Genomic DNA, 55,735 nt, shown 5'->3' on the forward strand with positions numbered 1-55,735 from the left:
ATCGAGACGCTTTGACCCATCGGCTCCTAGCGCTCTGCCGTCGCTAGAAGGTTTTCCTGCGGCTGGAGCTCAGTCACTAGAGCAGCAAGCGAAAAGCGGCTACTGTTCGCTGCGCTTCGCAATGCACCTCGTCTGATCGCTCTCGAAATGGATAACGAATGAACATTAACAAGCTGTTGATCTGCGAGACCTGTACCGCAGAAATTCACTGCCGCATTGGCATGTCCAACCGAGCCATCCAGCCACTCTCGTTTCTCTGTCCTGAATGCGGCACCGCAATAGGTCTCGTCATCGGGGGGCATCAAGGACTAGAACTGACGAACGCGTCTGAGGCGGAAGTGGATCACGAGCGAGCCATTGCCGGTGAGTATCTCTTCCAAGACTTGCATCTCGACTTCCCTATCTGGAGCGAGGGCTACGTATTAGGCAACACGCCGTTCCTGACTGCCATGACGATGGTAGATCGTGACAAGCTCATGATCCACGGCACCCACGCTGGCGCGGTGTTCAGGGATCGCCTGGATGTGCTTAACCACTACGGGAGTCGGTTCGAGGAAGTAAAACAGCTGCTGAAATTGTATCCGCGGACAAACAAGGATCTGTTCCGCCGTAGGGCATCAGAATTCCTCGACCGGGCGCAGAATCCTTCTCTTAAGCAGGAAGACCTCAACTTGCTGCTCTACTCAGTGCTATCCAGAGTCACGGCAGCCTTTTTGGAAGAGGAGACAGTAGAGGAGCTCGTGCAGCGCTACCCTGAGATCCTCATGGGGCTTGCTCAAAATGATTGGGATGCATACATCGCCTTCCACAACGAAATTCGAGACTCAGGATTTCTGCACAGCCTGCAGAAGGATTGCCTGAGCCTGTATGGCAAAATCTTTGAGCTTGAGCTTTATATCCGCCCAGCCATTTTTCTGGACTTCTGTACGGGTAAGGAACACCTGAAGACCTCGGCAAAAATCTCGCGCCTGGGCTTCGAGAACTGCAAGGACACCTACAAGGATTTGGCTGAAGTGTTCGCTCGGCAGCTTTCCTTGGTAGCCGGTATCAACAACCTGATGCACCGAGGTGGCCATAATGCGTTTCTGGCAAAGGACGGTGGTGCCTTGTCGAGTCTTGCCAAATTCACGGACAAGAACCTTTCGGAAAAACTTAAATACCTGGACGACTGCTGGTACAAGATCGACTCGAGCGTACTCAACGCCGGCGTACGCAATGCAATCGCCCATTACTCGTTTGAGTACGACGAAACCACCCAGATCATCACATGCTATCCCAAAAAGGAAGGTCTCAAGCGTGAGGACGGTGTCGAGCTCTCATTCCTTGCCTTCATGCGGATGATTCTTGTGCTATTCCGAGAGATGCATTATTTGCATCACCTCATCAAGTCCATCTACTACTTCGAGCACCTCATCATCTCAAAAAAACAGACTCAGACTTGAAAAAGAGGTGGGCGATAGGTGGGAATCACCAGGCTGCCGATCCAATCGCCCGCCCAGCACTCTCTTGGATAAACCTCTCTAGTGAAGATCACGGAGAGGATGCGATCACATACGTTGTAATGCTGCAAGCAGGTGCTAGAGGTTTGTTTAGGAATAGAAATTGGGTGAGTACGCTGAGCCACCGCCATGTACTTGGTTCGCTGGCTAGCTATGACTGGCTTGTTGGGCCAAACCGGCATTCAGGATGATTATCGATCGTAGGTGTTGCCACCAGTGCTGATCTTGTAGATGGTCTCGGAGTAGGGGAGGCGCGCAATGATGGTGGTAGCTTCCACTACACGTACCATCGTCATGCCACGGCAAAGCAGGTTCACACAGCCCTGAATACAGACGCACATCGCATCAGCGCTATCAATGAAATTCGTTTTGTTGAGTCGGAGCATGACGACTGTCCTTCCCTCAGGTACCGCTCCAATTGGGGGTACAGCGAAAATCGTAATCTGGGTCTACACGACCAAGCAGAGTACCAAGTGCAAACGAACGGCTGACATGACTCGTTGACTTCACTCAAGCGGGCCGAAACCCGGACGTTTCCATGGAGGACGGATTCTCGATGAGGTAACCTGCGCGCTAAAATATTCGGCTAGTAATGACATGCGAAAAGTTGGCAGCTTACGGAGTGTCAGCTGTACAAACGCACTTTATTGACAGTAGCGCTTAAAGGAGGACATGAATAGGACGCGTCAAGGTTCTGATTTCACAAGGAACGGTGTTTTGTGAAAAGCGGCCTGAGGTTAGCGGAAATGGACAGGATTTTGATCAAGGTGAAACGGCCTGCGCAGACTTGATCGCAAGCGGAGCGCACAGGCCTGCGACCGGAAGGCGTGAGGCTGGAAGCCCGAAGGGCCGATCCACCAGGGTACTTGGTGGCTTGGCTCACGACAGCCGTCCCCGAGCGGGGCACACAAAAGAATCGCTCCCAACTCGCCTGCAGCGTGAATATCGATTGGCAAGAATTGACAATGCTCAGAGACACCTGCGGTTTGGCGCTGTATTCAGAAAAAGAACTGCCGCCTTGCATTTTGGTCGGGTTTAGAACCGATGCTCTCGAAAATTGACGATCCGAGAGGTTCCGAAAAACTCTTCACGCCCCCAAAACTGCTCGTTTGTAGATTTCACCTGTATTGACAAAATTTCACCGTATCAGCCCTAGGCTTCCAGCGCCAATAGGAAAGACTCATTGGTAAGTCGACAACAATCCACATTAGCATATGCTCCTAAATAGCGGATTTTCGTCGACAAGACACACTAGACTTACCTTACCGGCACCCACCCCAAGAGACATCGGCGATCAATGAAGACTCTCGTGAACTGGGCTTTGCGCTACAATCTAAGATGAGTGTTGGCCGCTGGACAGGGTGATTACCATGACTAGACCCCACATCATGGTCGAAATTAAGAGGGCAGAGCGGCGTCTTGCTCAAGTCATCAATGAGATCGAACAACTGAAAGCTATGCCCGAATATGAGCGTGATCTCAGATTCTACGAGGAGCTGACCACACTTATGAAAGAATTTGGGTACGAGCCAAAAGAGGTGATTGAGATGCTTCACGCCCGTGGATCAATTGGTGATGTACGCGTCTCGGCGGACTTAACGATGCAAAAATAAAACGTCTAAATTGACCTAAACAATTTTAAATTTAGCACGGGCAAGAATGTAGGATTGAGCGATGACCAAATTGTCAAAGATATTCAAAGCCAACCAAAGAGTTGACATGGGATGTGAGGCGGTTACGCGACCCATCCATGATGACGAGGTCGTTCGATCCATCAGCTTCTTGCATAAGCTAGACACCCTTGCGGCTAACTACGATTACACCGTGAAAGAGATTGTCATGCTTCTTGACGCTGACGAGTTCACGACTGAGACAGCCGCGGGCGCGAATGCAAAAGCAGACGCTCCAGTTCACGTTGCGCGTACCAGCCGTAAGCTTCAACCAAAACGCTATCAGAGCCCTTATACCGGTGAAATTTTGGAGACGGCTAGTGCAAAACACAAAACCCTGAAAACTTGGCAGAGCATCTACGGTGTCGCCGAGGTAGAGACCTGGCGTATCTGAGTTTTTGACAGAGTGAATTAACGACAAGGGTAGGGGAGATGCCAATGCCAATCTTCAGATGCCTCTTTACCGATGCCTACATGGAGGCTGCAGTCCCGACCGACGCATCATGCGGTAGCTAAGATCACCAATTTGCGCAGCAATTTTTTGAATCTCTATATCGCAACACTCTCGCGCTGCACTTGATGCAGCACGTCGAAAACGATAGAGATGACGCAAGATGGTATCCGCGTGGTATCCATCACCACCTTCGGGCTTCGGAAACAGCGGTATCGTAGGAAGTTCAGAAATAGGATCGACCCCGATCGACCTCAAGTGCCCATCGAATATTGGGGTGAACGCCATAGGCATGCAAAATGAATTGCCAGTGCCCAACGCTGTATCTGGCGAAAATAGCCATTGGCCATTATTGCTTCGAGTAAACTGGGCAAGAGAGCTTGAACTTTGGTATGTACCGATGACAGTTGCAGGTGGGAAATCAGTCCACCGAGCGAAGCTCATCAGCACCCCAATCTCCAGAGCCTTATCGGACTGTCGGCCATCCTCAAGTGCAAATTTGAATAGCCAGTCCATTTGATGGTCTGTGAAAGTCGGTAGTCCATGATTTTTAGGCAGTTTTGGAGGCGCATGCATTCTTCTACTGACGGGATTCGGCCGAGCACTCATTGTCATTGAATGATAAAAACCAAAGAACTCCCTTGCGCAGTTGATTCTGCGATTGTGAGACGTGGCTACGATTTTTTCCACGCCTCCGGTATCACACACCTTACGCTTGAACGGGCGCCACTCTTGATTAATTGGCCAATCGTAAAACGGAGTATGAGGTGCCTCAGCATACTTTTGATGTGGCGCAGAGCTCGTCCATGACTCGGGCGGTTGAGCGCAAAACATCGCGTATGAATCCACATGGCGCTCATCCCAGTCCAACAGTGAAATCCTTTGAGAGAAGCTCCAGAGCAGCATTGCTTCCAGCGATCGTGTCATAACCGAGTAAACTTGTTCGTCCATATGAACAAATCCACGCCAAGTAAGGTATTCATTGCAGTACCAGGCGCTCATAAACGGTTGCGCACGCGGATCAATGGCTTCCATGTGAACATTCACATACCGGTTTGCAGGAAAGGCCTGTGCGCTGTTAGGAAACCAATGCTTGTAGGGAGGAAAAATAGGAAACACGATGGGTGGGTGTTCCATAGCCGCCACCGTTAGATAAAATCAATAAGAGGATAAACACGTTGACGCTGTAAGGTTAGTCAGATTTTAAGAGCCGTCAAATCTGCAGAATACCGCCCGCAGTAGGTCGGTCATTGCTGAACACCTTGCTAGGATTCCTTGCAGATCCTGGCGCTAACCGATTGATTCGATGACGGTCGGTGATTCGTGAACGGGAAGGTCGGCGAATGGTGAAAGGTTGCACTGCGAGTCGAGCGGGTGTACCTAACTAATACGTCATTTAACATAATATGCATTATGCGCACATTCGCATTTGCCATCTGGTACTAGGTCAGGCAGATTCAAAGACAGCCTAAGGCCATCGTCCACCCTTTGACCCAGGTTAAGAAAACTCCCGATGACCTGAGCGAAAATACAAGCTCCGTACCCTCACGGGGATTCTGACATGACCATCATCGTAACCGGCGCCGCAGGATTCATCGGTAGCAACCTCATCCAGGCGCTCAACCAACGCAACGAATCCGAGATCATCGCTGTCGACGATCTCACCGATGGCGACAAATTCCGCAACCTGGCCGACAGCGACATCGCCGACTACTTGGACAAGGACGACTTCCTCGAGCGTTTCAGTCGTGGCCAGTTCGGCAAGGTCCGTGCAGTCCTGCACCAAGGCGCATGCTCAAGTACCATCGAAACCGACGGTAGATTCATGATGGACAACAACTACCGGTTCAGTCGGCAATTGCTGGAGTCTGCGCAGCTACAACGGATCCCGCTGCTATATGCCTCGTCGGCTGCAGTCTACGGTGCGGGCCAGGACTTTCGTGAACAGCGCACGTGCGAGCGCCCGCTGAACGTTTATGGCTACTCCAAATTCCTTTTCGATCAACAGGTTCGCCGGCAACTACCGGTCGCACGCAGCCAGATCGTCGGTTTGCGTTATTTCAATGTCTACGGGCCCCACGAACAGCACAAAGGTGCCATGGCGTCAGTGGCTTTGCACTGCTTCAACCAGTATCAGGCCCTCGGCAAAGTCAGCCTGTTTGGCAGCTATGGCGATTACCCCAGCGGTGGTCACCTGCGTGATTTCGTCTCGGTGGACGATGTGGTCAAGGTCAATCTTTTCTTCCTCGATCACCCGCATCTGAGCGGCCTGTTCAATGTCGGCAGTGGCCGTGCCCAGACGTTCAACGATGTCGCACTGACAGTGATCAATCGGCTGCGCGAGCAGCAAGGTCAGCCATCCCTATCACTGGAAATGGCCTTGCTTGAAGGTTGTCTGGAATATGGCAATTTCCCTGATCATTTACGGGGAAAGTACCAGTGTTACACTTGTGCGGACCTGGGGCACTTGCGATCTGCTGGCTACACAGCGAAAACACTGACTGTCGAGCAAGGCGTTTCGCATTATTGCGACTGGTTGCAGAGTGGCGTGCGCCCGCCCCTTGCTCTTGCCAAACCATCAGCAGCCGCTTGATGCCTGCTCCTGTTTGCATATAACTACACTAAATGACTATTTAGTTGAGTTACATTCCTCTGAGTGCTGGGGCTGACAATTTAGCTACTGCGTCACCTGAAGATGGCACCCAATTGTTTCCTTCAGGTAAACCATGGCAGCGGCAATAACCCTGTCTTGATCCTCACTGCGGCTGGAAGCGGAAATGCCCGGTTGCACGATTAGCACTTCAGCCTCGATAAACTTGAATCGGCTTTCTCTGAGGATCTCGTTCAACCTAGCCGACCTTCCCTGAAAGAACCGCGTAGGACGCTCTGCGGATCTGAGCCGCTCCTCGCGCCCCAATTTGCAATGAATGAGCGATAGCCTGATCAACGGATCTTCCACATTTATGCGAACAAGGTCGGCAGCTTCGCACGCGATGTATACCTGGGCGGCACGCCACTGAATCGAGTCTACCCTGCCCTCTCCCGGAATGCTCTGTCCTCCACGTCGATGCAGCAGCCGGCAGATCAGCGCAGGTATCGCTCGAGTGCAAGCGCATTACCCGGTGCTGCACCGGAGGCGGTGTTGTCGAAGATGCACCAGGTTGCCGCACCTGCGGCGTGGCTGCGCTGCAGCCGCTCAGCCAACTGTTGCAGGTACTCTTGCGAATACTCGCTATGGTAGATCCGCGGCTCGCCGTGCAGGCGCCAGTAGACCAATCCAGGCCAGCCAGCGGGTTGTGCATCGGCAGCGAAGCGTGAAGGGCTTGCCGCTACCTGGGCAATACGCAAGTCGATGAGCATCGACTGCGCCCCTAGCCAACTGGCGTGCCTGGGCTCGACCGCCACCGGCCCGGCATGGCGTTGGCGCAGGAGTTCAAAAAAACGCCGGTCGCGGCTGGCATCATGGGCTAGCAATGGCGGCAGCTGTACGAGCAGGCAGCCCAGGCGGTCACCCAATTGCTGGCATTGGCCAAGAAACACATCTAGCGCAACCTCACAGCCTTCCAGGCGCAGTTCATGGGTGATTATCTTGGGCAGCTTGACGGCGAAACGGAAATACTCCGGTACCGAGCAAGCCCAGCGGGCATAGGTGGTAGGCAGATGCGGCCGGTAGAACGAGGTGTTGATCTCCACGGCACCAAGCCGCGCGGCATAGCGCTGCAATTGGCTGCCCGCCTGCACGAACTCATCGGCGTACTGGCGGGACAAGCTCCAGCCCGCGCACCCCAGGTGGATCATCATGGCACTCCATAGCACGCCGTTGCCGCAATGGAGTCGCCAGAGCCGGTCGTCGTTCCATTTGTCGCTATGCATCATGTACTACGTGCACTACAACATGCTCGGTTTGTGAAATCGGATCGACCTATGGCGCCCATGGGAGATCCCATGAAAAGGACCTTCAAACAATCCAGGCACCCGGGAGGCGCGCTGCTCATGAATGACCGCATCATAACCCTGTTCACCGACACCACCCTGTTGGGCATTTCCATCCTCAATCTGCTGCTAGCCCTGGCTGTGGCCATCGGAACCTTCCTGGTCTCTCGCGCCGCCATCAGCTTCCTGCTGCACCGCGTCCGTCGCTGGTCTGAACACGACGGTGTGCTCAGCCACGTGCTGGCCAAGGTGCTGGCTGGCACCAGCAATCTCCTGCTATTGCTCGCCTCCTTGCTGGTAGGCCTGAGCATGCTCGACCTGCCGGAGCGTTGGCTGACGCGGGTCAGTAGCCTGTGGTTCGTGGTCGCCGCCCTGCAAATCGGGCTGTGGGCCAACCGCGCCATCGGCCTGGGCCTGAACCGCTACTTTGCCCGCCACCGCACCGACGGCCTGAACCAGGGCAGCGCGCTGGCCACCCTGGCGGCGTGGGGAGCGCGGGTACTGCTGTGGTCGGTGGTGGTGCTGGCAATGCTGTCCAACCTGGGCGTCAATATCACCGCTTTCGTCGCCAGTCTGGGTGTCGGCGGTATCGCCGTGGCGCTGGCCGTGCAGAACATCCTTGGCGACCTGTTCGCCTCGCTGTCGATCGCCGTGGATAAACCGTTCGAGGTGGGCGACTTCATCGTCATCGGCCCACTGGCAGGCAGCGTCGAACATGTGGGTTTGAAAACCACGCGCATTCGCAGCCTGGGTGGCGAACAGATTGTCATGGCCAATGCCAGCATGATCAGCAGCACCATCCAGAACTACAAACGCCTGCAGGAACGACGCATCGTGTTTGAATTCGGTCTGTCCTACGACACGCCAACCGAGGCGGTGAAAAAAGCCCCGGCCATCGTTGAAGAGGCTATCAAGGCGCAGCAGCAGGTGCGTTTCGACCGTGCCCATTTGCGCGGTTTTGGCAAGGAGGCGCTGGAGTTCGAGTGCGTGTACATCGTCAAGGACCCTGGCTACAACCTGTACATGGATATTCAGCAGGCCATCAACTTCCACCTGCTCGAGCGCTTTTCCAAGGTGGGCGCCAAGTTCGCCGTTCCGGTGCGGGCGATCAAGGTCACCGCGTTGCCGCAAGAGGCCAAGCTCTCGACACCAGGTCGAGAAGGCCTGGGCATCAGGGGCGCCTGAACGGTCGGCCCGTCCGTCGCCCGTATTGCACGGACCGCTCCTCCCTCTGGCCGAACACTAGGCAAACACCGAAAAAAGGAGATTCATCATGAAGACAGTGAAGCCTCATACATGGCTACTTGCGCTGTGCCTGGGTGCAAGCGCGCCCATCGTGCTGGCGGCCACCAACATGAACGATCAGCAGGCCCCTGGCACACCCACGCAAGACGATGGCCAGATGAACGGCGGCGCCAGCGGGTCTGGTACACCGGGTGATGGCATGGGTACCGGATCGGGCGGCACCGGTAGCAATGGCACCGACAACACCGGTGGGGATGGCACCAACAATGGCTCGGGCAGTGGCCACGGGATGGGCGGCTCGGGAAGTAGCGGCACGGGGACGGGCAGCGGTTCGGGTTCCGGTAGCGGAACTGGAGGTTCGGGCGGTGGTGGCACTGGAGGCGGTGGATCTGGGGGATGATGTCGGCTGACCCGCGTTAGAGGAAGTGAGGTCCCTGCGGGCTGACCACGTACAACCTGTTGAAACTTTCCCCTTCGCGGCCCAGTCCAGACCCTATCGATCACAGACAGGGAAAAGACGATGACAACCACAGTAGGCGACTTCCTGATCGAGCGTTTGTACCAGTGGGGCGTTCGACGCATCTTCGGTTACCCGGGGGATGGCATCAATGGCGTATTTGGTGCATTGGGCCGAGCAAACGGCAAGATTGAATTCATCCAGGCCCGCCATGAAGAGATGGCCGCGTTCATGGCCAGCGCTCACGCCAAGTTCACCGGCGAGCTTGGCGTGTGCATCGCCACTTCCGGCCCCGGCGCTTCCCACCTGCTGACCGGCCTCTACGATGCACGCATGGATCACCAACCGGTACTGGCCATCGTCGGCCAGCAAGCGCGTGCGGCGCTGGGCGGGCATTACCAGCAAGAACTGGACTTGTTGTCGATGTTCAAGGATGTGGCCGGTGCCTTCGTACAACAGGCCTCGACGCCGGAACAGGCGCGGCACCTGCTCGACCGCGCAGTGCGTACTGCCGTCGGTGAGCGCCGGGTTACCGCCATCATCCTGCCCAATGACTTACAGGACCTGCCCTATCAGGAGCCGGCAAGGGCACACGGCACGGTGCATTCGGGCATTGGCTACAGCAAGCCAAAGGTCGTGCCGTTCGACGCTGATCTGCAATGGGCGGCCGAGGTGCTCAATGCCGGGAAAAAAGTGGCGATTCTGGTCGGTGCCGGCGCCTTGCAGGCGACCGAGCAGGTCATCGCCGTGGCCGAAAAACTCGGTGCCGGCGTGGCCAAGGCGCTGCTGGGCAAGGCCGTGCTGCCTGACGATTTGCCCTGGGTCACCGGCACCATCGGCCTGCTCGGTACGGAACCGAGTTACCAATTGATGAACGAGTGCGACACCTTGCTGATGATCGGCTCCGGCTTCCCCTATGCCGAGTTCCTGCCCAAGGAAGGCCAGGCCCGTGGGGTGCAGATCGACCTGCAACCGGACATGCTCAGCCTGCGCTATCCAATGGAAGTCAACCTGGTCGGCGATGCCAGCGAAACCCTGCGCGCCCTGCTGCCGCTGCTTGAGCACAAAAGCGAGCGCCGCTGGCGCGACAAGGTCGAAAGCTGGCGCGCGCACTGGGACAAGACCCTGGAGAAACGCGCGCTGGTCAAAGCCGACCCGATCAACCCGCAGCGCGTGGTGCATGAGCTCTCCCCTCGCCTGCCCGACCAGGCCATCGTCACCAGCGACTCGGGTTCGTGCGCCAACTGGTTTGCCCGCGATTTGCAGATCCGCCAAGGCATGCAATGCTCGCTGTCCGGCGGACTGGCGAGCATGGGCGCGGCGGTGCCCTATGCCATCGCCGCCAAATTCGCTCACCCGCAGCGCAGCGTGGTGGCACTGGTGGGCGACGGCGCGATGCAGATGAACAACCTGGCCGAGCTGATCACCGTGGCCAAGTACTGGCGCCAGTGGGACAACCCGCAGTGGATCTGTGCGGTCTTCAACAACGAAGACCTCAACCAGGTAACCTGGGAACAACGCGTGATGGAAGGCGACCCTAAGTTCGAGGCTTCACAGTCGATCCCCGACGTGCCCTATCACTTGTTCGCCATTTCCATCGGTTTGCAGGGCATCTATGTGGAGCGGGAAGAAGACATTGCCGGCGCCTGGGAACGCGCGCTGGCGGCCGACAGACCGGTGTTGATCGAATTCAAGACCGACCCGGACGTGCCCCCCCTTCCCCCGCACATCAAGCTGGAACAGGCGAAGAAATTCGCCAGCACCTTGCTCAAGGGCGATCCGAATCAAGCCGGAGTCATCGTGCAGACCGCCAAGCAGGTCCTCAGCTCAGTACTGCCCGGCAAAAAATAGCGTTGGCTGAAGCCCGCGCGCAGGCTCGGGTTACACTAAGACCGCTGGCCTACGATGAATGTGCCAGGGCGAAGGATCGCCCTGGCATTTTTATGAGCGTGCGTTACTCACAAGCACTCCACCGAGGCAACTGGAGGTCACCGAGCGCTCCGTTTCCACGCCTCATAACGCGCAAGCAGCGGCTGCACGCTGAGCCCGTGCAGCAAAATGCTCAACGCCACAACTGACAGCACCAGATTGCTGACTTCCACTGCAAAGCCCGGCAACAGGCCGTGATTGATGGCATAAAACAGGTAGTAGAAGCTACCAATGCCTCGAATGCCGAACCACCCCAGCAGCCCACGCTGCCTCGCATCCAGCATTCCTCGGAACGGCATCAGCATGACGCTCAGAGGCCGAATCACCAGGAACAGCGCCCCGGCAATGATCAGAGCCCGCCAATCCCAATGGGCGACCAGCACAACGCCGAGCAAGGTGACCAGAAAGACCTCCAGCGCCCGTTCAACCAGGCTGCCAAATGCGAGCATGTCTCCCAGCATGATCCCGGCAGCCACCTGTGAATCCTCAAGCCCTTCCACATCCCCTTTTACGGCCAACTCTGGCGCCACGTGCTGGTGCCCCACCACAGGCTGCACCAAATGCTCCGCAGCCGGGGCATCCGGATTGGTAGAGGTCTGCACTTCAGCCTGGCGCAGGCCCAGGCCGGCAGCGAACACCGCCAGGAACCCATAGGCCTGGATCGACTCGGCGATCACGTAAGCGAGCGCGATCAGTGCCAGGGCCAGGTAGTCGTTGGGTGACACCGTACTGTCGTCGTTACGCAGGCGCAGGAACAGCGTGAGCTTGCCCAGACCGCGCCCCATCCAGTAGCCGCAAAGCAGACCAGCAGCCACGGCCCATAACATGTCTTTGAGTAGCCAATCGCCCAGCCACGGCGCCCCTGTGTTCTGCTGGAGGAACAACCCGAGCATGACGAATGGAAAAGCCACCCCATCGTTCAGCCCGGCCTCGCCAGACAAGCTGAAACGAACAGCATCGTCATCCTGGGCATCGACCACCTGTACCAGGGTCGCCAGGACTGGGTCAGTAGGCGCGAGAATAGCCCCGATCATTACCGAGATACCCCACCCCAAATTCAGGCCGTAGTGCGCCACCAGTGCTACGCCAGCGATGCAGATCACCATGACCGGCCCAGCCAAGTAGAAGGCCCCCCACCATCTGCGGTTACCCAAGGGCAGCCGCAACTTCAGGCCGCTGAAGAACAGCGAAAACAACACGGCGACTTCGGTCAGATGCTCCATCCAGCCGCTCGACTGGGCGACATCAAGCTGGAGGAAGCTCAGCCCGGGCGAGCCCAGCGCGATGCCTAGACCAAGGCATACCACCGAGGACGTAACAGGTATCCAACGCAAATAGGAAGATGAGAGCGCGAGTAGCAACAAGACTGCGCCCAGCATGGCGAACCAGACGATAAAGGTCATGTGCGTAGGGGCCTGCAAAATAGGTATCGACTGAAATTCGACGTTTCGTCACTTCACGTCGTTCCGCTGCGCTTATCCCGTCCGCCGGTCACGCTGAAGATATGTAAAAAATGATTTCAGCGCTTCGCTGTGGTCAGAGCTTCTAGACAGCGGTGGAGATGCAAAAAATGAAATTCGCACAATTTTGCCAATGGCTATCCAATCACGCGGGCAAGCCAAGCACTTTCCTGATCGCCGTGGTGTTGATCGCCATGTGGGCAGCCTCCGGGCCTTGGTTCCACTACAACGATACTTGGCAGCTCATCGTCAACACGTCCACCACCATCATCACGTTCCTCATGGTGTTCCTCATCCAGAACACCCAAAATCGTGATAACGACATCATCCATGTGAAGCTGGACGAGCTGATCAGGGCTACCAAATCGGCACACCAGTCGGTGCTCGATCTCGAAGCGCTTGATAATCAGCAAATTCATAAGCTACGCAAGGAATACCGAGCCATGGGCAACCAGTGCGAAGCCCATCCTGAAACGCCCGTCGAGCAGCTGGGAGAGGATGCGGCCCGTGACAATCAGCAGCGCTAGATCAGCTTAGGGCCAGATTGATCTAGCGAAGCTCTCAAGGGCGTCGAGGGCTGAAGGGCCTTACCGATAGCCTCTGCGAGCTCTTCGACAACCACGACTACCATCCTGACAGTGACACGCCCACGACGTCGAGCTTCATGAGCTTCTCCAGTCCATAGTGGATTCCGAGTTTTTCCTGGAGTGTCCAAGCCTTGCTGATCTAGTCGGGCTCAGGTGATAGTTGTCCATCACTTGCTCCTTCTGCTCAGAGAGATTGGCCATCGTCTTCAAAATCTTCCTCAGCCTCTACAGCATCCGCGGCATCAGCGTCATTCAAAGGCGGTGAGGTAGGTTTTTCCGGATCGTTGATGAAGGGCACACCACTTGGACCGTGCTCTTCAAGACCCTCGGTTTTTGGTTGCATAGCAAAGCCTCCAGTCAATTGGGTCAGTTGTAGGTTGCTAATCGCCCACACCCGTCCCGGAAAATTTTTCGACAGCGATAGGCGGCGCAATGAACTCCGGGCCATCGCCTGCCAATCGCCACTTCACGTTCGCGATTCCGTAGCGCTCGGCCATGGGCCGGCTGACCATCTTGATGTTCTGCTGACAGAATCTGGGAATGATCCCGACCCCTGCGTCGCAGCTTGCCCAATGCCAGGCAACGGAATTGTCCATTTTTTCCATACGAATGATGAATGTTCGGCGCTCCCCATGGAGCGTGTAATCGATTACGTACAGTTGCTGTCCAGCCACGTGAGTCTCTCCCTTTTACTCATGCGTCTGTGAGGGGAGATGGACGGGAAGAATTCAATTGAAAAGCCAAGCGGCAAAATACGACGTGAAATCAGCAAGCACGCTTGCGAGTGTTTGGCAAACTGCCCACTGGTCAGCCCTTCGGCACAGGCCTGATTTATCCAACCTCCCTCGCTATACGTGATGCGACGTTCGACAGTGCCCACCTGGATCTCTACGAATGAGCAGTTGATCAAGGCACTGGCTGGCTGACCCTTTTCTCTGCACATCGGCCCCCTTTCCAGGGGGGCCGTACTATCGACGGGTAAGGCGTCATCACGCCAATTGGATGTATACCGAATAGCTCCCCAGCAGCAGCCAAAACACCAGAAAGATCCACGGTGTGCGCAGCGAAAACAGCAGCGACTTTCGATGCCCAGCTCGGGAAGTCTCAGCCTCGCAGAACAGCGGCGATTCGTCGTAAGCCAAACCCATCATGGGCTCGCTCTGCAGCAAGTGACGTTGCTTTAGTTGCCAGTGGTCAATGATGTTGTACGCCGCCCGGATCCCAGGCCAAGCATTGAGCGAGCTCAGCACACCCAGCAAGGCGAGGAAAGCTGGCACGATCAGCGTAAACATTTCTCCCCATCCTTGGTTGAGATTGCCCATGGAAGACACGAACGCGATGACCAGAAAGGACTGGGCAGCCAGGTAGGCGTCGGTGCGATTGGCCAGAATGCTGGTTTCGTACTGAATTTCACGCCGGTAGAAATCCAGGCGTTCCTTGGGAGAACCGAACATCCTGGCATTGTGTTCGCTGATTTCATGCTCCGGAGTCGCGGGGGTAATGATTCGAGGCACTTGTTCCTCCTGCAATACGGCTCCCAGCGAGAAAGGCGCGAGGAGATCAGTTCGGTAGAGCAAACGATGCAACCTGAAATTCAATTCGCATTCGAGTAGGGCACCGCTCGTCGTGCCGGGTGCATATTCAATCCAACGCACAGGCATCCGATGCTTCGAAACGGTAAGAGCGTTCTCAACTGCAGGAGCTTCTACCATGCGAGATTTCCCTACTCCGCCCTTTCCGTCCCAGCCGCAAAGCGTTCCCGGTTCACAACGCAAGATGGAACCCTACCCAGACTGTGGTGAGCAGTCGTATACCGGCCACAATCGCCTTCAGGGCAAGATTGCGCTGATCACCGGTGCTGACAGTGGCATCGGGCGAGCCGTCGCCATCGCCTATGCCCGCGAGGGTGCTGACGTTGCCATCGCGTACTTGAATGAGCATGAAGACGCGCAGGAAACCGCGCGCTGGGTCGAAGCTGCAGGCCGACAATGCCTCCTGCTGCCCGGTGACCTGGCGCAGAAACAACACTGCCACGACATCGTCGAAAAGACCGTAAAACAGTTTGGACGCATCGACATCCTGGTCAACAACGCAGCCTTCCAGATGGCCCATGAGACTCTGGAAGAAATTGACGATGATGAATGGGTGAAAACCTTCGACACCAACATTACGGCCATCTTCAGGATCTGCAAGGCGGCCCTGCCTTCCATGCCAAAGGGCAGCTCGATCATCAATACGAGCTCGGTGAACTCCGACGATCCCTCTCCAAGCCTACTGGCATATGCAGCGACCAAGGGTGCCATTGCCAATTTCACAGCGGGTTTGGCTCAGTTACTAGGAAAGAAGGGAATCAGGGTCAATAGCGTTGCGCCCGGCCCCATTTGGACGCCTTTGATCCCGGCCACCATGCCCGACGACGCGGTTAAAAACTTCGGCTCCAGCTACCCCATGGGACGTCCAGGGCAGCCGGTGGAAGTCGCTCCAATCTATGTGTTGCTGGGCTCCGATGAGGCCAGTTACATCAGTGGTTCACGGTACGCTGTCACCGGCGGTAAACCGATCCTTTGACAAAAAAGAGGCTCGCCCATAAGGCGGGCCTCAGCCCTCACTCTCGATCGGCCCGGTGCCGCGCTTGATGCCACGGGATCACTCCTGGCCCTGTACACAAGGGAAGCCAAAGTGATGAGCAAAGTTCAGGCTAGGTTTACTGCATGGGACGGATGGACAAAATGCGCTGAACCAATCACCGCTCGATTGCGTCCACCGCACAAGAACAAGCGAGTCGATGCTCTAATGGCAAGCGAACCGGTAATGGCCGCCCTCAGTTATCTCAAAGACAACCAGTTGATCCTGGCGACTGCGGAGTCATGCACGGCAGGTTGCATGGTGGCTCTCTTGGCAACGGTGCCCGGTACCGGAGAGGTGCTGGAAAGTGGCTATGTGGTCTACTCTCCCAGCGCCAAGAAGCGCTTGCTTGGAGTCAGCGCCGATACCATCGAACGTTACGGCCTGACCAGCGAGGCAGTAGCGTGGGAAATGGCCCTGGGAGCGTTGAGAGACAGTAATGCCAATGTCGTGATCGCTACCACTGGCGTAGCTGGGCCCGCCCCCGAGTCTGGTGTACCGCCAGGCACAATGTGCTTTGCCTGGGCTTTTGCCGGAGAGCCAGTAGCCGTCTTTACCCGTACCCAACGGTTCTTCGGTGAGCGGGCTGATGTCATGCGCCAAGGGGCGTTGTTCGGGCTAACTCGGCTTGCCCACTACCACCAACGCTGGCTTCGTGGCGAGCGCGCCTGAGGGCAAGTGATCATGCTGGAAGACGAATGGGCGTCCAGGCGCAATCCTGTTCAAGAAGACATGTCTATGCAGCAACGCGTCTGGCGCTTCGAGCGCGTTGGCTGGTATCTGCTGGTCGTTGTCGTCCTGCTCGCCTTGGCAGGGCTGTTTGGCAACGGCCCGCTCAGTGATGCTGAGGTGCTAAGCCAGGATGGTCGAGTCAAAGTCGAGTATCAGCGCCTCAGTCGCAGTGGCACGACCGACAACCTCTACATAACGGTTCAAGGAGAGCCCGGTCAGCCGGTCAAGGTAGAGCTTGAGGGCTCTCTACTGCGCGCAGCCAGTATCGAGACGATGCAGCCGGAACCGCAACTTTCGATGTCGCATGGCGCTGCCTTGTTGCTGCAACTGGGTACCAGCAAAGACGGCGTGGCCACCTTGTACCTGACGCTTCGAAGTGATCACGTGGGTACCTTGGAGGGTGTCGTCAGGACAGGCCCTCAAAGCGCAGTTCACTTTTCCACATTCCTCTACCCATAGGAACACGTCATGGAATCGATACTCCGCGCAGCCGGGATGTACGTGGCCCTCATGCTGCTGTTCCGCGTAGCCGGACGCCGCTCACTGGCTGACCTGACCACCTTCGACTTTGTCTTGTTGCTGATCATTGGGGAGGCGACTCAGCAAGCACTGCTGGGTGAAGATTTTTCGTTCACCAACGCCATGCTGGTGATTGCTACACTGATCGTCCTCGACGTAGGGCTGTCGTTGGCAAAGCTCAACTCCAAGCCCTTGGCGCGGCTTCTGGATGGGCACGCTACCTTGGTCGTGGAGAACGGGCAATTTCTGCATCACCGAATGCGCCGAGCGCGCCTCACGGAAGACGACATTCTCGAGTCGGCAAGGAACAGCCAAGGTATTGAAAACATCCAGCAGGTCAAATTTGCCATCGTCGAGCGCAATGGCAAGGTCTCGATCATTCCCGCCGATCAGAGCATCAATATCGCCTGACCATGATCAATGCTGGGAACGGGCATCACATCGCGCCGGGACACAAGCCATTCCCGCATCCGCTCGGTATCAAAAATCTGACCCTCTTCCATCATGAGCAGAATGAGCGACTTGGACATCCGGTAGCAACCGCATAGAGAGCAGCTTCGCTCTTCCCATCCGCTGGTACACTCGACGGACTCAGCGTGTCCGGCGCAGATCAAACAACTCATACAAGCCCCCTGTTGTTCTTGTTCAGTCGAGGGTGGTCAAAAGGATCTGGTGGATCCCATGTCTCTCGCTTTGTATGAGATTCCCATGCCAATCCTAAATTCCCTTCATTTTCTCTGCCCCCCTACCCCAGACGAACATCGATGATGAACCTTCGTTAGGGTTGCCCGTGCTTCCGTCCCTGGAAGCCTATATGAAGGGATCAAGCGGCTGGCTTGAGTACCACCTTGGTCCAACCATCATCCCGTGCATCGAAGTGCTTGTAGGCATCCGGGCCTTCCGCCAGCTTAAGGCGATGAGAGATGATCTGGGAGGGCTTGGCACGCCCATGATGAATAAGCTCTGCAAGACGGCGATTGTAGGCCTTCACGTTTGCCTGGCCTGTGCGAATCTGTTGGCCCTTGAACCAGAACGCGCCGAAATCGAAGGCCATCTTGCCCTTTTTCGCCAAATCGTTTTTCGCACCCGGATCCTCAGGCACGAACACACCCACCACGCCTATGCCACCGGTCGCCTTGGTTGAAGCGACCAGGTTGTTCATTGTCAGGTAGTTCGCTTCATGACCATGTTTGTCGCAGCATTGGTAGCCAACACATTCGCATCCGCGGTCGGTGCCTTTGCCATGGGTAAGGTTCATGATCTCTTCCACAGCCTTCTGCTCGACAGCATTGATGGGCGTTGCCCCCAGTTGCGCGGCCAACTGCAGGCGATCTGGCTGGTTGTCGATGACAAACACCTGGGAAGCCCCTTTGATGATTGCCGAGTGCGCCGCCATCAGCCCGACCGGGCCTGCGCCATAGATGGCAATGCTCTCCCCCGGCTGCAGACCCGCAAGCTCGGTTGCATGCCAACCGGTAGGGAAAATGTCTGAAAGCATCACGTAGTCATCTTCCCGCTCCTGTGCATCCTCCGGCAGTACCAGACAATTGAAATCCGCATAGGGAACGCGTAGCAACTCCGCCTGGCCACCTTGATAGGGCCCCATCTCGGCGAAGCCGTATGCGGCACCGGCAGCTCCTGGGTTGGCCGTGAGGCAGAAGCCTGTTAGCCCTTTTTCGCAGTTTTCGCAGAACCCGCAGCCGATATTGAATGGCAGGCAGACCCGATCACCCACTTTGACCCGGTCGACCCCGGCGCCCACCTCGATCACTTCTCCCAGGTTTTCATGCCCGAACACGCGTCCCGCTTCGAAAGAGGTGCGACCTTCATACATGTGCAGGTCGGAGCCGCAGATGTTAGTCGTGGTGATCCGCACCAGTACGTCGGTGGGTTTCTCGATTCTTGCGTCCGGTACATCCTTGACCGCGACGTCGCGTGGGCCGTTATACACAATGGCTTTCATGCTGAACTCCCTAATGTCAGGGGCGACAGAAAAGTGCCCTACCCTGTTCAGGTGTTCAGTGAGCATCGAGTGTTCAATCTGCTGGGCCATGAGCCGGATCAGTGGCGCTAATATTCATTGCTACGGGCAGTGCGAAGTTCCAGATCAGCGCAAAGGCCTTGAACATGGTGGTGGTCCGCGCCGGCTATGGCTTTGAGAAAGCCGCGGTCGGCGAGCCGTCGCAGGCCTCGCCATTCGCGGCTAGGTTCACTTGCAAAAGGTTAGCGGTAGGACAGCCTCGCAGCCTCAACACCCACATCATCTTCGCAGCATCCACCCTGTCGCGGCAGAACACACATCAACTGTATTGAACCCTTGCGCTAAAACCCTACTCCACCCAGAGCAACCGTGATTTTCCCCAGCCCCTGCAGAGGTGTCCCATGAACGCAATCGAACTGCTGATCCAGGACCATCAACTGGTGAAGAAACTGCTCGAGGAACTGTCGTCTACCACCGAGCGCGCCGTGAAGAAACGCGCCGAACTGCTCGAACGTATCAAGCAGGAGGTGAGCATCCATACCGCTCTGGAAGAAGAGATCCTGTACCCCGCGATTAAGCAGGCGGGCGGCAAGGAAGAAGCGAAAATGTACTACGAGGCCAAGGAGGAACACCGCACGGTCGACTCATTGGTCATTCCCGACCTGCTACACACCGAGACCGGGACCGTGGAGTTTGCCGGCCGGGTCAAGGTGATGAAAGAGCTGCTAGAGCATCATATCGAGGAGGAAGAAAGCGAGCTGTTCCCCACCGCCCGCAAGCTGCTGGGCAAGCAGGCACTTGAAGACATGGGCCAGGCCATGGAAGCTCAGAAAAAACTGCTTAAGGGTGAACAGCGCGCAGCCTGATTACCGCCAGCGCGCCCATCCGGGCGCGCTACCCCGGACTTACTCGGTAAAAGCATTGCCAGGCTTCGATGAAGTTTGGCGTGGCGACATACACCACATCCACCCCGCCCGAGCCGAGCAGCGCCGCTTAATCTTCGTAAGCATAGGCTTTGAGCCCGCACCGATCGACCCATACCGTCGCCTTCTGCGGGTCGCCCGTGACCAGCGCGGTCATGACCGAATTGTCAGCCTGGCCGATACCAGGCACGAAGGCAGCTTGGGAAATCGAGCCGCCGGCCACTACGCCATAGCGGATCTTGGCTGCTGCATTGGGCATGAAGCCCTTCCTTGTGGTGACGATGATTGATCATGTCAGTTACCAGAGTGGGCAGGTCGTACGGCCGTGAGGCTCCATAAGTCTGGCTACCGTGAGTGTTGGCAAAGCATTGTGAACCCGGGTAGGCGCTCGCCAGTCCCACATCGAAACGCAATCAGTTTGGGTATCCCGTGATGAATGACTGGATCGACTTTCTCGAATGGCCCGCCATGCTCCTTACCGTGCTTGCCGCCTGGTGCATCGGTTCAAGGCGCCCGGGCAGACGCAAACTGGGCTTCTGCTGCTTCATCGCCAGCAACGTGCTGTGGGGGATGTGGGGATGGCAGGCACAAGCCTGGGCGCTGATCCTTCTGCAGGTCTGCCTGTGCATCATGAACCTGCGGGGCTGGAAGAAAAACACGGCGATGGAACCAAGCTGAATGGGTCATGCTTATGTGCGCCGCAAAGTGTGGCGCCTAGGCCGTTCGCTCCACCCTTCAGCGCCATCGCACAGGTCGCCGCGCGGGCAGGACAAAGAAATGGTGAACATCCCATTTATTGTTGTTATGAGAAATAAGTAGTCCAGCCACTGCTTTGCAACTTTTTCACCAATTCTTCACTGCCCTCGCACTTTTTGCTGCCTAGGATTCGCCGACAATTTGCCTGTCCGCAGAGTCAGCCATGCATCAGAGAAGAACCGATCAACGCGCGTTGCTGTTACTGCTTGCCACTACGGCCGTTTTATTGATGTTAGGCCTGGGGAGCCGCGAACTTTGGGGTGCAGAAACCCGCTGGGCAAACATCGCCCTGCAGATGCTGCAAAGCGGCGACTACTTTGACCCGTACCTCAAGGGTGGCGCCTATTACGACAAACCCCTGCTGTCCTATTGGCTGATTACTACCAGCGCCTGGCTGACCGGGGGCCTGGGCCCTTGGTCGCTGCGCCTTTCATCCGTCATTGCGGCGTGGTTCAGCGTTTGGCTGATCTACCTGCTCGGCGAGCGCCTGTTCCGCAAAGGCACCGGACTAGTGGCTGGCTGGATGCTGGCCACGACTTTCTACTTCGTGTTCTGGGCACGGGTTGCCACCGCTGACATCCTTACGGTGTGCGGCGTGCTGGCCGCAGTCTGGTGGTATTGGCGCGGGCCTGAGGATACGCGTTTCTGGCGCTATGTCGGCTTCTTCGGGTTATTGGCGCTGACCTCGCTGTTCAAGGGCCTGATCGGCTTCATCCTGCCAGGCCTGGTGTTGCTGCCGCACCTGCTGAGCGAAGGCCGTTGGCGCCGCCACCTGAACCTGCGTCTGCTGGCTGCACTGCTGCTGGCCGGAGCGCTGTACATGCTGCCGTTTCTACTCTCGCACCTGTACGGCGCACCCAACTACGGCGAAAGCGGCCTTGGGCTGGTACTGCGGGAGAACGTGGTGCGGTTCTTCCGGCCATTCGACAACCTGGGGCCGATCTATACCTACCTGGTATACCTGCCGGTCTACACCCTGCCCTGGGCACCCTGCTGGATCATTGCCGTGTGGGTTGCCGTACGCCACTGGCGGCAGATCGAGCCTGATACCCGCTGGCTGATTCAGGGCCTTGGCCTGCTGATGCTGTTCTTCACCGCCAGCGGCAGCAGGCGCAGCTACTATGTGCTGCCGCTGGTGCCGTTCGCACAACTGCTCGGTGCCTGGTGGATCACCCGGCGCATGGCCCTGCGCGAGGCCGCCGGGCGGCGCCTGCAGGCCGGCTTCGCGGTCACCGCAGTGTTGCTGATGGCAGTACTGGGCATTCTGGTGCCCTGGAGCAATGGCGGCGGTGGCGTGATCAGCTTCGGCGAGGCCGTGCTTGAACAGGCGAGCCGTCAGGCACCCCTTGCACAATGGCAACTGGTAATGGTCGAGGTGGACAACAAGGTGCCGATGTACCTCCAAACGGGTGGTGCCCCCTTCTACTATGTGGCGCAGACCGAGGATTACCCCCGCAGCGGCGACACCGCCAGCTTGATGGCCTGGCTGAAGCGTACCAGCGGCAAGCACTGGGACCCGCAGCGCACGATCATCGTCGCGCATTACCTCCACGGCGAGGCGCCGCCCTTTGGCTACCTGGAGAGCGATCATCAGGTCATCACCACCCAGCCCAGCCGTGGCGAGCAGTGGCTACACGCCCGCGATGATCAAAGCGTGGCCTATATTCCCAAAACCTAGGCCGTGCCCTGCCCGTCTTCAAGCCTGTAACTAACAGCGACTATTCGGCCAACTACAAGCATTGTTTTACAACCATCCGAATGGATGTTTATGCACATGAAATTTATTGGTAGCTTCATACTTTGTCAGAAAGCTGAACCTCAGCTGTCTGCATTTGCGATGTAATGAGAAGGCGACCATTTTTTTATACTTCTTTCACAAAATCGAGCATAACCTTGGCCGGATAAGCCCCTGACAACCACGACGGCACGGATGACTGAGCCCCGCAGAAAAACCTGACTTAGCGCAACACAGCAACTTTTAGCCTGTGCATGGGATGCAAAAAACTTCTTTGCGTCTACGCTGGCAATTGGACCAATGAAATCAATGGGTTCTGTCATTTTCCTGTATCACCGAGGTGCTCATGAGTGAGGCGTTTCTCCCCTTCTCTCGTCCTAGTATGGGCGAAGAAGAAATTGCGGCTGTCGAAAAAGTCCTGCGTTCGGGCTGGATCACGACCGGGCCACAGAACCAGGCACTTGAAGAGCAGTTCGCGCAGTACGTCGGTTGCCGCCATGCGGTGGCCCTGTCATCGGCCACCGGCGGTATGCACATCGCCTTGCTGGCACTGGGTATCGGCCCGGGGGACGAAGTCATTACCCCGTCGCAGACCTGGGTGTCCACGGCCAACATGATTTCGCTGCTCGGTGCCACGCCGGTGTTCGTCGATGTCGATCGCGACACCCTGATGACCGATGCGTCGCGTATCGAGGCCGCCATCACCTCGCGGACGAAAGCCATCATCCCAGTGCATTACGCCGGCGCTGCCTTCGACCTTGACCCGCTGTACGCACTGGCCGACAAGCATGGTATCGCCGTCATCGAAGACGCCGCCCATGCCGCTGGCACTCGCTACAAAGGCCGCCATGTCGGCGCCAAAGGTACAGCGATCTTCTCGTTCCACGCGATCAAGAACATGACCTGCGCCGAAGGCGCGATGTTCGTCAGCGACGACGAAGCTCTGGCCAGCCGCGTGCGGATGCTCAAGTTCCACGGTCTGGGTGTTGATGCCTACGATCGCATGACCCATGGCCGCAAGCCCCAGGCCCAGGTCATGGAGCCAGGCTTCAAGTACAACCTTGCCGACATCAACGCCGCCATCGCCCTGGTGCAACTCAAGCGCCTGGACGCGATCAACGCCCGCCGAACCGAACTGGCCGCCCGCTACCAGCAACGCTTCGAAGGCCTGCCAGTGCAGCCCCTGACCGTGCCGACTGCCTATGCGCAGCAGCACGCCTGGCACCTGTACATCCTGCGCATCGACAGCGAACGCTGTGGCCTGGACCGCGAAGCCTTCATGAAAGGCCTGCAAGAGCGCGGCATCGGCACCGGCATCCACTTCATCGCCACCCACCTGCACACCTGGTACCGCCAGCGTGATCCGCAGCTGTCGCTGCCGAACACCGAATGGAACTCTGCACGGTTGTGCTCCATTCCGTTGTTCCCCGACATGACCGACCAGGACCTCGACCGGGTCGTTACCGCCATTGAGCAGGTTGTGGGGAAACGCCCGTGAGACCGTACCCAATCAACTGCGTGTCCATCGTCATTCCGGTCTACAACGAGCAGGAAAGCCTGCCCGAACTGCTGCGCCGCACCGGCGCAGCTTGCCAGCAGCTGCGCCACCCTTATGAAATCGTGCTGGTCGACGACGGCAGCCGCGACGACTCGGCGCAAATCCTCGAAGACGCCGCCCAGGCCGAGAACAGCCCGTTCGTGGCGGTCATCCTCAACCGCAACTACGGCCAGCACGCGGCGATCATGGCCGGTTTCGAACAGTGCAAAGGCGACGTGGTGATCACCCTCGACGCTGACCTGCAAAACCCGCCGGAAGAAATCCCGCGCCTGGTCGCCGAAGCCGAACGCGGCTTCGACGTGGTCGGCACGGTGCGCAGCAACCGCCAGGACTCGGCCCTGCGCCGCTGGCCGTCGAAGGTGATCAACTACGCGGTCAAACGCTCCACCGGCGTTGCCATGAGCGACTACGGCTGCATGCTGCGCGCCTACCGGCGCACTGTGATCGACGCCATGCTCGCCTGCCGCGAGCGCAGCACCTTCATCCCGATCCTGGCCAACAGCTTCGCCCGCCATACCACCGAGATCCTGGTGACCCACGCCGAGCGTGAACACGGCGATTCGAAATACAGCCCGATGCGCCTGATCAGCCTGATGTTCGACCTGATCACCTGCATGACCACCACGCCATTGCGCCTGCTGAGCATCGTCGGTTTCAGCATGGCTGCGCTTGGGGTGCTGTTCGCCTTCGCGTTGATCGTGCTGCGCCTGGCATTTGGCCCGGGCTGGGCCGGTAACGGCCTGTTCGTGCTGTTCGCCGTGCTGTTCGTGTTCACCGGTGGCCAGTTCATCGGCATGGGCCTGCTCGGCGAGTACCTGGGGCGCATGTATAGCGACGTGCGCGCCCGGCCACGGTTCTTCATCGAAAAAGTGCTGCGCAGCGGTCCTCCGCCTGTGCCGGCGCAAAGCGTCACCGTTGATGGTTTCACTTCCTCTACTTCTGGTCAGGTTCACTCATGAGTGCAAAAACGGTTGTCTTCGCGTACCACGATATCGGCTGCGCCGGCATTGAAGCCCTGCTCGACAGCGGCTATGACATCGCAGCGGTGTTCACTCATGCCGACGATCCCAAGGAAAACGCCTTCTACGCCTCGGTGGCACAGCTGTGCGCCCGCAAAGGCATCCCGGTGCATGCACCGGAGGATGTCAACCACCCGCTGTGGGTCGAGCGCATCAGCCAGCTCGACCCCGACTACCTGTTCTCGTTCTACTACCGCAACCTGCTGAGCGAACCGCTGCTGGCCACCGGCCGCAAAGGTGCGTTCAACCTGCATGGCTCGCTGCTGCCGCGCTACCGCGGCCGTGCACCGGCCAACTGGGTGCTGGTCAACGGCGAAACCGAAACCGGCGTGACCCTGCACCGCATGGTCAAACGTGCCGATGCCGGTGCCATCGTCGCCCAGCTGCGGGTGGCTATCGAACGTAGCGACACCGCGCTGAGCCTGCATGGCAAGCTGCGTGCCGCTGCCGCCGACCTGCTGCGCGACACCTTGCCGAACCTGCGCCAGGGCAAGGTCAGCGAAACTCCACAGGATGAATCGAAGGCGACCGTGTTCGGCCGTCGTACTGCGGCCGATGGCCGCCTGGACTGGCAAGCGCCTGCCGAAACCCTGTTCAACCTGGTGCGCGCGGTGACCCAGCCCTACCCTGGCGCCTTCTGCCAGGTTGGCGAGCACAAGCTGATCGTCTGGAGCGCCGACGTGGTCAAGGGCAATGACGGCCTGGCCCCAGGCCGGGTCATCAGCACCGACCCGCTGCGCATCGCCTGTGGCGAGGACTCGCTGGTGATCAGTGCCGGCCAGCGCAACGACACCGGCCTGTACCTGAGCGGCCCGCAACTGGCCAACGAGCTGGGCCTGGTCGAAGGCTCGCTGCTGCGTGGCACCGACGCCCGCCGCAACGTTCGCCGCACCCGGGTATTGATCCTCGGGGTCAACGGTTTCATCGGCAACCACCTGTCCGAGCGCCTGCTCAGCGACGAGCGCTACGAAGTCTACGGCCTGGACATCGGCTCCGACGCCATCGAGCGCCTGCGCAACCACCCACGCTTCCACTTCGTCGAAGGCGACATCAGCATCCACTCCGAGTGGATCGAGTACCACATCAAGAAGTGCGACGTGGTGCTGCCTCTGGTGGCCATTGCCACGCCGATCGAATACACCCGCAACCCGCTGCGCGTGTTCGAGCTGGACTTCGAAGAGAACCTGCGCCTGGTGCGTTACTGCGTCAAGTACAACAAACGCGTGATCTTCCCGTCGACCTCTGAAGTCTACGGCATGTGCCAGGACCCAAACTTCGACGAAGACAGCTCCAACCTGGTGGTCGGGCCGATCAACAAGCAGCGCTGGATCTACTCGGTGTCCAAGCAGTTGCTCGACCGGGTCATCTGGGCCTATGGCCAGAAAGGCCTGAACTTCACCCTGTTCCGCCCGTTCAACTGGATGGGCCCACGCCTGGACCGCCTGGACTCTGCACGTATTGGCAGTTCCCGGGCCATCACCCAGCTGATCCTGAACCTGGTGGAAGGTACGCCGATCCGTCTGTTCGACGGCGGCGCACAGAAGCGTTGCTTCACCGACATCGCCGACGGCGTCGAGGCCCTGGCGCGGATCATCGACAACGACAACGATGCCTGCAACGGCCAGATCATCAACATCGGCAACCCGGACAACGAAGCCAGCATCCGCCAGCTGGGCGAAGAGCTGCTGCGCCAGTTCGAAGCCCACCCGCTGCGCAGCCACTTCCCGCCGTTCGCCGGTTTCCGCGACGTCGAGAGCAAGGCGTTCTACGGCGGCGGCTACCAGGACGTGTCCCACCGCAAGCCGAGCATCGCCAACGCCAAGCGCCTGCTGAACTGGGAACCGACCGTGGAGATGCGGGAGACCATCGGCAACACCCTGGACTTCTTCCTGCGTGAAGCCATGCGCGAGAACGAGACCCGTCCGGCAGAAGAAGCACGCTGATGCAGGCAGGGTTGCGCATCGACGTCGATACCTACCGCGGCACCCGTGAAGGTGTGCCGCGCCTGTTGGAGCTGCTCGACGAGGCGCAGGTCAAGGCGACGTTCTTCTTCAGTGTCGGTCCGGACAACATGGGGCGCCACTTGTGGCGCCTGATCCGCCCGCAGTTCTTGTGGAAGATGCTGCGCTCCAATGCCGCCGGGCTGTACGGCTGGGACATTCTCCTGGCCGGCACCGCCTGGCCCGGCAAGCCGATTGGCCGCGACCTCGGGCACCTGATGCGTCAGGCCCGGGACGCCGGCCACGAGGTCGGCCTGCACGCCTGGGACCACCACGGCTGGCAGGCGAATGCCGGGCACTGGAGCATGGCGCAACTGACCGAGCAGATCCGTCAGGGCGTCGACACCCTCACTGACATTCTCGGCGCACCGGTGGACTGTTCGGCCGTCGCCGGTTGGCGCGCGGACGAGCGGATCATCGAGGCCAAGCAGGCCTTCGGTTTTCGCTACAACAGCGATTGCCGAGGCACTAGCCTGTTCCGCCCTCGCCTGGCCGACGGCTCGCCAGGGGCGCCGCAGATTCCGGTGGACCTGCCGACCTTCGACGAGGTCGTCGGCCCGCAGGTGACTGCCGCGCAGTTCAACGCATTCATCCTTGGGCGCTTGCGCCCACAGGCACTCAACGTCTACACCATCCATGCAGAGGTAGAAGGGATTCTGATGGCCCAGGACTTCCGCCAATTGCTGGCCGATGCACGCCAGCGCGAAATCACGTTCAAACCCTTGGGCGAGCTGCTCCCCGCCTCGCTCGACACCTTGCCCGTTGCCAGCGTGCAGCGCGGCGTCCTGCAAGGCCGTGAGGGCTGGCTGGGAGTGCAGGGCTCATGAGCAGACGCTGGACGCTTGCGCTGCTGCTCGGCCTGTTCGTACTGGCCTTCCTGCTGCCACTGGGCGGCCATGGCTTGTGGATCCCCGACGAAACCCGCTACGCCCAGGTCAGCCAGGAGATGCTGCTGACCGGCAACTGGGTCTCGCCCCACTTCATGGGGCTGCGCTACTTCGAAAAACCTGCAGCCGGCTACTGGATGATCGCCCTCAGCCAGGGGCTGTTCGGCCAGAACCTGTTCGGCGTGCGTTTTGCCTCGGCGCTGAGCGTTGGGCTGAGCCTGATCCTGTGCTATCTGGTGGCACGCAGGCTCTGGAACGACCCGCGCAAGAGCCTGGTCTGCACCCTGATCTACATGAGCTTCTGCGTCATGGTCGGCCAGGCTGTCTATGCCAACCTCGATCCGCAGTTCACCCTGTGGGTCAACCTCAGCCTGGTAGCCTTGTGGTTCGCCGTAGACAGCCACAGCAACGGCCAGCGCCTTGCCGCCTGGGCGGTACTGGGGCTGGGCTGTGCCATGGGCTTCATGACCAAGGGTTTTCTCGCCTGGCTGCTGCCGGTGTTGATCGCCCTGCCGTGGATGCTCTGGCAGAAGCGCTGGCGTGAACTGTTGGTGTTCGGCCCGGTGGCCGTGCTGGTGGCGATCGTCGTCAGCCTGCCCTGGGTGCTGGCGGTCCATCTCCAGGAACCGGACTACTGGCGGTTCTTCTTCTGGCATGAGCACATTCGCCGCTTTGCCGGTGACGATGCCCAGCACAGCGCGCCCTTCTGGTACTACTTGCCGCTGCTGGTGGCCTACAGCCTGCCCTGGATCGCCATGCTGCCGCCGGCCCTGAAACAGGCCTGGCAGAGCCGTACCCAGGCCAAGGTCGTGTTCCTGCTGCTGTGGCTGCTGATGCCGTTGCTGTTCTTTAGCCTGAGCAAGGGCAAGCTGCCAACCTACATCTTCCCGTGCCTGCTGCCATTGGCCCTGCTGATCGGCCATGCCGTGGAAGAACGGCTGCGCCTGCATCAAGGCCGCGTGCTGGGCATCAACGGCTGGCTCAACGTGGTGATGGGCGTGATCGCCCTGATCGCACTGGCCTGGCTGCAATGGAAGAAACCGGTGTACGTCCACGAACCGACCGGTTTGCTGCTGATATGCGTGGCGATGGCGGGTTGGACCGTCGCAAGCCTGGCCCAGGCCCTGTCGCCGCTGCGCTGCTGGGCAGCTCCGGTGGCCGGCAGCCTGTTGCTGATGGCCCTGCTGCCGGCGGCAATGCCCAAGTCGGTGGAGGGCAACAAGATGCCCGACCAGTTCATCCTGCAGCACCTCGACGAACTGGCAGGCGCCACTCACCTGATGAGCAACGACCTCGGCGCGGCATCGGCACTGGCCTGGCGCCTGAAACAGCCGAACGTGGCGTTCTACAACACCGTCGGCGAACTGAAGTACGGCCTGGCGACTCCAGAAGGCGACGGTCGCCGGTTGAACGACAAGAACGTTCGCCAGTGGGTCGACGACGCCCGCCGCACTGGCACGGTCGCCGTGGTGATGCGGGTCAAGGGTGAGGATGAGCAACGTGAGCTTGCTCTGCTGCCTGAGGATGGCACCCGCTACCAGCAAGGCAAGATGGTGATCCTCATTCTGCCCAGAGTATCGCCATGAGCTGGTTGCTTCTGTTGACGGCCTGCCTGCTGACTTGCCTGGGCCAGGTGGCACAGAAGTTCGCCGTGGAAGGCTGGCGTGGGCAAGCGGGGCCGTGGACGGACAAGTTGCGTTCGCCCTGGCTGTGGCTGGCGCTCCTCGCCCTCGGCAGCGGTCTGCTGGTCTGGCTGCTGGTACTGCAGCGCATGGAGGTGGGTATCGCCTATCCGATGCTCAGCCTGAACTTCGTGGTGATCACCCTGATCGCCCGCTTTGGCTTCCATGAACCGGTCGATCGCCGGCACTGGCTGGGGGTAGCCATGGTCATCGCCGGTGTCGCACTGCTGGGGCAGCAATCATGAATCAGCGCCTTGGCATCGCGTTTGCTCTGGGTAGCGTGCTGCTGGTCAGCGGCGCCCAGTTGGCCATGCGCTGGAGCATGACCCGCCTGCCGCAACCAGGGCAGTGGCAATCGGTGCTGGCCGGTCAGGGCATCGATGCCCTCGCCGTGGCCGTAGTGCTGGCGGCGATCGCTGCCTATGGCCTGTCGATGTTGTGCTGGCTGCTGGCCCTGCGCGATCTGCCGTTGGGCCGGGCCTACTCGCTGCTGAGCCTGAGCTACGCCTTGGTTTACCTGTTGGCGGCCGGCCTGCCGCTGTTCGACGAAACATTCAGTTTGAGCAAATCACTGGGCGTGGCACTGGTCATGCTCGGGGTCATTACTATCAATACGCGTCCGGTCCGTTCGCCCGCATTAAGGAGTGCTCCATGAAAATTACAGTGTTTGGTAGCGGGTACGTCGGCCTGGTGCAAGCCGCGGTACTGGCCGAAGTCGGCCATGATGTCGTGTGCATGGATGTCGATGAGAAGAAAGTCGAGTTGTTGCGCCAAGGCCATGTCAGCATCTTTGAGCCGGGCCTTTCGAGCCTGGTGCGCGAAGGCCTGGATGGCGGCCGCCTGCAATTCACCACCGATGAAAAGCTCGCCGTCGAGCATGGCCGCGTCGCCTTCATTGCCGTCGGCACCCCCTCCTGCGCGGATGGCTCGGCGGACCTCAAGTATGTGCTGTCGGTCGGCGACGCGGTTGCCCGCCACCGCCAGCAACCGTTGATCCTGGTTGAAAAATCTACCGTGCCGGTAGGCACCGGTGACACCCTGCGTGCGCACATCACTACTGCGCTCAAGGGCCGCGAGCTGCGCATCGATATCGTGTCCAACCCGGAGTTCCTCAAGGAAGGCTCGGCCGTCGCCGATTGCCGCCGGCCGGACCGTATCGTCATCGGTTGCGAAGGTGAAGACGTGCGCGATGTCATGCGCGACCTCTACTCACCGTTCAACCGCAACCATGACCGCATCATGTTCATGGACCTGCGCAGCGCCGAGCTGACCAAGTACGCCGCCAACTGTATGCTCGCCACCAAGATCAGCTTCATCAACCAGATCGCCGAGCTGGCCGAGCATCTGGGTGCCGATATCGAATCGGTGCGCCAGGGCATCGGTGCCGACACCCGCATCGGCTACCATTTCATCTACCCAGGCTGCGGCTATGGCGGCTCGTGCTTCCCCAAGGACATGCGTGCGCTGATCCACAGTGCCGAGCAGGTGCATTGCTCCAGCGACTTGCTGCAGGCGGTCGAGGCGATCAACGAGCGCCAGAAGCACAAGCTGTTCGAGCGCATCCACGCCTTCTACAACGGTGACCTTGCCGGCAAGACCTTTGCCGTGTGGGGCCTGGCGTTCAAGCCCAACACCGACGACATGCGCGACGCCCCCAGCCGTGTGCTGCTTGAATCGCTATGGGCGGCCGGTGCCAGCGTGCGCGCCTTCGACCCCGAGGCCATGCAGGAAACCCAGCACCTGTATCCGGATGAAGAAAAACTGATGCTGATGGGTACCCCGGAATCGGTACTGTCCGGCGCCGACGCGTTGATCATCTGCACCGAATGGCAACAGTTCAAGGCGCCGGATTTCGAGCTGATCCAGCAACGCCTGAAGGCACCGGTGATCTTCGACGGGCGCAACCTCTATGACGCCGAGCGCCTGTCGCGCAAAGGTTTCAAGTACTTCCCGATCGGCCGTGGCGACTCCTGCCAGTTGCCGGTTTCCCCGCAATTGCCACGCCAGGGTACGAAAGCAGCGTGAAGACACTGCCTCTCACCATTCACCGGCAGTCCCTGCTTGCAGGATTGCTGGCGCTGCTGCTGTTCTGCGCCGGGGTGTATGGGCAGGCGCCAATCGGCTTCGACTCACGCTTCGTGCTGTTTGCCCAGGAGATGCTGCGCCATGGGCCGACGGTGTTCCCGACCACTTACGGGCAGCCCTATGCCGACTATACGTCGCTCTCGACACTGTTCATCTGGCTGTTGTCATTACCGTTCGGGGAGGTCAATGGCCTGAGCGCATGGCTGCCCAGTGCCATCGCCGGCGCGGTGATCGTGACCCTGATGTACCGGCTGCTGGCGCCGTTCTCGCTGCGCTGGGCATGGAGCAGCATTTCCCTGCTGTTGCTGACCGTCACCTTCGTCAGTGAAGTCCGGGCGGTGTCACAGGACCTCATGCTGGCCGCCGTCGCCTTCAGCGTGTTCTACCTGGGGTACGCCCACGACCAGCATGCTGCCGGGCGGCGCTGGCCGCTGGTGTTCGCCTTGTTGCTGTTGGGGTTTGGCATTCGCGGGCCGATCGGCCTGGTAGTGCCGACCGGCATGCTGTGCAGTTACTACCTGCTGACTGGCCAATGGCGGCGGATGCTGCTGTTTGGGGTGCTGGCCAGCCTGCTGCTGCTCGCCAGTGTCGGCCTGCTGCTGTGGCTGGCCAAGGCCAGCGGCGGCCAGGCGTTTCTGGATGATGTGATTCGCATGCAGTTCATGGGGCGCATGGATGGCAGCGAGGGCGCCAGCAGCCCGCTGTACTACTTCTCCAGCGCGCTGGGCAACTATGCGCTGGCCTATCCATTGGCACTGCTGGCACTGGTCGCCGCCTGGCTGGGCCGTGCGCAGCTGCAGGGGCCGGCGTTGCGCCTGGTCGGTTACTGCGCGGCTGCCGCGCTGCTGGTCATGGTCGGGCTGTCGATCCCCCAGGCCAAGAAGGCCCGCTACCTGCTACCGATGCTGCCGATGGTGGCGATCATCGCCGCCTACCCGTTCCAGGTGGCCCAGGGGCGGTTATTCGCCTGGCTACGCAGTGCCATCCAGGGGCTATGGCTGCTGATGCCGGGGCTGATGATGATTGCCTTGCTGGTGGCTCAGCGTCGTTACCCCGAAGAAACCGGTTCCGTCACCGTGCTGATGGTGGTGCTGGCGGCGTTGCAGTTGTGGGCGCTGTCGCGCCTGGTGCAGCCACATTGGCGTGCCGAAGTTGCCGCTGGCTGTGCGGTCATGGCGTTGTGGCTGGTGTATGTCGCGGTGGTCGAGCCAGTGGAGCGTCGGCTGTATGACACCCGCAGCTTCACCCTGGCAGTGCTCGCACAGGTTTCGCAGCAACCTGCCCCGCTGGTGCTGCATCGACTGGGCCAGGATGCCAAGGCCATCAAGTTCATGGTCAACCTCGACCAGGATCTGCGACCGCTGTTCACCGAGACCCCTAAACAACTGCAGGCCGTGCAGGGACCGGCGTGGCTGATGATGGACCGACACGACTTCCAGGCACTGCAAGGCACGTCGATGCAAACGCTGCAGCCGCAAATCAGTGGACGCTTCGACAACAACGACTATGTGCTGGTGTACCTCGGGCATTGAAGAACAGCTGGGGTTGCCTACAACTTGCGAGCGCGCAAGCGCTCGTGATAGCGGCCGCCCAATGCCCCTCCCCAGGGCATGATCAGGCCGATCACCAGCAGCACGATCAACAGCGTGACCCCTTCGAACGGGCTGAAGAACTCCAGTACGGCGCAGCCCAGGGTCAGCAGCAGCCCCAGGACCGTCAAGGCGTCCGGTTTGAGCACCGGGCAGTCGCTGCTCGCCACTGAGGAATGCAGAAAACCCACCAACCACAGGTAAAGCCAGCTGACCACGGATGCGATGAACAACATCAGAAACATCAAGTGATGGCTAAATATCGAAGTGTGCATGATGGGCAGCCCTGCTCAAGTATGCGTGTGGCGTTAGCGCTGGTTTAAGGCATTCGAAGTGAAAGTTCCGTCAAAAAAACCTGTCCTCGTGACTGGACTGCTTAAAATGTCGTTTTCCGATTCGGCGTGAAGGAACCCCACCATTGAAAGGCCCGCAGAACTCTCACGCCGACGTGGTCTTGATCGAGGCCAGGCAACTGGGTCGTGTCGATCTGCAGACCCAGGCCGCCTTGCTGGCACCCACCGACTTTTCATTGCACGCAGGCGAACGCCTGGCACTCATCGGTGCGTCGGGTTCGGGCAAAAGTGTCTTGTTGCGCGCCCTGGCGCTGCTGGATGCACCCAGCTCGGGTGAAGTCCTTTGGCTTGGCGAACCGATAACAGCACCACGGATACCGCATTTTCGCTCGCGCGCCTGCTACCTGACGCAACGTGCCGCGCTGGTAGAAGGCAGTGTCATGGACAACGTGCGGCTGCCCTTCACGCTCAAGCACAACCGCCAGTACCGGTTTGATGCAGATACGGCGACGCGCCTGTTGGCGCTGGCCGGCAAGCCGAGCGGCTTTCTCGACAAGACCGGCACCGACCTGTCCGGTGGCGAGGCACAGCTGGTGGCGCTCGTGCGGGCCCTGTTGCTGGCGCCACAGGTGCTGTTGCTCGACGAACCGACCTCCGCGCTCGACCCACAATCGGTGGCCGCCGTAGAAGCGCTGGTCATGAACTGGCTCGACGAATCCCCCAGCAGCCGAGCTTTCCTCTGGATCACCCACGACCATGCTCAAGCCGAGCGCATCAGTACGCGCACATTGACGATGCACCACGGCGTCTTGCAAAAATGAACTACCACAACCTTGCCTACACCGACGTGGCGATCGCCGCCGCGCTGATCCTGGTCAACGGCCTGCTGTCACTGCTGCTGAAACTGCAACTGGAGCGCCAGCTGCTTTGGGCATCGCTGCGCACCATCACCCAGCTGTTGGCCATCGGCTATATCCTCGGCTGGGTGTTCCAGCATGCCCAGTGGTACATCGTGCTGCCGCTGATGCTGAGCATGACGCTGATTGCCGGGTTTTCTGCAGCTGGCAGAGGCCAGCATCGCCATCGGGGGCAGTTGGCCGACAGCGTGTTGTCGGTCGGGTTGAGTGCCTGGTTGGTCACGGCCATTGGCCTGTTCGTGGTGCTGCGCGTGCGCCCCTGGTACGAGCCGCAATACGCCATTCCCATTCTTGGCATGATCCTCGGCAATACCCTGACCGCCGTCGCCTTGGGGATCGACCGCATGACCCGCGAGCTGAGCGCCCAACGGCCAACCGTGGACATGATTCTGTCGCTGGGTGGCACGCGTTGGGAGGCGGCACGCGCCGCAGCCAGCCAAGCGCTAAAGGCCGGCATGATGCCGACCCTGAACCAGATGTCGGTAGTGGGTATCGTCAGCCTGCCGGGCATGATGACCGGGCAGATACTGGCAGGACAGGCACCAGGGGACGCCGTGCGTTACCAGATCGTCATCATGTTCCTGATCGCCGCCGCGTCGGCGCTGGGCACGGTGTGTGCCGTGCTGATGACGTTCAACCGGCTGTTTTCGCCTGCGCATCAGTTTATGGCGCAGAGGCTGGTCAGGCGGGGTTGAGGAAGCTGGAAATACTTCTTCAGGACGCGAACCTCCGTGATAAGGTAATCAGTGCCGCCTTCAATAAATTCAGCAGTTACTTTCAGCTAAAGAATCGTCCAAAACCCCGACTTCCTTTCTGCTTGTCAAGTGCTGCTTTCACGATGTTAATTCTCTTCACTTCGATACCGACATTCATGGAAGTTGCACCGCGACCAACCCTAAGCTTGCGATCATTGTTCCTTCTCAAATAGCTATCAATAATTTTCTTCTGATCTCCCGTGGTCGATAGTTTCTGTAGCACCGTATTCGAATGGCTATATTTAAAAAATTTTAAGGAAATATCTGTGAGGTCGCTCAGGTCGCCTGGAGAAACAAAGTGACGCGTCCCGCCGGCAGATATGAAGTCAGAGAATTGATTGTGTGTATCTATGAATTCACCGGGAAATTGGCTCATGGCTCGCGCGTTAACAATGCTGAACATCGCACAGTCAACGGCCGACTTTTGAGCGCGCGTTTCATAGATAAGTACAAGGGGTCGCTTATTGACATTTGGGATACGACGTTTCACTTCGTTATACAAGTCTCTCAACCCTAGACCAATCCCGCCGGAGTTCGGAACATAGCGTCCATCAGGCGAGGTTGTCATTCCTTCCACTGACTCCACGTTTATGAGTGTCGCTCGGGTCGCCCCCTCTGGCTTATAAATATCGAAAGCTGTAAAGTGACCAGTGATGGGGGACCTAGGCGCCATCTGCACAATCGCTTGATAGTGCAGGGCGCCTGATGTTTTTTGATCTTTCAGCAATTTTGAGACGAATCTCGCTACGTCGCTGTAATACTCAATTGCACCAGGAGAAGAGCTATCATTTTTCCCCTTGCGCGCATTCTCGGATTCGACAATGGTTCGCATCGTCAGTATATCGAGGTCCTGTTGCTTCTCACCTGGCTGACGGTTGTGGCGGAAGTTTTCCATCGCATGCTCTAATGAACTCTTTAGTGACGCCTCGGGATGTTTGCCATCTGGATCAGTCATAAGAATCGGATTATTCCAGCAGAACCTAAAAAGATTAAGTCCATCGTTAAGCCCATCTGGGTCTGCACTGAGCCATCTGCTCAGTTCAGGCTGGTAATAACGCCAGCCATAGTAAATCAGCCCTGTCGCGTCGATTTCATGCCCTGAATAGCGATAAGTACGCTGCATCAGGCTACTAACCTCCTCGGCCTCTTCATCCCTACCGACAGTACCGCCGTAAGGGGCGTGCTCCTCACGCGCAGTGACTTTGCCAGAATCGTCCATTTCCCCGCCAATGCTGCCCAGGTGATCTCTGAAGCTGTAGCGTAAATGTGACTTGCCTGACATGGGTGTTTCAACCAGGCGAACGCCGCCCCCCTCGCTGACAACAACGTGCTTCTGAGTCACTGCCTGATCAGTCAGCAACCGTTGCCGTACTTCACAGCCACCGGCGTAGGTGGTGAAGGTAGCCTGCATGCCACCTGAAACGGTTACCGTGTGGATTTTACACGTGCGAGTACCACCGTCGGCGTAGTGATAGGCCTCGGTGTCGTCCCCTTCCCCCTCCTCACGCAACACTTGGCTCACCTGGCGCAGCTGGTTATCGGCATACCAGGCCAGCGCCCGACCATCGCTCAGCTGCTTCTGCAGCCCACCCGCCAGGAAGCCCGTCTCAGGTGACAAACCGCCCTCTTTGAGCGTGGCGCGATTGCTACCGGTAGCAACGCTGAGCTCGCGGCGCCGGTCGGCAGCTCCACCCATATGACTGATCAGGGTGAGGTTGTCGCCATCATCGTAGCTATAAGCTTCGCTGTAGGGCTTCCAGACTTTGCCCCCTGAGGGATCACTGGAGTGGCGTGCGACCGGAGCTCGCTCACGCCCGGTTGCCGAGGTCAGCCGGTAGCAGGTGTCGTAGGTATACAGGCGTAGGCCAGTGGCCTGCTGATTGTCGTGCCATTGCGGGTCGGCGCCTTTGTCTTCGAGCGTAAGAATATTGCCGACCGGGTCATAGGTGTAGTGCAAGTCACTGATCAGCAAAGCGCCAGATGGATGGCCAGCCGGGCGGGCTACGCTATGCCGGGTCAGGTACTGGGTACGTTGATCGTACGCGTACGTCTCGACTACACCGCTACCTGCGGTCTGCGAGAGTACCGCGCCGTCGGCCCTGCGCACCACGTCACGCAGGGTGACTACCTCTGTCAACGGGGCTGCGCCCTGCCCTGCATAGCGCAGTCGGGTTTCCATGACGCTGGCGCTAATGTCATACGCGGTGATAGTGGAAACATTTGCTGCATTGGTCATGGACAGCGCCGTGCCGGTAGCGTCATAGGTTGCGCAGACAACCAAGGCCTCTTCAGTGTCATTTTCTGTGGTCACTTCCCAGTCAGGCAGCCCCACTTCAGGCTTTAGCAGTCGCTGTTCAGTCAACAAGGCCTGGCCAGTGAGGGAGACGCGCAAGGTGCGACTGATGCCGGCATTGTTGCTCAGTTCCGTCATGGCGCCGGCCAGGTTCCTGGCCCGCCAGCGGGTATCGCTGGCCAATGCATACGCAAACCGCTCCCGAGTGCGGGCGAGGCCAGCCGCCGGTTGCTCTGTCGCGGCGAGCGGGCGCCCAGCAGCGGTTGCAGGCTCGTAGATCACTGCACTGACAGTGCCTTGGGCATTTTGCGACCACAACGGCCGGCCACCAATATCGCCAAGTGAAAGTGACACGTCTCCATCAGCGGTATGGAGTTTTAGCGTGGCAGCGCTAAGCGCAATGACGGTCAGCGCATCGGCATGGTCGGTAGCAGGATTGTCCAACTGGCGTGCGCCGTAGGCCCGGCTGGTGCGTGTCAGTGGATCCACCCTCGTTCGGGTGGTCAGTAGCCGAGCGGATGCGTCCTTATGTGTCCGCAGGAAACGCAGAACCCTGAAACCAGCAGCGACATTCGGTGTACCGAGGTGCAGGGACGGCACGGTGTTGACCGGCATACGAATCTCCATTTACTTTCGGTTCAGGGCAGCAGGAGTTCGGGATTGCAACGATTGCAGACAACGATGGCTGATCAGGAAATGGCTTGGCAACTGACAGAACTGATAGGTGCCTGGCCACTCGCTCGATGATACGGTCCCCCATGATTTATGCATTTCCCCGCCAGGTGAATGATGATCAGTTCCTCCCCTGCCCTGCATATGAGCACGCCGACGGTGAGCGTTAAAGAAAGTACAGGCGCTCAGGCACGCGAGTTGCGTTTTCTGCGTCACCCAGATCGGGCGAGCACCAGCGAACCTGCATCCATCCTGATCTCGCGCAGCGTCAACGAACCTATGTTGCGCACCGTCAGGCTGTATGGCGCACGGCAACTTCAGAATACCGACGGCCTGGTGATCCCTGATGCCATTAGCCATGCTGCACTTAATCGGCAGGCACTCATGACTCATACCGCAGACGGGGATGAGTCATATTCTCTGGGCGGTATCGGTGGGCAGCCCATATGGGCCCGCAACGCTCAGGGAACGGTAAATGTTTTTATCTATGAAGGTGCTGATACCACTGGGCGATTGCTGTCGGTTACCGAAACAGCGGCAGGAAGGCAAAAAGCCCGCACTCGGGAAAAACTGATTTACGGGGAAAGCAACCAGGCTGGCCGCAAGGCGCGCAACCTGGCAGGAGCAGTAACGCGTCGTTACGACAATGCCGGGTATACGGAGACCTGCTCGATAGCACTTACCAAGCGATCGATCGTTTCAGCACAGTGTCTGCTGAAACTGCAGGAAGCGTTGCCTGACTGGGCGGCCATCGAGCCGCCAGAGACCGAAGCGGCGCTCACGCAAATGGCAACTTACGATGCCACAGGAGCTGTGCTGACCAGTACCAACTCGGAAGATGTCACTGCAGCCACCGCATACGATATCACTGGCGTACTGCACACTGCCCGGCTCAAATACAAGCGGCAAACCGCTCCGGTCGACCTCATTACCTTGAGGGACATCGTGCGTCAGCCGAACGGTGCGGTGATTACGCAGTCAATGGGAAATGGGCTGACGGAGTTATTGGCGTACGACCCGCGCACACATTACCTGACTCGGCATACCATCATGCGCCCCTCGCATCACCGGCATGGCCCACTGGTTATCAGCGACCTGCATTATGTATACGACCCAGTGGGCAATATCCTGACACTTGATGATAAGGGAGCCGACCCGCAATGGCACCGCAACCAGCAGGCTACTGGTTTACGAAGCTACGCGTACGACACCCTCTATCGACTGGCCGCTGCTACCGGGCGGGAGCGTGTTCCCGTTGCACATTATGGCGTTGGCTCCTCAGAAAGCAGGGTCTGGGTTCCCTATACCGAAATCTTTTCCTACGATCATGGGGATAACCTCGCCCTGATTCGTCACCTCGCAGGCGCTGGCGATTACACGCGCAAGCTCGCCGTTGCCGAGGACAGCAATCGAGCGTTAGTCGATAAGCTTGGTCAGGCAGCTACGAATGGCTTCTGGGCCGGTGGGCTGCAAAAGCAACTGTCCAATGGCCAGGCGTTAAGCTGGTATGCCGATAATCAGTTGTATCAGGTCGCGCTGGTGACACGAAGCGACGGAGAACCGAATGACACCGAGCGTTACCTGTACGCAGATGGCGGCACCCGTTCCCGCAAAATCCAAATAGTCCAGGTTGCTTGTGGTTTACAGTCCTCGATAACCACTTACGCAGCTGGATGTGAGCGCCGTCAACGCCGACTGGCGAATGCGCTCCAGAAAGACATTTCTATTACCACTGCCGGAGAAGTGCGCTTTATCGAGAACAAACTCACTGGCGAACTTCATCTGCGCTATGCCTTCACGGACCGCCTGGGGAGTTGTGGGGGGGAGGCAGATGAGGTGGGACGTATAACTTCGCGTGAAGAGTTCTCAGCTTATGGCGACAGCGCTGGCTCGGATGAAGAGTCGACAGAAATTACTGATCGCACAGTGCGCTACGCTGCTAAGGAGCGGGATGCAACGGGGTTGTATTATTACGGCTGGCGTTATTATCAAGCTGAGCTGGGTCGATGGTTAAGCGCCGATCCAGGTGGATTGATTGATGGAGCCAACTTGTTCCGGTTCTGCCGTAATAATCCTGTCACCCTGAATGATCCGGATGGAAGAGATCCTCATGAAACTCTACAAGAGAATTTCCTGGTCAACGTGCGCCCCATGATTCTCAGTCGGAAGGATTTAGATTATGACGCCGCACTCGGCATCCTCGAAAGTCATTTAAAGCTGACAGGACAGGCGTTAGGCGAAAGCACCGTGAAGATCATGGAGTATTTTCATAAAGCACCTCGCTCAATAAACACAGGCTATGAGAAAGTAGGTGGCTACTCGGATGGTTATGTGAAAAACATGTTTGCCACCGAGGCACGGTCAAATAGCAGCCACTACATCGATATGCGCTTTGATACGGATAGCGCGCTGGTCAATATTGAGGGCGCTATTCCAGCGCTTAAAGAGCTGTATTTTTCTGATGATTTTAAGGTTGTGAGTAGTGAGCTTGCTCCTGCGCATCCAACCTATGGGGCAATACAGATGCACTCATTGGAGCTCTCCCAAGGCGGGGCGCCGATTTACGGGCCTTCTGCGTTCTTTTTAGCTGACGACACTGAGGCAATGAGATACCTGAGTTATACGCCGCAAGATTCTTTCCGTCTATTTGAGGATCTAACGACCCATGGCGAGGCCAAGCGCTTTCAAAACCACATGGCCGCAGCGGGTAACATGTATCCGTTAATTCGCTATGCGACGCCGGAACAGCTGAATTTTTATGAGCAGGTTATTATCAATGAGCAGATTCCGCATGGCCCACTAGAGGCTTACATTGAGTGGCAGTCTCACGGTCGCCTGCTGTTTGGGAAGGACATTGAGCACCTTGCAATCGCTGAAAGTGAAGTAAGCTTATGGACTTGGCTCAACGGTAGCAATCGTGCTGTTGACGCGTTCACTAAAAGGTTTAATGTAAAGACTCATTTCATTTGATTTCGGTAGTTTACTGCCTGGAGAAGGCTGCGGTAAGCAGCTGCACTATCAACCTCCTCAAGTCAAACCACCAAAGCGCTTGTAGAAGTTATCGTTCACATCGGGCAGCGGCCCATCGGCGGTTTCCAGAGCGCTGTTAAGCCAGCTTTCCGCCTTGGCGCAGACCAGCCGATACAGGTTGCGGCACAGCTGACGGGCGGCACGGCCCTCCCAGTCGCCGGGCAGCAGCTCGTCCGGCAGTTGCGGGTCGCGCAGCAGCAAGCGGCGGTATTCGTGGATCAACAAGGTGCGCGCCAGGAAGCAATCCTGGGCATCGAGCTCGTCCTGCTCTTTCAGGCTCTGCCACAACGGCCGGAACAGCTGGATGAACTCGCTGTACTGCTGGCCAAGCTCGTCGATACGCCAACTTTCACGCACCTGGGCGCGCATGGCCTTGGAGGCCAGCACTTCCTGGGTATGGGTTTCGAAAACAATACTGTCGTCGCTGGCCGCCAGCTCGCGCAAGGTGGCGGCCAGGTCACTGCGATCGGCCCGCGGGCAGCCCAGCAGGTTCGGCGCCATGGCACCAAAGCCCTGCCACTCCAGCTCTTCGCGCACGGCCTTGCGCTTGCCGGCGTCGAGCTGAGATAACAGCACCAGCGTCCAGGCACCGTCCCAGGCCGGTTGGCTTGGGCTGTACACGCGCTTGAAGGCCTTTTCGAAACGCCGCCGCCCGGTGCCGGTCAGGCTGTAGTAACTGCGCCGCCCCACCTTCTCGGCGGTCAGCCAGTCTTCCTTGGTCAGGCGGAAGATCGAGGTACGAATCAGCCGTTCGTTGATGCCGATCGGCTCCAGCAAGTTGATCAGGCTGCCCAGCCAGACCGTGCCGCCGTGGGGCTCGATGGCATCACCGTAGAGGGTGATGATCAGCGAGCTGGCGCGGATCGGAGTCTGCTCCTGAAAGCGGGTGATCAGGTTGTTCAGCGGAACGAGGTTGCTCATGGACGAACTGCGCACATTGAAAGCACCGACTATACCTGTGCGACAGGTCGCCTGACCATGGCGCGACGCAGCGATGCTCATGCGCCCGCCTCGCCTTTGGGCCTGAAGCCGCCGTCATCCATGCGCGGGCGCTGTGCTTCGGGGGCGGTCAGCGGTGGGCATTCCACCATCGTTGCCATACAGCGCTGGCTCAAGTGCTGGTACTCGGCAGTGCCGCGCTGCTTCCAGCTCAGTTCCTGCTCGGTCAGCGGGCGCTTGACCTGGGCTGGCGCCCCCATCACCAGGCTCTGTTCGGGGCATTCGAAGCCCGCTTTGACAAACGCAGTGGCGCCGACGATGCAGCGTGGCGCTATGTGCGCGCCGTCCATGACCACGGCATTCATGCCGACCAGGGCGTCTTCACCCACGCGGCAGCCATGCAGCACCGCGCCGTGGCCGACATGGCCATTGCGCTCGATCACCGTGTCACCGCCCGGGAAGCCATGCATGACGCAGGTGTCCTGCAGGTTGGCGCCCTCTTCCAGCACGATCCGCCCGAAGTCGCCGCGCAGGGATGCCAGCGGGCCAACGTAGCAGCGCGGGCCGACGATGACGTCACCAATCAGCACGGCACTCGGGTGCACATAAGCAGTGGGGTCGACCACCGGAGTAAGGCCATCGAGGCGATAGCAAGGCATGTCTTTGCTCCATTAATTTAGCTATTGATACAGTTTTATGTATCACAACATGATGCACTGCAGAACCAAGCATAAGCCGCATGCAAGCTGCTTCTCAGCCATGGCGTCATAGCAGTCAACATAAGACGAGATACACAAAAATACAATTACTATTGCGTTGATGTATCGCATGGTGCTTATACTGATTGCACCTGGGCAGGCTCCCGTGCCACCCCTGCAAACAATTCCAATAAATGCCGGCCTCCCGAAGTGCCGTGCGAGCAGCCTGAGGACCCCGACATGCCTCGTTTCATCGATGTGCAGGCCCCTGAACAGGGCGTTCGCCTGCTCACCCTGCAGCGCCCGGAAGCGCTCAACGCCCTGTGCACCGAATTGCTGGAGGAGCTGGCCAGCGCCCTCGCCGACGCAGAGGCCGACCCCGCTGCCCGTGCCGTGGTCATCACCGGCAGCCGCAAGGCCTTTGCCGCTGGCGCCGACATCCGCGAGATGGCCGAGCGCGACCTGGTCGGCATCCTCAATGATCCCCGTGTCGCCCACTGGCAACGCATCGCGGCGTTTTCCAAACCCTTGATCGCCGCGGTAAACGGCTACGCCCTCGGCGGTGGCTGCGAGCTTGTGATGTGCGCCGACATCGTGATTGCCGGCGAAGACGCCCGTTTCGGTCAGCCCGAGATCAACCTCGGCATCATGCCGGGCGCGGGTGGCACCCAACGCCTGTTGCGGGCCGTGGGCAAGCCACTGGCCATGCAGATGGTCCTGACCGGTGAGGCCATCACTGCCCGCCATGCCTTGCAGGCCGGCCTGATCAGCGAAATCACCCAACCCGAACTGGCCGTCGAGCGTGCGCTGCAGGTTGCCCGCAGCATCGCCGCCAAGGCACCGCTGGCCGTACGCCTGGCCAAGGAAGCACTGCTCAAGGCTGGCGACACCGACCTGGCCAGCGGCCTGCGCTTCGAGCGCCATGCCTTCACCGTGCTGGCCGGCACCACCGACCGTGACGAAGGCATCCTCGCCTTCCAGGAAAAACGCCCGGCGCAGTTCAAAGGCTGCTGAGCCGCCCACTTCCCATCGACTGATCGAGCGAGTCCGTCATGACTTTCGAGCACATTGTGTTTTCCATCGAGGACGGCGTGGCCTTCCTCGCGCTGAACCGCCCCGAGCAGCTGAACAGCTTCAACACGCAGATGCACCTGGAAGTGCGCGAAGCCCTCAAGCAGGTCCGCCAGAGCAGCGAGGCCCGGGTATTGCTGCTGACCGGTGAAGGCCGAGGCTTCTGCGCCGGCCAGGACCTGTCCGATCGCAACGTGGCGCCCGGCGCGCAAATGCCGGACCTGGGCGAGTCCATCGACAAATTCTACAACCCGCTGGTGCGCACCCTGCGCGACCTGCCGCTGCCGGTCATCTGCGCCGTCAATGGCGTGGCCGCCGGTGCCGGCGCCAACATTCCGCTGGCCTGCGACCTGGTGCTGGCCGCCCGCTCAGCCAGCTTCATCCAGGCGTTCTGCAAGATCGGCCTGGTGCCGGACTCTGGCGGTACCTGGCTGTTGCCACGGCTGGTTGGCATGGCGCGGGCCAAGGCGCTGGCCATGCTTGGTGAGCGCCTGAGCGCAGAGCAGGCCGAGCGCTGGGGCTTGATCCACCGTGTCGTAGACGATGCCGAGCTGCGTGACGAAGCCCTTGCCCTCGCTCGCCACCTGGCCAGCCAGCCGACTTACGGCCTGGCCCTGATCAAACGCAGCCTCAACGCCAGCTTCGACAATGGTTTCGACCAGCAGCTGGAGCTTGAGCGCGACCTGCAACGGCTGGCAGGGCGCAGCGAGGATTACCGCGAAGGCGTGAGCGCCTTCATGAGCAAGCGCACGCCTGCATTCAAGGGCCGCTGACCATGAGCGCACTGAACAGCAAAGCCCTGGTGGCGGTTATCGGCGCAGGCGCCATGGGGGCTGGTATTGCCCAGGTCGCGGCCCAGGCCGGCCACCCGGTAAAGCTCTATGACAACCGTCCTGGCGCCGCGGCCCAGGCAGTCGCCGGTATCGACCGCCAGCTCGGGCGCCTGGTGGAAAAAGGCAAACTGCAGCCAGAAGCACGTGAAACCATCAGCGCACGCCTGCAGCCGGTCGAGGCGATCGAAACCCTGACCGACGCCCGCCTGGTGATCGAGGCCATCATCGAGAACCTGCAGGTAAAACAGCAGTTGCTGCAGCAACTGGAAGGCCTGTGCGCCGAGGACTGCATCCTCGCCAGCAATACCTCGTCGCTGTCGATCACCAGCCTCGCGGCCGGCCTGCAGCGGCCGCAACAGGTGGTCGGCATGCACTTCTTCAATCCGGCGCCGTTGATGGCGCTGGTGGAGATCGTGTCCGGCCTGGCAACCGCGCCTGCTATCGCCAGCACGCTCTATGACACCGCCAAAGCCTGGGGCAAGAAGCCCGTGCACACGCGTTCCACCCCCGGTTTCATCGTCAACCGCGTGGCCCGGCCGTTCTATGCCGAAAGCCTGCGCCTGCTGCAGGAAGGCGCTGCCGACTGCGCGACGCTGGATGCTCTGCTACGTGATGCCGGCGGCTTTCGCATGGGTGCGTTCGAACTGACCGACCTGATCGGCCACGACGTCAACTACGCTGTTACCTGCTCGGTATTCGATGCCTTTTATGGCGACTTCCGCTTCCAGCCCTCGCTGGTGCAGAAAGAGTTGGTGGATGCCGGGCGCCTGGGGCGCAAGAGCGGCCAAGGTTTCTACAGCTATGCCGAGGGCGCCGAACGCCCGCCGGCTGCGCAACTGCGCAGCCAGGCCAGCGCCGAATGCTGCGTGGTCGAGGGCAACCTGGGCGCCCTGCAGCCGCTGGTTGCGCGCTTGCGTGACAGCGGCCTGGCCATCACCGAGCGGGCCGGCAACGGCCTGCTGCGTGTCGGTGATGCCACCCTGGCCCTGTCCGACGGCCGCCTGGCCAGTCAGCGTGCCCGTGAAGAGGGCCTGCGCAACCTGGTGCTGGTCGACCTTGCGCTGGATTACCAGGCCGCCACACGCATTGCCATCAGCTGGTCGGCCGACACCACGGCCGAGGCGCGCGAGCAGGCAGTGGCGCTGTTACAACACGCCGGCCTGCAAGTGACCGGCATCGCCGACCTGCCTGGCCTGGTGGTGCTGCGCACGGTTGTCATGCTCGCCAACGAAGCAGCCGATGCGGTGCTGCAGGGCGTCGGCAGCGCCGCAGACATCGACCTGGCCATGTGTGCCGGGGTCAATTACCCCCGTGGCCCGTTGGCCTGGGCCGAGCAGCTTGGCGTCGGTTACACCTTGCGCGTGCTGGAAAACCTGCAGGCCAGCTACGGCGAAAGCCGCTACCGGCCTTCCCTGCTGCTGCGCCGCAGCGCCGAACAAGGAGCGAACCTGCATGACTGACCTGCAGCGTAATCCCACTGAGCTGGCCCAAGCCTGTGCCGACGCCCTGTATTCCCGCGATCAGGCCACACAAGGCCTGGGCATCACCTTGCTCGACATAGGCCCCGGCCGGGCGCGCCTGAGCATGACTGTGCGCGCCGACATGCTGCAGGGCCATGGCACCTGCCATGGCGGCTTCCTGTTCGCCCTGGCCGACTCGGCCTTCGCCTTTGCCTGCAACAGCCAGGACAAGGCCACGGTCGCCCAGGGCTGCAGTATCGACTACATCGCCGCAGCGCTGCCGGGCGACCTGCTCGTCGCTTCGGCCATCGAACTCAGCCGTAAAGGCCGTACCGGCGTGTATGACGTGCGCATCGAAAACCAGCGCGGCGAGCTGATCGCCCTGTTCCGCGGCAAATCCTACCAAGTGCGCGGCACCGTGCTCGCGCAGGAGACCCCAGATGATTGAAGCCAAGCCCCTCGATGCCCTGATCATCGATGCCGTGCGCACCCCCATCGGCCGTTACGGCGGCGCATTGAGCAGCGTCCGTGCCGACGACCTGGCTGCTGTGCCGATCAAGGCCCTGATCGCACGCCACCCGGAGCTGGACTGGCAGGCCATCGACGATGTGATCCTCGGCTGCGCCAACCAGGCCGGTGAAGACAACCGCAACGTTGCGCGCATGGCCGGCCTGCTGGCTGGGCTGCCGATCAGCGTGCCGGGCACCACCATCAACCGTCTGTGCGGCTCGGGCCTGGACGCCATCGGCAATGCCGCCCGCGCCCTGCGCTGTGGCGAGGCCGGGCTGATGCTGGCCGGTGGCGTCGAGTCGATGTCGCGCGCGCCGTTCGTCATAGGTAAGTCGGAGCAAGCGTTCGGCCGCAGCGCCGAGCTGTTCGACACCACCATCGGCTGGCGTTTCGTCAATAAACTGATGAAGGCCGAGTACGGCATCGACTCGATGCCTGAAACCGCAGAGAACGTCGCTGAGCAGTTTGGCATCTCCCGTGCCGACCAAGACGCCTTTGCCTTGCGCAGCCAGCACAAGGCGGCAGCCGCCCAGGCCAATGGCCGCCTGGCTCAGGAGATCGTGCCGGTCGAGATCGCCCAGCGCAAAGCCCCGGCCATCCGTGTCGAGCAGGACGAGCACCCGCGTGCCGATACTACCCTGGAACAGCTGGCGAAGCTGGGCACGCCGTTTCGCCAGGGCGGCAGCGTCACGGCCGGCAACGCTTCCGGCGTCAATGACGGCGCCTGCGCCCTGCTGCTGGCCAGCAGCGCGGCTGCCCACCGCCACGGCCTCAAGGCCCGAGGGCGTATCGTCGGCATGGCCGTTGCCGGCGTCGAGCCACGCATCATGGGCATCGGCCCGGTACCGGCAACCTGCAAGGTGCTGGAGCTGACCGGCCTGGCGCTGGCCGACATGGACGTCATCGAGCTCAACGAAGCCTTCGCCGCCCAAGGCCTCGCCGTGCTGCGTGAACTGGGCCTGGCCGACGACGACCCGCGGGTCAACCCCAATGGCGGCGCCATCGCCCTGGGCCACCCGCTGGGCATGAGCGGTGCGCGGCTGGTCACCACGGCCTTGCACCAGCTTGAACATACCAGCGGCCGCTATGCCCTGTGCACCATGTGCATCGGCGTTGGCCAAGGCATTGCCATGGTCATCGAGCGTCTCTGACCAAAGGCTTGTTACCGAACGCGACGCCGCCCATATATGCTGCGTCCATGACACTCACGATAAGCCGCTTGCCCTGGCAAGCGGCCGACGTACAAGAACAATTCGAGTGAAGCCATGAACATGTACCATGATGCCGATCGTGCCCTGCTGGACCCGATGGAAACCGCCAGTATCGACGCCCTGCGCCAGCACCAGCTGGAACGGCTGCGCTGGAGCCTGAAGCACGCCTATGACAAGGTGCCGCTGTACCGCAAGCGCTTCGACGAGTCCGGCGCCCACCCGGATGACCTGAAATCCCTCGACGACCTGGCGAAGTTCCCCTTCACCGGCAAGAACGACCTGCGCGACAACTACCCCTACGGCATGTTTGCCGTGCCCCAGGAAGAGGTAGTGCGCCTGCACGCCTCCAGCGGCACCACCGGCAAGCCGACCGTGGTCGGTTACACCCAGAACGACATCGACACCTGGGCCAACGTGGTTGCCCGCTCAATCCGCGCCGCAGGCGGGCGCAAGGGCGACAAGGTGCATGTGTCCTACGGCTATGGGCTGTTCACCGGCGGCCTGGGTGCCCACTACGGCGCCGAGCGCCTGGGCTGCACGGTGATCCCCATGTCCGGCGGACAGACCGAGAAGCAGGTGCAGCTGATCCGCGACTTCCAGCCCGACATCATAATGGTCACGCCGTCCTACATGCTCAACCTCGCCGACGAGATCGAGCGCCAGGGCATCGCCCCCCATGACCTGAAGCTGCGCCTGGGCATCTTTGGCGCCGAGCCGTGGACCGACGAGCTGCGGCGCTCCATCGAACAGCGCCTGGGTATCGATGCTCTGGACATTTATGGCCTGTCGGAAATCATGGGCCCGGGCGTGGCCATGGAGTGCATCGAGACCAAGGATGGCCCGACCATCTGGGAAGACCACTTCTACCCCGAGATCATCGACCCGGTGACCGGCGCGGTGCTGCCGGACGGTCAACTGGGTGAGCTGGTGTTCACCTCGCTGAGCAAGGAGGCGCTGCCGATGGTGCGCTACCGCACCCGCGACCTCACCCGTCTGCTGCCAGGCACGGCGCGACCGATGCGGCGCATTGGCAAGATCACCGGGCGCAGTGACGACATGCTGATCATTCGCGGGGTGAACGTGTTCCCGACGCAGATCGAGGAACAGGTGCTTAAAATAAAACAGCTTTCAGAGCTTTATGAGATTCATCTGTATCGCAATGGTAACCTGGACAGCGTCGAGGTGCATGTGGAGTTGCGTGCGGAATGCAAGCACCTCGATGAGTCGCAGCGCAAGCTGGTGGTCGGGGAGTTGAGCAAGCAGATCAAGACCTACATCGGCATCAGTACCCAAGTACTGCTGCAGCCTTGCGGCACGCTCAAGCGTTCCGAAGGCAAGGCTTGCCATGTGTTCGACAAACGGTTGGCCAGCTGAGTCATCGGCTGCCTTTTCGGCCCCGGCATTGTCCGGGGTTTTTTTTGCCTGTACGCCTTGAGTTTTGTGGCGCCTATGAGATCGAGCGCCGCCCGCGCGGCGCTTCGCGGGGCAAGCCCGCTCCTACATTTGTTTCGGGCCAATATCTCCTGCATCCATTGGCACGCGGCCCCTTGTTCGTACGACGCGATATCGAGCCATGCACCAAGGGGTACGCGCGCCAATGGCACAGGCTTTACTGGCCCGAAACAAATGTAGGAGCGGGCTTGCCCCGCGAAGCGCCGCGCGGGCGGCGCTCGATCTCCCAGGCGCTGAAAATCCCCCGTCGAACCCTCAAAGCGATACACAAATCTTATTTGATACACATAAAACTGTTTGACGTTATGTTTTGTATCGCTTACAAATGACTCATGCCTTAGCAGGAGTCGGAACATGTACGCACAGCTAGTGGAAACCGGAGTCAAGCGCGTCAAGTCGCTGGATGAGATGTCGCCCGAAGAGCGCAACTTCCAGGAAAAGATCGACGCCGAAATCAAGATCGAAGCCAAGAACTGGATGCCCGAGGCCTACCGCCAGACCCTGATCCGGCAGATCTCCCAGCACGCCCACTCGGAAATCGTCGGCATGCTGCCTGAAGGCAACTGGGTCACCCGTGCCCCCAGCCTCAAGCGCAAGCTGCAACTGATGGCCAAGATCCAGGACGAAGCCGGCCACGGCCTGTACCTGTACAGCGCCATGGAAACCCTCGGCGCCGACCGCGACGAGGAAGTCGCCAAGCTGCACAGCGGCAAGGCCAAGTATTCGAGCATCTTCAACTACCCGACCCTGAGCTGGGCCGACATGGGCGCCGTGGGCTGGCTGGTCGATGGCGCTGCCATCGTCAACCAGGTGGTGCTGCAGCGCACCTCCTACGGCCCCTACTCCCGCGCCATGATCCGCATCTGCAAGGAAGAGAGCTTTCACCAGCGCCAGGGCTACGAACTGCTGCTGACCATGATGCGCGAGGGTACCCAGGCGCAGAAGGACATGGTCCAGGACGCCATCAACCGCCTCTGGTGGCCGGCGCTGATGATGTTCGGCCCGAGCGACGAGCACTCCCCCAACAGCGCCCAGTCGATGGCCTGGAAGATCAAGCGCCAGACCAACGACGAGCTGCGCCAGCGTTTCATCGACCAGACCGTGCCCCAGCTCGAGCTGCTCGGCTGCACCGCTCCCGACCCGGACCTGAAGTGGAACGCCGAGCGCGGCCACTACGACTTCGGCGAAATCCAGTGGGATGAGTTCTACGAAGTCATCAAGGGCAACGGCCCGTGCAATCAGGAACGCGTCGCCACCCGGCGCAAGGCCATCGAGGATGGCGCCTGGGTACGCGAAGCGGCCGTGGCCTATGCACGCAAGCAACAGAACAAGAACGCCGCCTGAGCGGCGATTGATGCGGAGATCGAAAATGTCTGTCTGGACCCTCTACGAAGTGTTCGTGCGCAGCAAGCACGGCCTTAACCACAAGCATGTCGGCAGCGTGCATGCCGCCGACGCCGCCATGGCCATCGAGAACGCCCGCGAGCTGTACACCCGCCGCAGCGAAGGCGTGAGCCTGTGGGTGGTGCCGTCGGCACTGATCACCGCCTCCTCGCCCGACGAGAAAGACCCGCTGTTCGCCCCTTCGGACGACAAGGTCTATCGCCATGCCAGCTTCTACGAACTGCCCGACGAAGTCGGGCACATGTGAGGTTGGCCATGCACAAGCACGATCTGATCCCGTATTTGCTGCTGCTTGGCGACAGTGCCCTGATCCAGGGCCAGCGCCTGTGCGAATGGTGCGGCCATGCGCCGGCACTGGAAGAAGAACTGGCGTTGATGAACGTCGGCCTTGACCTGGTGGGCCAGGCGCGCAACTGGCTGGAGTACGCCGCCGAGCTGCTGGATGACGGCCGCGACGCCGATGTCCTGGCGTTCCGCCGCGACGAGCGCGCATTCCGCAACCTGCTGCTGGTCGAGCAACCCAATGGCGACTTCGCCGTGACCATGACCAAGCAGTTCCTTTACGACGCCTGGCACCAAGCCGTGCTGCAGGGCCTGGTCGAGTCGAGCGACGAACGTATCGCCGGCATTGCCGCCAAGGCCTTGAAAGAGGTCACCTATCACCTGCGCCGCTCCGCCGAATGGGTGCAGCGCCTGGGTGGCGGCACCGATGAAAGCCGCCGCCGCATGCTGGAAGCGATCCCTGCCGTGTGGCGCTTCACCGTCGAGCTCAGCGCCGGCAGCGACAACGAGGTGCAACTGGCACAGGCCGGCATTGCCGCCGCCCCCGCAGCGGTTGGTGCGGCCTGGCTGAAACAGGTGAGCGCGACTTTCGAATCGGTCGAGCTGCCACTGCCCAAGGCTGCCAGCCACTTCTACCTGAACGGTCGCCAGGGCCTGCACACCGAACACCTGGGCCTGCTTTTGGCCGAGATGCAGTTCCTGCCAAGGGCCTACCCCGATGCAACCTGGTGAGCTGATTGCCGGCGACCGTGGCGCCCGTGCGCCGCGCGGCGACGACCTGGCGCGGGCCTGGGAGGTACTGGGCCAGGTGATGGACCCGGAAGTGCCCGTGGTCAGTGTGGTCGACCTGGGGATTGTGCGCGACCTCGACTGGCGTGCCGGGCACTTGCACCTTGTGGTCACGCCGACCTACTCCGGCTGCCCGGCCACCGAGGTGATCGAAAGTGATATTCGCCAGGCGCTGGAACAGGCCGGGTTCGCCGCGCCAGACCTGGAGCGCAGGCTGACCCCGGCCTGGAGCACCGACTGGATCAGCGAACTGGGCCGTGAACGCCTGCGTGCCTATGGCATCGCCCCGCCGCACGGCAGCGCCAGCAAGCGCAGCCTGCTCGGCGTGGCCCCCGAGGTGTGTTGCCCGCAATGCGGCAGCCACCACACCGAATTGCTCAGCCAGTTCGGCTCCACGGCCTGCAAGGCGCTGTACCGCTGCCGTGAGTGCCTGGAGCCGTTCGACTATTTCAAATGCATTTGAGCCGTGGAGACCACCATGAGCCAGTTTCACAGCCTGACCATCAAGCAAGTGCGCAACGAAACCCGTGATGCGGTGTCGATCGCCTTCGACGTACCGGCGCACCTGCAAGCGGCCTTCCGCTTCACCCAGGGCCAGTACCTGGTGATGCGCACCCAGCTGGACAACGAAGAAGTCCGCCGCTCCTATTCCATCTGCAGCGCCGTGCAGGACGGCGAGCTGCGGGTAGCGGTCAAGCGCGTGCCCGGCGGGCGCTTCTCGGCCTTTGCCAACGAAGTGCTCAAGGCCGGCCAGCAGCTGGAAGTGATGCCGCCCTCTGGCAGCTTCTTCGTGCCGCTGGACCCGGCGCGCCAGGGCAACTACCTAGGCGTTGCCGCTGGCAGTGGCATCACACCGATTTTGTCGATCATCGCCACCACCCTGGCCAGCGAGCCACACAGCAGCTTCACCCTGCTGTACGGCAACCGCTCCAGTTCCGGGGCGCTGTTTCGCGACCAGCTCGAAGACCTGAAAAACCGTTACCTCGAACGCCTAAACCTGATTTTCGTGTTCAGCCGTGAGCAGCAGGATGTCGACCTGTACAACGGCCGCATCGACGCCGACAAATGCGGCCAGCTGTTCTCGCGCTGGATGGACGTGCCCAGCCTCGATGCCGCGTTCATCTGCGGCCCGCAGGCGATGACCGAGACCGTGCGCGACAGCCTGCAGGCCAACGGTCTGGCCAAGGAGCGTATCCACTTCGAGCTGTTCGCCGCTGCCGGCAACGAAACCCGCCGTGAAGCCCGCGTGACCGCCCACCAGGTGGACTCGGCGCTCAGCCATATCACCGTGATCAGCGATGGCCGGGCACTGAGCTTCGACCTGCCGCGCAATAGCCAGAACGTGCTGGATGCCGGCAACGCCATCGGCGCCGAACTGCCCTACTCGTGCAAGGCCGGCGTGTGCTCGACCTGCAAGTGCCGGGTGATCGAGGGCGAAGTGGAGATGGACAGCAACCATGCCCTGGAGGACTACGAAGTGGCGGCCGGCTATGTGCTGTCGTGCCAGACCTACCCGGTGAGCGACAAGGTGGTGCTCGACTTCGACCAGCTCTGACACCGCGTCGCCTTCATCGCGGATCAATCCGCTCATACAGGCACAGCTGCGCCCTGTAGGAGCAGATTTATCCGCGAGAGGCCATCAGCAACACCCCAAAGTGACCTGATTACAACAATTACAAAACAAAAGAGATCGCTTGCCATGACCCCGGAACACATCGAAAGCATCAGCAACCACCCCGATTTCCAGCACCTGGTCCGGCGCAAACGCCGCCTCAACGGCAGCCTGACCCTTGCCATGCTGGTGATCTACTACGGCTTCGTCCTGCTGGTGGCGTTCTCCCCCAGCACCCTCGGCCAGTCCCTGAGCGGCGGCGTGACCACCGTCGGCATGCTGGTCGGCGTGCTGATGGTACTGCTGCCCTTCGCCCTCACCGGCATCTACGTGCACCGTGCCAACAACGTGCTTGACCCGCTCAACGACAGGCTCAAGCAGGAGTGCGCGCAATGAACTGGACTGCCATTTCGATGTTCATGGTGTTCGTCTGCTTCACCTTGCTGGTGACCCGCTGGGCAGCCCTGCGCACCCGTTCGGCCAGTGACTTCTACACCGCTGGCGGCGACCTGACCGGCATGCAGAACGGCCTGGCGATTGCCGGGGACATGATCAGCGCGGCGTCGTTCCTCGGCATTTCCGCGATGATGTTCATGAACGGCTACGACGGCCTGCTGTATGCCTTGGGCGTACTGGCCGGCTGGCCGATCATCCTGTTCCTGATCGCCGAGCGCCTGCGCAACCTGGGCAAGTACACCTTCGCCGACGTGGTTTCGTACCGCCTGGCACAGACCCCGGTGCGCCTCAGTTCGGCCTTCGGCACCCTGGTGGTGGCACTGATGTACCTAGTGGCGCAGATGGTCGGCGCCGGCAAGCTGATCGAGCTGCTGTTCGGCATCAGCTACCTGTATGCGGTGATGCTGGTCGGCGTGCTGATGGTCGCCTATGTCACCTTCGGCGGCATGCTCGCCACCACCTGGGTGCAGATCATCAAGGCGGTGATGCTGCTGTCCGGCACCAGTTTCATGGCCTTCATGGGGGACGATAGAGAATTCGGAAAAAATCGTACGCTAAGCTTCGCGAGTTCTTGTAACCAATTCATTGTTTTTTCAATGGATGAAAGAAAATGGCGAAAGCTATTTGACAAACAAATCGGGATCTTATAACTTACCTACCAAGTAGTCGGTAGATGAAATAAAGCCATGAAACTCAATTCAGATCTTTCGCAGCGTGTTGTCGTCGAGCCTTCAAGCTTACAGTGGGTCGATTCGCCAGCGACCGGGATTCAACGCCAGTTACTGGAGCGTGATGGCGACGAAGTGGCGCGTGCCACCTCGATCGTGCGATACGCGCCGGGCTCCGCTTTTGAAAATCATAAGCACGACTTGGGCGAGGAGATTCTGGTCCTGGACGGCGAATTCAGCGACGAATCCGGGACCTTCGGGCCTGGGACTTACATCAAGAATCCACCAGGTTCTTCGCATGCACCGAGCTCCGCGACGGGTTGCACGTTGTTCGTCAAGCTGCGCCATCTTGATCTAGCCGACAGCCAACGCACCGTGGTCGACACCCGTAACGGCCCCTGGTTTCCAGGCCTCGTGCCGGGTCTGTCGGTGATGCCACTTTCTGAGTTCGACACACAACATACGGCTTTGGTGCGCTGGGCCCCGGGGACACGATTCAATTCGCATCGTCACTACGGCGGTGAAGAAATCTATGTGTTGGAAGGCGTCTTTGAGGATGAGTTCGGAAGCTACCCTACCGGCACATGGATGCGCAGTCCGCATTTGAGTGCTCACCGTCCCTTCAGCAATACAGGCTGCACCATCCTGGTCAAGACAGGCCACCTGCCAGTCGCCGAATCAAATGAGGCGCTTGCATGAAGCATTTCTCCGAAATCTCGCCGACCGCCGAGCGGGTGGTCGATGCCGCTGAAGGGTTGGTACAGCAGCACGGCTACAACGGCTTCTCATACGACGACGTGGCCCAGTTGGTAGGCATCAAAAAACCAAGTATCCACCACCACTTTCCCAAGAAGGGTGAACTCGTGGCCGTGGTCGCACAGCGCTACACGCACCGGTTTCGTGAGGAGTTGCTGAGCATCGAAGGGCAGCATGCGAAAGCGCCTGACAGGCTAACTGCGTATGCGGCACTTTTCGAACGCACCTTCGCCAAGGACCGGCGCCTTTGTGTCTGCGGCATGTTGGGTGCCGAGTCGGACTCGCTGCCGGACGCCGTTGTGAGCGAGGTCG

The 55,735-nt window shown here is 59.8% G+C and carries 55 protein-coding genes and 1 pseudogene (1 of these 56 only partly in view); 42 read left to right on the forward strand and 14 right to left on the reverse strand.

Features of this window, described 5'->3' with window-relative positions; genetic code table 11:
- The first annotated feature begins 158 nt into the window (after positions 1 to 158).
- Positions 159 to 1,442, forward strand: coding sequence for a hypothetical protein (locus BGP85_RS11990; RefSeq protein WP_103447346.1), 1,284 nt, complete (start codon positions 159 to 161; stop codon positions 1,440 to 1,442).
- A 248-nt stretch (positions 1,443 to 1,690) separates the two neighbouring features.
- Here the strand turns inward: BGP85_RS11990 and BGP85_RS11995 are convergent, their stop codons facing one another.
- Positions 1,691 to 1,885: a hypothetical protein gene (locus BGP85_RS11995; protein WP_103447347.1), complete on the reverse strand. Its 195-nt coding sequence runs from the start codon at positions 1,883 to 1,885 to the stop codon at positions 1,691 to 1,693.
- Positions 1,886 to 2,869: 984 nt separating this feature from the next.
- Between BGP85_RS11995 and BGP85_RS12000 the strand changes: the two genes are divergently transcribed.
- Complete coding sequence (locus BGP85_RS12000) at positions 2,870 to 3,112, forward strand: hypothetical protein (RefSeq protein ID WP_103447348.1); 243 nt, start codon at positions 2,870 to 2,872, stop codon at positions 3,110 to 3,112.
- 61 nt (positions 3,113 to 3,173) lie between these two features.
- Positions 3,174 to 3,563, forward strand: coding sequence for an H-NS histone (locus BGP85_RS12005; RefSeq protein ID WP_103447349.1), 390 nt, complete (start codon positions 3,174 to 3,176; stop codon positions 3,561 to 3,563).
- A gap of 66 nt (positions 3,564 to 3,629) precedes the next feature.
- On the opposite strand, the gene BGP85_RS28700 is transcribed toward BGP85_RS12005, so the two are convergent.
- Positions 3,630 to 4,757 carry a hypothetical protein gene (locus BGP85_RS28700; protein ID WP_146048979.1) on the reverse strand — a complete coding sequence of 376 codons (1,128 nt, stop codon included), beginning with the start codon at positions 4,755 to 4,757 and terminating at the stop codon, positions 3,630 to 3,632.
- A gap of 424 nt (positions 4,758 to 5,181) precedes the next feature.
- Between BGP85_RS28700 and rfaD the strand changes: the two genes are divergently transcribed.
- Positions 5,182 to 6,213, forward strand: coding sequence for an ADP-glyceromanno-heptose 6-epimerase (gene rfaD, locus BGP85_RS12010; protein ID WP_103447350.1), 1,032 nt, complete (start codon positions 5,182 to 5,184; stop codon positions 6,211 to 6,213).
- Between the two features lie 491 nt (positions 6,214 to 6,704).
- Here rfaD and BGP85_RS12020 read toward each other — a convergent pair whose 3' ends face one another.
- Entirely contained in the window at positions 6,705 to 7,418 is a 714-nt protein-coding gene (locus BGP85_RS12020) for a DUF72 domain-containing protein (RefSeq protein WP_103447352.1), read from the reverse strand.
- Between the two features lie 195 nt (positions 7,419 to 7,613).
- Between BGP85_RS12020 and BGP85_RS12025 the strand changes: the two genes are divergently transcribed.
- The 3 genes from BGP85_RS12025 (at position 7,614) to BGP85_RS12035 (ending at position 11,106) form a co-directional block, all read left to right on the forward strand.
- Entirely contained in the window at positions 7,614 to 8,738 is a 1,125-nt protein-coding gene (locus BGP85_RS12025; protein ID WP_103447353.1) for a mechanosensitive ion channel family protein, read from the forward strand.
- A gap of 169 nt (positions 8,739 to 8,907) precedes the next feature.
- Positions 8,908 to 9,198, forward strand: coding sequence for a hypothetical protein (locus BGP85_RS12030; RefSeq protein ID WP_258035858.1), 291 nt, complete (start codon positions 8,908 to 8,910; stop codon positions 9,196 to 9,198).
- A gap of 120 nt (positions 9,199 to 9,318) precedes the next feature.
- Positions 9,319 to 11,106, forward strand: coding sequence for a thiamine pyrophosphate-requiring protein (locus BGP85_RS12035; protein ID WP_103447355.1), 1,788 nt, complete (start codon positions 9,319 to 9,321; stop codon positions 11,104 to 11,106).
- Between the two features lie 137 nt (positions 11,107 to 11,243).
- Here the strand turns inward: BGP85_RS12035 and BGP85_RS12040 are convergent, their stop codons facing one another.
- A complete protein-coding gene (locus BGP85_RS12040; RefSeq protein WP_103447356.1) occupies positions 11,244 to 12,587 on the reverse strand; it encodes a cation:proton antiporter in 1,344 nt (447 codons plus the stop codon).
- A 167-nt stretch (positions 12,588 to 12,754) separates the two neighbouring features.
- Between BGP85_RS12040 and BGP85_RS12045 the strand changes: the two genes are divergently transcribed.
- A complete protein-coding gene (locus tag BGP85_RS12045) occupies positions 12,755 to 13,171 on the forward strand; it encodes a low affinity iron permease family protein (RefSeq protein WP_103447357.1) in 417 nt (138 codons plus the stop codon).
- A 244-nt stretch (positions 13,172 to 13,415) separates the two neighbouring features.
- Here BGP85_RS12045 and BGP85_RS28900 read toward each other — a convergent pair whose 3' ends face one another.
- The 3 genes from BGP85_RS28900 to BGP85_RS12055 form a co-directional block, all read right to left on the reverse strand.
- Positions 13,416 to 13,574: a hypothetical protein gene (locus BGP85_RS28900; protein ID WP_181004489.1), complete on the reverse strand. Its 159-nt coding sequence runs from the start codon at positions 13,572 to 13,574 to the stop codon at positions 13,416 to 13,418.
- Between the two features lie 37 nt (positions 13,575 to 13,611).
- The gene (locus BGP85_RS12050; RefSeq protein WP_103447358.1) at positions 13,612 to 13,905 is read right to left on the reverse strand and encodes a DUF6555 family protein; all 294 of its coding nucleotides are present in this window, start codon (positions 13,903 to 13,905) and stop codon (positions 13,612 to 13,614) included.
- Between the two features lie 315 nt (positions 13,906 to 14,220).
- Complete coding sequence (locus tag BGP85_RS12055; protein WP_103447359.1) at positions 14,221 to 14,745, reverse strand: hypothetical protein; 525 nt, start codon at positions 14,743 to 14,745, stop codon at positions 14,221 to 14,223.
- A gap of 196 nt (positions 14,746 to 14,941) precedes the next feature.
- Here BGP85_RS12055 and BGP85_RS12060 point away from each other — a divergent pair, with 196 nt between their 5' ends.
- The 4 genes from BGP85_RS12060 to BGP85_RS12075 all read left to right on the forward strand — a co-directional run bounded on the left by BGP85_RS12060 (position 14,942) and on the right by BGP85_RS12075 (position 17,518).
- Positions 14,942 to 15,799 (forward strand): SDR family oxidoreductase, encoded by an 858-nt coding sequence (locus BGP85_RS12060; protein WP_103447360.1) that lies wholly within the window; start codon positions 14,942 to 14,944, stop codon positions 15,797 to 15,799.
- A 225-nt stretch (positions 15,800 to 16,024) separates the two neighbouring features.
- The gene (locus tag BGP85_RS12065; RefSeq protein WP_103447361.1) at positions 16,025 to 16,528 is read left to right on the forward strand and encodes a CinA family protein; all 504 of its coding nucleotides are present in this window, start codon (positions 16,025 to 16,027) and stop codon (positions 16,526 to 16,528) included.
- Positions 16,529 to 16,540: 12 nt separating this feature from the next.
- On the forward strand, positions 16,541 to 17,047 hold the full coding sequence (locus BGP85_RS12070; protein ID WP_181004490.1) for a hypothetical protein: 507 nt from the start codon (positions 16,541 to 16,543) through the stop codon (positions 17,045 to 17,047).
- 9 nt (positions 17,048 to 17,056) lie between these two features.
- Positions 17,057 to 17,518 (forward strand): DUF421 domain-containing protein, encoded by a 462-nt coding sequence (locus tag BGP85_RS12075; protein ID WP_103447363.1) that lies wholly within the window; start codon positions 17,057 to 17,059, stop codon positions 17,516 to 17,518.
- On the opposite strand, the gene BGP85_RS28905 is transcribed toward BGP85_RS12075, so the two are convergent.
- Positions 17,497 to 17,637: a hypothetical protein gene (locus tag BGP85_RS28905; protein WP_181004491.1), complete on the reverse strand. Its 141-nt coding sequence runs from the start codon at positions 17,635 to 17,637 to the stop codon at positions 17,497 to 17,499. The two genes, BGP85_RS12075 and BGP85_RS28905, sit on opposite strands and share 22 nt — an antisense overlap.
- Before the next feature lie 293 nt (positions 17,638 to 17,930).
- Positions 17,931 to 19,070: a glutathione-independent formaldehyde dehydrogenase gene (locus BGP85_RS12080; protein ID WP_103447364.1), complete on the reverse strand. Its 1,140-nt coding sequence runs from the start codon at positions 19,068 to 19,070 to the stop codon at positions 17,931 to 17,933.
- Positions 19,071 to 19,489: 419 nt separating this feature from the next.
- Here BGP85_RS12080 and BGP85_RS12090 point away from each other — a divergent pair, with 419 nt between their 5' ends.
- Positions 19,490 to 19,954, forward strand: a complete 465-nt coding sequence (locus tag BGP85_RS12090; protein WP_103447366.1) for a hemerythrin domain-containing protein — start codon at positions 19,490 to 19,492, stop codon at positions 19,952 to 19,954.
- A gap of 127 nt (positions 19,955 to 20,081) precedes the next feature.
- On the opposite strand, the gene BGP85_RS12095 is transcribed toward BGP85_RS12090, so the two are convergent.
- On the reverse strand, positions 20,082 to 20,270 hold the full coding sequence (locus BGP85_RS12095; RefSeq protein ID WP_181004492.1) for a hypothetical protein: 189 nt from the start codon (positions 20,268 to 20,270) through the stop codon (positions 20,082 to 20,084).
- A 173-nt stretch (positions 20,271 to 20,443) separates the two neighbouring features.
- Between BGP85_RS12095 and BGP85_RS12100 the strand changes: the two genes are divergently transcribed.
- The 11 genes from BGP85_RS12100 (at position 20,444) to BGP85_RS12150 (ending at position 33,265) form a co-directional block, all read left to right on the forward strand.
- Positions 20,444 to 20,689 (forward strand): hypothetical protein, encoded by a 246-nt coding sequence (locus BGP85_RS12100; RefSeq protein WP_103447367.1) that lies wholly within the window; start codon positions 20,444 to 20,446, stop codon positions 20,687 to 20,689.
- Positions 20,690 to 20,930: 241 nt separating this feature from the next.
- On the forward strand, positions 20,931 to 22,445 hold the full coding sequence (locus tag BGP85_RS12105; protein WP_103447368.1) for an ArnT family glycosyltransferase: 1,515 nt from the start codon (positions 20,931 to 20,933) through the stop codon (positions 22,443 to 22,445).
- Positions 22,446 to 22,848: 403 nt separating this feature from the next.
- Entirely contained in the window at positions 22,849 to 24,000 is a 1,152-nt protein-coding gene (arnB, locus tag BGP85_RS12110; RefSeq protein WP_103447369.1) for a UDP-4-amino-4-deoxy-L-arabinose aminotransferase, read from the forward strand.
- On the forward strand, positions 23,997 to 25,019 hold the full coding sequence (gene arnC / locus BGP85_RS12115; RefSeq protein ID WP_103447370.1) for an undecaprenyl-phosphate 4-deoxy-4-formamido-L-arabinose transferase: 1,023 nt from the start codon (positions 23,997 to 23,999) through the stop codon (positions 25,017 to 25,019). Before arnB ends, arnC begins: the two co-directional genes overlap by 4 nt.
- The gene (arnA, locus tag BGP85_RS12120; protein WP_103447371.1) at positions 25,016 to 27,022 is read left to right on the forward strand and encodes a bifunctional UDP-4-amino-4-deoxy-L-arabinose formyltransferase/UDP-glucuronic acid oxidase ArnA; all 2,007 of its coding nucleotides are present in this window, start codon (positions 25,016 to 25,018) and stop codon (positions 27,020 to 27,022) included. The genes arnC and arnA overlap by 4 nt, the downstream gene beginning before the upstream one ends.
- Positions 27,022 to 27,906 carry a 4-deoxy-4-formamido-L-arabinose-phosphoundecaprenol deformylase gene (gene arnD / locus BGP85_RS12125; protein WP_103447372.1) on the forward strand — a complete coding sequence of 295 codons (885 nt, stop codon included), beginning with the start codon at positions 27,022 to 27,024 and terminating at the stop codon, positions 27,904 to 27,906. The genes arnA and arnD overlap by 1 nt, the downstream gene beginning before the upstream one ends.
- Positions 27,903 to 29,552 (forward strand): lipid IV(A) 4-amino-4-deoxy-L-arabinosyltransferase, encoded by a 1,650-nt coding sequence (gene arnT / locus BGP85_RS12130; protein WP_103447373.1) that lies wholly within the window; start codon positions 27,903 to 27,905, stop codon positions 29,550 to 29,552. The genes arnD and arnT overlap by 4 nt, the downstream gene beginning before the upstream one ends.
- Entirely contained in the window at positions 29,549 to 29,893 is a 345-nt protein-coding gene (gene arnE, locus BGP85_RS12135; RefSeq protein WP_103447374.1) for a 4-amino-4-deoxy-L-arabinose-phosphoundecaprenol flippase subunit ArnE, read from the forward strand. Before arnT ends, arnE begins: the two co-directional genes overlap by 4 nt.
- The gene (gene arnF, locus BGP85_RS12140) at positions 29,890 to 30,303 is read left to right on the forward strand and encodes a 4-amino-4-deoxy-L-arabinose-phosphoundecaprenol flippase subunit ArnF (protein WP_103447375.1); all 414 of its coding nucleotides are present in this window, start codon (positions 29,890 to 29,892) and stop codon (positions 30,301 to 30,303) included. Before arnE ends, arnF begins: the two co-directional genes overlap by 4 nt.
- The gene (locus BGP85_RS12145) at positions 30,300 to 31,673 is read left to right on the forward strand and encodes a UDP-glucose dehydrogenase family protein (RefSeq protein WP_103447376.1); all 1,374 of its coding nucleotides are present in this window, start codon (positions 30,300 to 30,302) and stop codon (positions 31,671 to 31,673) included. The genes arnF and BGP85_RS12145 overlap by 4 nt, the downstream gene beginning before the upstream one ends.
- Complete coding sequence (locus BGP85_RS12150; protein WP_103447377.1) at positions 31,670 to 33,265, forward strand: ArnT family glycosyltransferase; 1,596 nt, start codon at positions 31,670 to 31,672, stop codon at positions 33,263 to 33,265. The genes BGP85_RS12145 and BGP85_RS12150 overlap by 4 nt, the downstream gene beginning before the upstream one ends.
- Before the next feature lie 17 nt (positions 33,266 to 33,282).
- On the opposite strand, the gene BGP85_RS12155 is transcribed toward BGP85_RS12150, so the two are convergent.
- Positions 33,283 to 33,558: a hypothetical protein gene (locus BGP85_RS12155; RefSeq protein ID WP_103447378.1), complete on the reverse strand. Its 276-nt coding sequence runs from the start codon at positions 33,556 to 33,558 to the stop codon at positions 33,283 to 33,285.
- Positions 33,559 to 33,740: 182 nt separating this feature from the next.
- Between BGP85_RS12155 and BGP85_RS12160 the strand changes: the two genes are divergently transcribed.
- Both BGP85_RS12160 and BGP85_RS12165 read left to right on the forward strand, forming a co-directional pair.
- Complete coding sequence (locus BGP85_RS12160) at positions 33,741 to 34,436, forward strand: ABC transporter ATP-binding protein (RefSeq protein WP_103447379.1); 696 nt, start codon at positions 33,741 to 33,743, stop codon at positions 34,434 to 34,436.
- Entirely contained in the window at positions 34,433 to 35,227 is a 795-nt protein-coding gene (locus BGP85_RS12165) for an ABC transporter permease (RefSeq protein ID WP_103447380.1), read from the forward strand. Before BGP85_RS12160 ends, BGP85_RS12165 begins: the two co-directional genes overlap by 4 nt.
- 82 nt (positions 35,228 to 35,309) lie before the next feature.
- Here the strand turns inward: BGP85_RS12165 and BGP85_RS12170 are convergent, their stop codons facing one another.
- On the reverse strand, positions 35,310 to 38,195 hold the full coding sequence (locus BGP85_RS12170) for an RHS repeat-associated core domain-containing protein (RefSeq protein WP_181004493.1): 2,886 nt from the start codon (positions 38,193 to 38,195) through the stop codon (positions 35,310 to 35,312).
- Between the two features lie 1,893 nt (positions 38,196 to 40,088).
- Between BGP85_RS12170 and BGP85_RS29570 the strand changes: the two genes are divergently transcribed.
- Entirely contained in the window at positions 40,089 to 41,222 is a 1,134-nt protein-coding gene (locus tag BGP85_RS29570) for an RHS repeat-associated core domain-containing protein (RefSeq protein WP_374755315.1), read from the forward strand.
- Positions 41,223 to 41,279: 57 nt separating this feature from the next.
- Here the strand turns inward: BGP85_RS29570 and paaX are convergent, their stop codons facing one another.
- On the reverse strand, positions 41,280 to 42,203 hold the full coding sequence (gene paaX / locus BGP85_RS12180) for a phenylacetic acid degradation operon negative regulatory protein PaaX (RefSeq protein WP_181004495.1): 924 nt from the start codon (positions 42,201 to 42,203) through the stop codon (positions 41,280 to 41,282).
- 77 nt (positions 42,204 to 42,280) lie between these two features.
- Positions 42,281 to 42,880: a phenylacetic acid degradation protein PaaY gene (gene paaY / locus BGP85_RS12185; protein ID WP_103447384.1), complete on the reverse strand. Its 600-nt coding sequence runs from the start codon at positions 42,878 to 42,880 to the stop codon at positions 42,281 to 42,283.
- A gap of 279 nt (positions 42,881 to 43,159) precedes the next feature.
- On the opposite strand from paaY, the gene paaF reads away from it, so the two are divergent.
- From paaF to BGP85_RS12260, 15 genes and pseudogenes are all read left to right on the forward strand, one after another.
- Positions 43,160 to 43,933, forward strand: a complete 774-nt coding sequence (paaF, locus tag BGP85_RS12190) for a 2,3-dehydroadipyl-CoA hydratase PaaF (RefSeq protein ID WP_103447385.1) — start codon at positions 43,160 to 43,162, stop codon at positions 43,931 to 43,933.
- Between the two features lie 38 nt (positions 43,934 to 43,971).
- The gene (gene paaG / locus BGP85_RS12195) at positions 43,972 to 44,763 is read left to right on the forward strand and encodes a 2-(1,2-epoxy-1,2-dihydrophenyl)acetyl-CoA isomerase PaaG (RefSeq protein ID WP_103447386.1); all 792 of its coding nucleotides are present in this window, start codon (positions 43,972 to 43,974) and stop codon (positions 44,761 to 44,763) included.
- 2 nt (positions 44,764 to 44,765) lie between these two features.
- Positions 44,766 to 46,283, forward strand: a complete 1,518-nt coding sequence (paaH, locus tag BGP85_RS12200; RefSeq protein ID WP_103447387.1) for a 3-hydroxyacyl-CoA dehydrogenase PaaH — start codon at positions 44,766 to 44,768, stop codon at positions 46,281 to 46,283.
- Entirely contained in the window at positions 46,276 to 46,731 is a 456-nt protein-coding gene (paaI, locus tag BGP85_RS12205; protein WP_103447388.1) for a hydroxyphenylacetyl-CoA thioesterase PaaI, read from the forward strand. Before paaH ends, paaI begins: the two co-directional genes overlap by 8 nt.
- Positions 46,724 to 47,944, forward strand: a complete 1,221-nt coding sequence (gene pcaF / locus BGP85_RS12210) for a 3-oxoadipyl-CoA thiolase (protein ID WP_103447389.1) — start codon at positions 46,724 to 46,726, stop codon at positions 47,942 to 47,944. The genes paaI and pcaF overlap by 8 nt, the downstream gene beginning before the upstream one ends.
- 114 nt (positions 47,945 to 48,058) lie before the next feature.
- On the forward strand, positions 48,059 to 49,378 hold the full coding sequence (gene paaK, locus BGP85_RS12215; protein WP_103447390.1) for a phenylacetate--CoA ligase PaaK: 1,320 nt from the start codon (positions 48,059 to 48,061) through the stop codon (positions 49,376 to 49,378).
- A gap of 432 nt (positions 49,379 to 49,810) precedes the next feature.
- Positions 49,811 to 50,800, forward strand: a complete 990-nt coding sequence (paaA, locus tag BGP85_RS12220) for a 1,2-phenylacetyl-CoA epoxidase subunit PaaA (RefSeq protein WP_103447391.1) — start codon at positions 49,811 to 49,813, stop codon at positions 50,798 to 50,800.
- Positions 50,801 to 50,825: 25 nt separating this feature from the next.
- Entirely contained in the window at positions 50,826 to 51,107 is a 282-nt protein-coding gene (gene paaB / locus BGP85_RS12225) for a 1,2-phenylacetyl-CoA epoxidase subunit PaaB (RefSeq protein WP_004374528.1), read from the forward strand.
- An 8-nt stretch (positions 51,108 to 51,115) separates the two neighbouring features.
- Positions 51,116 to 51,874: a 1,2-phenylacetyl-CoA epoxidase subunit PaaC gene (gene paaC / locus BGP85_RS12230; RefSeq protein ID WP_103447392.1), complete on the forward strand. Its 759-nt coding sequence runs from the start codon at positions 51,116 to 51,118 to the stop codon at positions 51,872 to 51,874.
- The gene (gene paaD / locus BGP85_RS12235; protein WP_103447393.1) at positions 51,861 to 52,394 is read left to right on the forward strand and encodes a 1,2-phenylacetyl-CoA epoxidase subunit PaaD; all 534 of its coding nucleotides are present in this window, start codon (positions 51,861 to 51,863) and stop codon (positions 52,392 to 52,394) included. The genes paaC and paaD overlap by 14 nt, the downstream gene beginning before the upstream one ends.
- A 15-nt stretch (positions 52,395 to 52,409) precedes the next feature.
- Entirely contained in the window at positions 52,410 to 53,486 is a 1,077-nt protein-coding gene (gene paaE / locus BGP85_RS12240; protein WP_103447394.1) for a 1,2-phenylacetyl-CoA epoxidase subunit PaaE, read from the forward strand.
- Between the two features lie 144 nt (positions 53,487 to 53,630).
- Positions 53,631 to 53,939, forward strand: a complete 309-nt coding sequence (locus BGP85_RS12245) for a DUF485 domain-containing protein (protein ID WP_103447395.1) — start codon at positions 53,631 to 53,633, stop codon at positions 53,937 to 53,939.
- Positions 53,930 to 54,520 (forward strand): annotated as a pseudogene (locus tag BGP85_RS12250) (sodium:solute symporter family transporter); the annotation flags it as partial. The gene BGP85_RS12245 and the pseudogene BGP85_RS12250, both read left to right, overlap by 10 nt.
- Positions 54,521 to 54,685: 165 nt before the next feature.
- The gene (locus tag BGP85_RS12255; RefSeq protein WP_004574802.1) at positions 54,686 to 55,366 is read left to right on the forward strand and encodes a cupin domain-containing protein; all 681 of its coding nucleotides are present in this window, start codon (positions 54,686 to 54,688) and stop codon (positions 55,364 to 55,366) included.
- Positions 55,363 to 55,735: the 5' portion of a TetR/AcrR family transcriptional regulator gene (locus tag BGP85_RS12260; RefSeq protein WP_004574803.1), read on the forward strand. 212 nt of this gene lie beyond the right edge of the window; the window shows 373 of its 585 coding nt (coding positions 1-373); it begins with the start codon at positions 55,363 to 55,365; its stop codon lies beyond the right edge, outside the window. Before BGP85_RS12255 ends, BGP85_RS12260 begins: the two co-directional genes overlap by 4 nt.

This window comes from Pseudomonas putida, assembly GCF_002906855.1.
Classification (GTDB): Bacteria; Pseudomonadota; Gammaproteobacteria; order Pseudomonadales; family Pseudomonadaceae; genus Aquipseudomonas; species Aquipseudomonas putida_N.

Bases quoted from the DNA above. Each gene is read 5' to 3' on its own strand.
- arnB (WP_103447369.1), top strand. From the start codon at position 22,849: ATGAGTGAGGCGTTTCTCCCCTTCTCTCGTCCTAGTATGGGCGAAGAA.
- BGP85_RS12095 (WP_181004492.1), bottom strand. From the start codon at position 20,270: ATGCCCAATGCAGCAGCCAAGATCCGCTATGGCGTAGTGGCCGGCGGC.
- paaF (WP_103447385.1), top strand. From the start codon at position 43,160: ATGCCTCGTTTCATCGATGTGCAGGCCCCTGAACAGGGCGTTCGCCTG.
- BGP85_RS12005 (WP_103447349.1), top strand. From the start codon at position 3,174: ATGACCAAATTGTCAAAGATATTCAAAGCCAACCAAAGAGTTGACATG.
- BGP85_RS12030 (WP_258035858.1), top strand. From the start codon at position 8,908: ATGAACGATCAGCAGGCCCCTGGCACACCCACGCAAGACGATGGCCAG.
- paaI (WP_103447388.1), top strand. From the start codon at position 46,276: ATGACTGACCTGCAGCGTAATCCCACTGAGCTGGCCCAAGCCTGTGCC.
- pcaF (WP_103447389.1), top strand. From the start codon at position 46,724: ATGATTGAAGCCAAGCCCCTCGATGCCCTGATCATCGATGCCGTGCGC.
- arnA (WP_103447371.1), top strand. From the start codon at position 25,016: ATGAGTGCAAAAACGGTTGTCTTCGCGTACCACGATATCGGCTGCGCC.
- BGP85_RS12000 (WP_103447348.1), top strand. From the start codon at position 2,870: ATGACTAGACCCCACATCATGGTCGAAATTAAGAGGGCAGAGCGGCGT.
- BGP85_RS12155 (WP_103447378.1), bottom strand. From the start codon at position 33,558: ATGTTGTTCATCGCATCCGTGGTCAGCTGGCTTTACCTGTGGTTGGTG.
- BGP85_RS12025 (WP_103447353.1), top strand. From the start codon at position 7,614: ATGAATGACCGCATCATAACCCTGTTCACCGACACCACCCTGTTGGGC.
- BGP85_RS12060 (WP_103447360.1), top strand. From the start codon at position 14,942: ATGCGAGATTTCCCTACTCCGCCCTTTCCGTCCCAGCCGCAAAGCGTT.
- paaE (WP_103447394.1), top strand. From the start codon at position 52,410: ATGAGCCAGTTTCACAGCCTGACCATCAAGCAAGTGCGCAACGAAACC.
- BGP85_RS12040 (WP_103447356.1), bottom strand. From the start codon at position 12,587: ATGACCTTTATCGTCTGGTTCGCCATGCTGGGCGCAGTCTTGTTGCTA.
- BGP85_RS12245 (WP_103447395.1), top strand. From the start codon at position 53,631: ATGACCCCGGAACACATCGAAAGCATCAGCAACCACCCCGATTTCCAG.
- paaG (WP_103447386.1), top strand. From the start codon at position 43,972: ATGACTTTCGAGCACATTGTGTTTTCCATCGAGGACGGCGTGGCCTTC.
- paaY (WP_103447384.1), bottom strand. From the start codon at position 42,880: ATGCCTTGCTATCGCCTCGATGGCCTTACTCCGGTGGTCGACCCCACT.
- BGP85_RS12105 (WP_103447368.1), top strand. From the start codon at position 20,931: ATGCATCAGAGAAGAACCGATCAACGCGCGTTGCTGTTACTGCTTGCC.
- BGP85_RS12065 (WP_103447361.1), top strand. From the start codon at position 16,025: ATGGCAAGCGAACCGGTAATGGCCGCCCTCAGTTATCTCAAAGACAAC.
- BGP85_RS28700 (WP_146048979.1), bottom strand. From the start codon at position 4,757: ATGGAACACCCACCCATCGTGTTTCCTATTTTTCCTCCCTACAAGCAT.
- arnD (WP_103447372.1), top strand. From the start codon at position 27,022: ATGCAGGCAGGGTTGCGCATCGACGTCGATACCTACCGCGGCACCCGT.
- paaX (WP_181004495.1), bottom strand. From the start codon at position 42,203: ATGAGCAACCTCGTTCCGCTGAACAACCTGATCACCCGCTTTCAGGAG.
- BGP85_RS12035 (WP_103447355.1), top strand. From the start codon at position 9,319: ATGACAACCACAGTAGGCGACTTCCTGATCGAGCGTTTGTACCAGTGG.
- BGP85_RS12020 (WP_103447352.1), bottom strand. From the start codon at position 7,418: ATGATCCACCTGGGGTGCGCGGGCTGGAGCTTGTCCCGCCAGTACGCC.
- rfaD (WP_103447350.1), top strand. From the start codon at position 5,182: ATGACCATCATCGTAACCGGCGCCGCAGGATTCATCGGTAGCAACCTC.
- BGP85_RS12145 (WP_103447376.1), top strand. From the start codon at position 30,300: ATGAAAATTACAGTGTTTGGTAGCGGGTACGTCGGCCTGGTGCAAGCC.
- BGP85_RS12165 (WP_103447380.1), top strand. From the start codon at position 34,433: ATGAACTACCACAACCTTGCCTACACCGACGTGGCGATCGCCGCCGCG.
- paaB (WP_004374528.1), top strand. From the start codon at position 50,826: ATGTCTGTCTGGACCCTCTACGAAGTGTTCGTGCGCAGCAAGCACGGC.
- paaK (WP_103447390.1), top strand. From the start codon at position 48,059: ATGAACATGTACCATGATGCCGATCGTGCCCTGCTGGACCCGATGGAA.
- BGP85_RS11995 (WP_103447347.1), bottom strand. From the start codon at position 1,885: ATGCTCCGACTCAACAAAACGAATTTCATTGATAGCGCTGATGCGATG.
- BGP85_RS12075 (WP_103447363.1), top strand. From the start codon at position 17,057: ATGGAATCGATACTCCGCGCAGCCGGGATGTACGTGGCCCTCATGCTG.
- BGP85_RS12090 (WP_103447366.1), top strand. From the start codon at position 19,490: ATGAACGCAATCGAACTGCTGATCCAGGACCATCAACTGGTGAAGAAA.
- paaH (WP_103447387.1), top strand. From the start codon at position 44,766: ATGAGCGCACTGAACAGCAAAGCCCTGGTGGCGGTTATCGGCGCAGGC.
- arnT (WP_103447373.1), top strand. From the start codon at position 27,903: ATGAGCAGACGCTGGACGCTTGCGCTGCTGCTCGGCCTGTTCGTACTG.
- paaD (WP_103447393.1), top strand. From the start codon at position 51,861: ATGCAACCTGGTGAGCTGATTGCCGGCGACCGTGGCGCCCGTGCGCCG.
- paaA (WP_103447391.1), top strand. From the start codon at position 49,811: ATGTACGCACAGCTAGTGGAAACCGGAGTCAAGCGCGTCAAGTCGCTG.
- BGP85_RS11990 (WP_103447346.1), top strand. From the start codon at position 159: ATGAACATTAACAAGCTGTTGATCTGCGAGACCTGTACCGCAGAAATT.
- arnE (WP_103447374.1), top strand. From the start codon at position 29,549: ATGAGCTGGTTGCTTCTGTTGACGGCCTGCCTGCTGACTTGCCTGGGC.
- BGP85_RS28900 (WP_181004489.1), bottom strand. From the start codon at position 13,574: ATGCAACCAAAAACCGAGGGTCTTGAAGAGCACGGTCCAAGTGGTGTG.
- BGP85_RS12255 (WP_004574802.1), top strand. From the start codon at position 54,686: ATGAAACTCAATTCAGATCTTTCGCAGCGTGTTGTCGTCGAGCCTTCA.
- BGP85_RS12080 (WP_103447364.1), bottom strand. From the start codon at position 19,070: ATGAAAGCCATTGTGTATAACGGCCCACGCGACGTCGCGGTCAAGGAT.
- arnF (WP_103447375.1), top strand. From the start codon at position 29,890: ATGAATCAGCGCCTTGGCATCGCGTTTGCTCTGGGTAGCGTGCTGCTG.
- BGP85_RS12045 (WP_103447357.1), top strand. From the start codon at position 12,755: ATGAAATTCGCACAATTTTGCCAATGGCTATCCAATCACGCGGGCAAG.
- BGP85_RS12170 (WP_181004493.1), bottom strand. From the start codon at position 38,195: ATGCCGGTCAACACCGTGCCGTCCCTGCACCTCGGTACACCGAATGTC.
- BGP85_RS12100 (WP_103447367.1), top strand. From the start codon at position 20,444: ATGAATGACTGGATCGACTTTCTCGAATGGCCCGCCATGCTCCTTACC.
- BGP85_RS28905 (WP_181004491.1), bottom strand. From the start codon at position 17,637: ATGTCCAAGTCGCTCATTCTGCTCATGATGGAAGAGGGTCAGATTTTT.
- paaC (WP_103447392.1), top strand. From the start codon at position 51,116: ATGCACAAGCACGATCTGATCCCGTATTTGCTGCTGCTTGGCGACAGT.
- BGP85_RS12070 (WP_181004490.1), top strand. From the start codon at position 16,541: ATGCTGGAAGACGAATGGGCGTCCAGGCGCAATCCTGTTCAAGAAGAC.